This window comes from Rhizobium sp. IY2 (assembly GCF_047532935.1).
In the GTDB taxonomy this organism is placed as follows: domain Bacteria; phylum Pseudomonadota; class Alphaproteobacteria; order Rhizobiales; family Rhizobiaceae; genus Rhizobium; species Rhizobium anhuiense.
The window spans coordinates 1-54,773 of sequence record NZ_JBLKNU010000016.1 but is presented as its reverse complement, the minus strand read 5'-3'; the positions used below and the strand labels follow the sequence as shown (position 1 = coordinate 54,773).

At 60.9% G+C, this 54,773-nt stretch carries 61 protein-coding genes, 1 tRNA gene and 1 pseudogene (1 of these 63 running past the window's edge); 36 read left to right on the top strand and 27 right to left on the bottom strand.

Annotation, left to right across the window (positions count from 1 at the left end; genetic code table 11):
* Both ptsP and ACMUVN_RS31085 read right to left on the bottom strand, forming a co-directional pair.
* Positions 1–2,237, bottom strand: the 5' portion of a protein-coding gene (gene ptsP / locus ACMUVN_RS31090; RefSeq protein ID WP_047619955.1) for a phosphoenolpyruvate--protein phosphotransferase. Its footprint begins 31 nt before the window's first position; 2,237 of the gene's 2,268 nt are visible here — the first part of the coding sequence; the start codon lies at positions 2,235–2,237; its stop codon lies beyond the left edge, outside the window.
* Positions 2,238–2,326: 89 nt separating this feature from the next.
* Positions 2,327–3,601 (bottom strand): aspartate kinase, encoded by a 1,275-nt coding sequence (locus ACMUVN_RS31085; RefSeq protein WP_047619953.1) that lies wholly within the window; start codon positions 3,599–3,601, stop codon positions 2,327–2,329.
* A gap of 298 nt (positions 3,602–3,899) precedes the next feature.
* Here ACMUVN_RS31085 and ubiG point away from each other — a divergent pair, with 298 nt between their 5' ends.
* Positions 3,900–4,646 (top strand): bifunctional 2-polyprenyl-6-hydroxyphenol methylase/3-demethylubiquinol 3-O-methyltransferase UbiG, encoded by a 747-nt coding sequence (gene ubiG, locus ACMUVN_RS31080; RefSeq protein WP_097545265.1) that lies wholly within the window; start codon positions 3,900–3,902, stop codon positions 4,644–4,646.
* A gap of 55 nt (positions 4,647–4,701) precedes the next feature.
* Here the strand turns inward: ubiG and ACMUVN_RS31075 are convergent, their stop codons facing one another.
* Genes ACMUVN_RS31075 through ACMUVN_RS31060 form a run of 4 tightly spaced genes read right to left on the bottom strand, consistent with a single transcriptional unit; the run spans position 4,702 to position 7,060 of the window.
* Complete coding sequence (locus ACMUVN_RS31075; protein WP_047619951.1) at positions 4,702–5,130, bottom strand: DUF1178 family protein; 429 nt, start codon at positions 5,128–5,130, stop codon at positions 4,702–4,704.
* Positions 5,127–5,984 carry a carbon-nitrogen hydrolase family protein gene (locus ACMUVN_RS31070; RefSeq protein WP_097545264.1) on the bottom strand — a complete coding sequence of 286 codons (858 nt, stop codon included), beginning with the start codon at positions 5,982–5,984 and terminating at the stop codon, positions 5,127–5,129. The genes ACMUVN_RS31075 and ACMUVN_RS31070 overlap by 4 nt, the downstream gene beginning before the upstream one ends.
* A 10-nt stretch (positions 5,985–5,994) precedes the next feature.
* Positions 5,995–6,252, bottom strand: coding sequence for a glutaredoxin 3 (gene grxC / locus ACMUVN_RS31065; protein WP_047619947.1), 258 nt, complete (start codon positions 6,250–6,252; stop codon positions 5,995–5,997).
* A gap of 31 nt (positions 6,253–6,283) precedes the next feature.
* On the bottom strand, positions 6,284–7,060 hold the full coding sequence (locus tag ACMUVN_RS31060; protein ID WP_097545263.1) for a ComF family protein: 777 nt from the start codon (positions 7,058–7,060) through the stop codon (positions 6,284–6,286).
* A gap of 430 nt (positions 7,061–7,490) precedes the next feature.
* Between ACMUVN_RS31060 and ACMUVN_RS31055 the strand changes: the two genes are divergently transcribed.
* Positions 7,491–8,375 (top strand): methyltransferase domain-containing protein, encoded by an 885-nt coding sequence (locus ACMUVN_RS31055; protein WP_127431887.1) that lies wholly within the window; start codon positions 7,491–7,493, stop codon positions 8,373–8,375.
* Positions 8,376–8,390: 15 nt separating this feature from the next.
* On the opposite strand, the gene ACMUVN_RS31050 is transcribed toward ACMUVN_RS31055, so the two are convergent.
* From ACMUVN_RS31050 to ACMUVN_RS31025, 6 genes are all read right to left on the bottom strand, one after another.
* Positions 8,391–8,558, bottom strand: a complete 168-nt coding sequence (locus ACMUVN_RS31050) for a Flp family type IVb pilin (protein ID WP_047619943.1) — start codon at positions 8,556–8,558, stop codon at positions 8,391–8,393.
* Positions 8,559–8,628: 70 nt separating this feature from the next.
* Positions 8,629–8,946: a hypothetical protein gene (locus tag ACMUVN_RS31045; protein WP_047619941.1), complete on the bottom strand. Its 318-nt coding sequence runs from the start codon at positions 8,944–8,946 to the stop codon at positions 8,629–8,631.
* A gap of 126 nt (positions 8,947–9,072) precedes the next feature.
* Positions 9,073–9,486 carry an 8-oxo-dGTP diphosphatase MutT gene (gene mutT / locus ACMUVN_RS31040; protein ID WP_047619940.1) on the bottom strand — a complete coding sequence of 138 codons (414 nt, stop codon included), beginning with the start codon at positions 9,484–9,486 and terminating at the stop codon, positions 9,073–9,075.
* Positions 9,483–10,289, bottom strand: coding sequence for a GNAT family N-acetyltransferase (locus ACMUVN_RS31035; RefSeq protein WP_132576114.1), 807 nt, complete (start codon positions 10,287–10,289; stop codon positions 9,483–9,485). The genes mutT and ACMUVN_RS31035 overlap by 4 nt, the downstream gene beginning before the upstream one ends.
* The gene (gene argJ / locus ACMUVN_RS31030) at positions 10,270–11,511 is read right to left on the bottom strand and encodes a bifunctional glutamate N-acetyltransferase/amino-acid acetyltransferase ArgJ (protein ID WP_063476305.1); all 1,242 of its coding nucleotides are present in this window, start codon (positions 11,509–11,511) and stop codon (positions 10,270–10,272) included. The genes ACMUVN_RS31035 and argJ overlap by 20 nt, the downstream gene beginning before the upstream one ends.
* A gap of 174 nt (positions 11,512–11,685) precedes the next feature.
* Positions 11,686–12,567, bottom strand: coding sequence for a peptidylprolyl isomerase (locus tag ACMUVN_RS31025; protein ID WP_047619934.1), 882 nt, complete (start codon positions 12,565–12,567; stop codon positions 11,686–11,688).
* 246 nt (positions 12,568–12,813) lie between these two features.
* Between ACMUVN_RS31025 and secA the strand changes: the two genes are divergently transcribed.
* From secA to ACMUVN_RS31010, 3 genes are all read left to right on the top strand, one after another.
* Positions 12,814–15,531, top strand: coding sequence for a preprotein translocase subunit SecA (gene secA / locus ACMUVN_RS31020; protein WP_063476304.1), 2,718 nt, complete (start codon positions 12,814–12,816; stop codon positions 15,529–15,531).
* A gap of 178 nt (positions 15,532–15,709) precedes the next feature.
* Complete coding sequence (locus ACMUVN_RS31015) at positions 15,710–17,125, top strand: oligosaccharide flippase family protein (RefSeq protein ID WP_047619969.1); 1,416 nt, start codon at positions 15,710–15,712, stop codon at positions 17,123–17,125.
* Positions 17,126–18,403 (top strand): GNAT family N-acetyltransferase, encoded by a 1,278-nt coding sequence (locus ACMUVN_RS31010; protein ID WP_132576112.1) that lies wholly within the window; start codon positions 17,126–17,128, stop codon positions 18,401–18,403.
* On the opposite strand, the gene ACMUVN_RS31005 is transcribed toward ACMUVN_RS31010, so the two are convergent.
* The gene (locus ACMUVN_RS31005) at positions 18,400–20,031 is read right to left on the bottom strand and encodes an AMP-binding protein (protein WP_132576110.1); all 1,632 of its coding nucleotides are present in this window, start codon (positions 20,029–20,031) and stop codon (positions 18,400–18,402) included. The genes ACMUVN_RS31010 and ACMUVN_RS31005 overlap by 4 nt on opposite strands.
* A 217-nt stretch (positions 20,032–20,248) precedes the next feature.
* Between ACMUVN_RS31005 and ACMUVN_RS31000 the strand changes: the two genes are divergently transcribed.
* Positions 20,249–21,229, top strand: coding sequence for an aldo/keto reductase (locus ACMUVN_RS31000; RefSeq protein WP_028759090.1), 981 nt, complete (start codon positions 20,249–20,251; stop codon positions 21,227–21,229).
* A gap of 98 nt (positions 21,230–21,327) precedes the next feature.
* On the opposite strand, the gene ACMUVN_RS30995 is transcribed toward ACMUVN_RS31000, so the two are convergent.
* On the bottom strand, positions 21,328–21,906 hold the full coding sequence (locus ACMUVN_RS30995) for a TetR/AcrR family transcriptional regulator (protein WP_028759089.1): 579 nt from the start codon (positions 21,904–21,906) through the stop codon (positions 21,328–21,330).
* A gap of 129 nt (positions 21,907–22,035) precedes the next feature.
* Here ACMUVN_RS30995 and ACMUVN_RS30990 point away from each other — a divergent pair, with 129 nt between their 5' ends.
* Together ACMUVN_RS30990 and ACMUVN_RS30985 are read left to right on the top strand one after the other, a co-directional pair.
* The gene (locus tag ACMUVN_RS30990) at positions 22,036–23,331 is read left to right on the top strand and encodes an MFS transporter (protein WP_132576108.1); all 1,296 of its coding nucleotides are present in this window, start codon (positions 22,036–22,038) and stop codon (positions 23,329–23,331) included.
* Positions 23,332–23,455: 124 nt separating this feature from the next.
* Positions 23,456–23,540, top strand: a tRNA-Leu gene (locus ACMUVN_RS30985).
* A gap of 89 nt (positions 23,541–23,629) precedes the next feature.
* Here ACMUVN_RS30985 and ACMUVN_RS30980 read toward each other — a convergent pair.
* Genes ACMUVN_RS30980 through ACMUVN_RS30970 form a run of 3 tightly spaced genes read right to left on the bottom strand, consistent with a single transcriptional unit; the run spans position 23,630 to position 25,371 of the window.
* The gene (locus tag ACMUVN_RS30980; protein WP_414815953.1) at positions 23,630–24,730 is read right to left on the bottom strand and encodes a tyrosine-type recombinase/integrase; all 1,101 of its coding nucleotides are present in this window, start codon (positions 24,728–24,730) and stop codon (positions 23,630–23,632) included.
* Positions 24,714–24,995: a hypothetical protein gene (locus ACMUVN_RS30975; RefSeq protein ID WP_414815952.1), complete on the bottom strand. Its 282-nt coding sequence runs from the start codon at positions 24,993–24,995 to the stop codon at positions 24,714–24,716. Before ACMUVN_RS30975 ends, ACMUVN_RS30980 begins: the two co-directional genes overlap by 17 nt.
* Before the next feature lies 1 nt (position 24,996).
* Complete coding sequence (locus ACMUVN_RS30970) at positions 24,997–25,371, bottom strand: HNH endonuclease signature motif containing protein (RefSeq protein WP_414815954.1); 375 nt, start codon at positions 25,369–25,371, stop codon at positions 24,997–24,999.
* A 361-nt stretch (positions 25,372–25,732) separates the two neighbouring features.
* Between ACMUVN_RS30970 and ACMUVN_RS30965 the strand changes: the two genes are divergently transcribed.
* Both ACMUVN_RS30965 and ACMUVN_RS30960 read left to right on the top strand, forming a co-directional pair.
* Entirely contained in the window at positions 25,733–25,969 is a 237-nt protein-coding gene (locus ACMUVN_RS30965; RefSeq protein WP_414815951.1) for a hypothetical protein, read from the top strand.
* 317 nt (positions 25,970–26,286) lie between these two features.
* Positions 26,287–26,610, top strand: coding sequence for a hypothetical protein (locus ACMUVN_RS30960; protein WP_414815950.1), 324 nt, complete (start codon positions 26,287–26,289; stop codon positions 26,608–26,610).
* A 143-nt stretch (positions 26,611–26,753) separates the two neighbouring features.
* On the opposite strand, the gene ACMUVN_RS30955 is transcribed toward ACMUVN_RS30960, so the two are convergent.
* Entirely contained in the window at positions 26,754–27,284 is a 531-nt protein-coding gene (locus tag ACMUVN_RS30955; RefSeq protein WP_414815949.1) for a hypothetical protein, read from the bottom strand.
* 68 nt (positions 27,285–27,352) lie between these two features.
* Here ACMUVN_RS30955 and ACMUVN_RS30950 point away from each other — a divergent pair, with 68 nt between their 5' ends.
* The 16 genes from ACMUVN_RS30950 (at position 27,353) to ACMUVN_RS30875 (ending at position 40,656) form a co-directional block, all read left to right on the top strand.
* The gene (locus ACMUVN_RS30950) at positions 27,353–27,496 is read left to right on the top strand and encodes a hypothetical protein (protein WP_414815948.1); all 144 of its coding nucleotides are present in this window, start codon (positions 27,353–27,355) and stop codon (positions 27,494–27,496) included.
* Positions 27,486–28,202 carry a hypothetical protein gene (locus ACMUVN_RS30945; protein WP_414815947.1) on the top strand — a complete coding sequence of 239 codons (717 nt, stop codon included), beginning with the start codon at positions 27,486–27,488 and terminating at the stop codon, positions 28,200–28,202. The genes ACMUVN_RS30950 and ACMUVN_RS30945 overlap by 11 nt, the downstream gene beginning before the upstream one ends.
* A gap of 146 nt (positions 28,203–28,348) precedes the next feature.
* Positions 28,349–28,771 carry a hypothetical protein gene (locus tag ACMUVN_RS30940; RefSeq protein ID WP_414815946.1) on the top strand — a complete coding sequence of 141 codons (423 nt, stop codon included), beginning with the start codon at positions 28,349–28,351 and terminating at the stop codon, positions 28,769–28,771.
* Positions 28,762–29,154 (top strand): DUF6950 family protein, encoded by a 393-nt coding sequence (locus tag ACMUVN_RS30935; RefSeq protein ID WP_414815945.1) that lies wholly within the window; start codon positions 28,762–28,764, stop codon positions 29,152–29,154. Before ACMUVN_RS30940 ends, ACMUVN_RS30935 begins: the two co-directional genes overlap by 10 nt.
* 1 nt (position 29,155) lies before the next feature.
* A complete protein-coding gene (locus ACMUVN_RS30930; protein WP_414815944.1) occupies positions 29,156–31,228 on the top strand; it encodes a hypothetical protein in 2,073 nt (690 codons plus the stop codon).
* 17 nt (positions 31,229–31,245) lie between these two features.
* Positions 31,246–32,058: a hypothetical protein gene (locus ACMUVN_RS30925; protein ID WP_414815943.1), complete on the top strand. Its 813-nt coding sequence runs from the start codon at positions 31,246–31,248 to the stop codon at positions 32,056–32,058.
* Positions 32,055–33,539: a glycosyl hydrolase family 28-related protein gene (locus ACMUVN_RS30920; RefSeq protein WP_414815942.1), complete on the top strand. Its 1,485-nt coding sequence runs from the start codon at positions 32,055–32,057 to the stop codon at positions 33,537–33,539. The genes ACMUVN_RS30925 and ACMUVN_RS30920 overlap by 4 nt, the downstream gene beginning before the upstream one ends.
* Positions 33,540–33,553: 14 nt before the next feature.
* The gene (locus ACMUVN_RS30915) at positions 33,554–34,366 is read left to right on the top strand and encodes a hypothetical protein (protein WP_414815941.1); all 813 of its coding nucleotides are present in this window, start codon (positions 33,554–33,556) and stop codon (positions 34,364–34,366) included.
* Positions 34,367–34,520: 154 nt separating this feature from the next.
* A complete protein-coding gene (locus ACMUVN_RS30910) occupies positions 34,521–35,840 on the top strand; it encodes a hypothetical protein (RefSeq protein WP_414815940.1) in 1,320 nt (439 codons plus the stop codon).
* A gap of 17 nt (positions 35,841–35,857) precedes the next feature.
* The gene (locus tag ACMUVN_RS30905; RefSeq protein WP_414815939.1) at positions 35,858–36,127 is read left to right on the top strand and encodes a hypothetical protein; all 270 of its coding nucleotides are present in this window, start codon (positions 35,858–35,860) and stop codon (positions 36,125–36,127) included.
* A 95-nt stretch (positions 36,128–36,222) separates the two neighbouring features.
* The gene (locus tag ACMUVN_RS30900; RefSeq protein ID WP_414815938.1) at positions 36,223–37,191 is read left to right on the top strand and encodes a glycoside hydrolase family 19 protein; all 969 of its coding nucleotides are present in this window, start codon (positions 36,223–36,225) and stop codon (positions 37,189–37,191) included.
* A gap of 128 nt (positions 37,192–37,319) precedes the next feature.
* A complete protein-coding gene (locus ACMUVN_RS30895) occupies positions 37,320–37,577 on the top strand; it encodes a hypothetical protein (protein ID WP_222276360.1) in 258 nt (85 codons plus the stop codon).
* 48 nt (positions 37,578–37,625) lie between these two features.
* Positions 37,626–39,599, top strand: a complete 1,974-nt coding sequence (locus tag ACMUVN_RS30890) for a hypothetical protein (RefSeq protein WP_414815937.1) — start codon at positions 37,626–37,628, stop codon at positions 39,597–39,599.
* A gap of 18 nt (positions 39,600–39,617) precedes the next feature.
* A complete protein-coding gene (locus ACMUVN_RS30885) occupies positions 39,618–39,902 on the top strand; it encodes a hypothetical protein (protein ID WP_414815936.1) in 285 nt (94 codons plus the stop codon).
* Positions 39,899–40,096: a hypothetical protein gene (locus tag ACMUVN_RS30880; RefSeq protein ID WP_414815935.1), complete on the top strand. Its 198-nt coding sequence runs from the start codon at positions 39,899–39,901 to the stop codon at positions 40,094–40,096. The genes ACMUVN_RS30885 and ACMUVN_RS30880 overlap by 4 nt, the downstream gene beginning before the upstream one ends.
* A complete protein-coding gene (locus ACMUVN_RS30875) occupies positions 40,093–40,656 on the top strand; it encodes a hypothetical protein (RefSeq protein ID WP_414815934.1) in 564 nt (187 codons plus the stop codon). Before ACMUVN_RS30880 ends, ACMUVN_RS30875 begins: the two co-directional genes overlap by 4 nt.
* Positions 40,657–40,827: 171 nt before the next feature.
* On the opposite strand, the gene ACMUVN_RS30870 is transcribed toward ACMUVN_RS30875, so the two are convergent.
* Positions 40,828–41,070 carry a hypothetical protein gene (locus ACMUVN_RS30870; protein WP_414815933.1) on the bottom strand — a complete coding sequence of 81 codons (243 nt, stop codon included), beginning with the start codon at positions 41,068–41,070 and terminating at the stop codon, positions 40,828–40,830.
* 150 nt (positions 41,071–41,220) lie between these two features.
* Between ACMUVN_RS30870 and ligD the strand changes: the two genes are divergently transcribed.
* Positions 41,221–42,264, top strand: a complete 1,044-nt coding sequence (gene ligD / locus ACMUVN_RS30865; protein WP_414815932.1) for a non-homologous end-joining DNA ligase — start codon at positions 41,221–41,223, stop codon at positions 42,262–42,264.
* 355 nt (positions 42,265–42,619) lie between these two features.
* Here ligD and ACMUVN_RS30860 read toward each other — a convergent pair whose 3' ends face one another.
* From ACMUVN_RS30860 to ACMUVN_RS30845, 4 genes are all read right to left on the bottom strand, one after another.
* Positions 42,620–43,567 carry a DUF2971 domain-containing protein gene (locus ACMUVN_RS30860; protein WP_130754537.1) on the bottom strand — a complete coding sequence of 316 codons (948 nt, stop codon included), beginning with the start codon at positions 43,565–43,567 and terminating at the stop codon, positions 42,620–42,622.
* Between the two features lie 51 nt (positions 43,568–43,618).
* Positions 43,619–43,816 carry a hypothetical protein gene (locus ACMUVN_RS30855; RefSeq protein WP_130754539.1) on the bottom strand — a complete coding sequence of 66 codons (198 nt, stop codon included), beginning with the start codon at positions 43,814–43,816 and terminating at the stop codon, positions 43,619–43,621.
* Between the two features lie 393 nt (positions 43,817–44,209).
* Positions 44,210–44,497, bottom strand: coding sequence for a hypothetical protein (locus ACMUVN_RS30850; RefSeq protein ID WP_028757264.1), 288 nt, complete (start codon positions 44,495–44,497; stop codon positions 44,210–44,212).
* 166 nt (positions 44,498–44,663) lie between these two features.
* Positions 44,664–44,948, bottom strand: a complete 285-nt coding sequence (locus tag ACMUVN_RS30845) for a hypothetical protein (RefSeq protein ID WP_132576106.1) — start codon at positions 44,946–44,948, stop codon at positions 44,664–44,666.
* 202 nt (positions 44,949–45,150) lie between these two features.
* Between ACMUVN_RS30845 and ACMUVN_RS30840 the strand changes: the two genes are divergently transcribed.
* On the top strand, positions 45,151–46,899 hold the full coding sequence (locus ACMUVN_RS30840) for a cation:proton antiporter (RefSeq protein WP_047619925.1): 1,749 nt from the start codon (positions 45,151–45,153) through the stop codon (positions 46,897–46,899).
* A gap of 145 nt (positions 46,900–47,044) precedes the next feature.
* Here ACMUVN_RS30840 and ACMUVN_RS30835 read toward each other — a convergent pair whose 3' ends face one another.
* Entirely contained in the window at positions 47,045–47,335 is a 291-nt protein-coding gene (locus ACMUVN_RS30835; protein ID WP_132576104.1) for a hypothetical protein, read from the bottom strand.
* A 202-nt stretch (positions 47,336–47,537) separates the two neighbouring features.
* On the opposite strand from ACMUVN_RS30835, the gene ACMUVN_RS30830 reads away from it, so the two are divergent.
* Positions 47,538–48,128 (top strand): YqaA family protein, encoded by a 591-nt coding sequence (locus tag ACMUVN_RS30830; RefSeq protein WP_132576102.1) that lies wholly within the window; start codon positions 47,538–47,540, stop codon positions 48,126–48,128.
* A 78-nt stretch (positions 48,129–48,206) separates the two neighbouring features.
* Positions 48,207–48,728 (top strand): disulfide bond formation protein B, encoded by a 522-nt coding sequence (locus tag ACMUVN_RS30825; protein ID WP_132576100.1) that lies wholly within the window; start codon positions 48,207–48,209, stop codon positions 48,726–48,728.
* 58 nt (positions 48,729–48,786) lie between these two features.
* Here ACMUVN_RS30825 and ACMUVN_RS30820 read toward each other — a convergent pair whose 3' ends face one another.
* Together ACMUVN_RS30820 and ACMUVN_RS30815 are read right to left on the bottom strand one after the other, a co-directional pair.
* The gene (locus ACMUVN_RS30820) at positions 48,787–49,344 is read right to left on the bottom strand and encodes an HNH endonuclease (RefSeq protein ID WP_004671754.1); all 558 of its coding nucleotides are present in this window, start codon (positions 49,342–49,344) and stop codon (positions 48,787–48,789) included.
* Between the two features lie 111 nt (positions 49,345–49,455).
* Positions 49,456–50,148 carry a DNA-3-methyladenine glycosylase family protein gene (locus ACMUVN_RS30815; RefSeq protein ID WP_028757259.1) on the bottom strand — a complete coding sequence of 231 codons (693 nt, stop codon included), beginning with the start codon at positions 50,146–50,148 and terminating at the stop codon, positions 49,456–49,458.
* Here ACMUVN_RS30815 and gluQRS point away from each other — a divergent pair.
* On the top strand, positions 50,147–51,028 hold the full coding sequence (gene gluQRS / locus ACMUVN_RS30810; protein ID WP_028757258.1) for a tRNA glutamyl-Q(34) synthetase GluQRS: 882 nt from the start codon (positions 50,147–50,149) through the stop codon (positions 51,026–51,028). The two genes, ACMUVN_RS30815 and gluQRS, sit on opposite strands and share 2 nt — an antisense overlap.
* On the opposite strand, the gene ACMUVN_RS30805 is transcribed toward gluQRS, so the two are convergent.
* Positions 50,993–51,916, bottom strand: a complete 924-nt coding sequence (locus ACMUVN_RS30805; protein WP_028757257.1) for a YihY/virulence factor BrkB family protein — start codon at positions 51,914–51,916, stop codon at positions 50,993–50,995. The genes gluQRS and ACMUVN_RS30805 overlap by 36 nt on opposite strands.
* A gap of 76 nt (positions 51,917–51,992) precedes the next feature.
* Between ACMUVN_RS30805 and ACMUVN_RS30800 the strand changes: the two genes are divergently transcribed.
* From ACMUVN_RS30800 to ACMUVN_RS30780, 5 genes and pseudogenes are all read left to right on the top strand, one after another.
* On the top strand, positions 51,993–52,826 hold the full coding sequence (locus tag ACMUVN_RS30800; RefSeq protein ID WP_097545254.1) for an SDR family oxidoreductase: 834 nt from the start codon (positions 51,993–51,995) through the stop codon (positions 52,824–52,826).
* Positions 52,827–52,844: 18 nt separating this feature from the next.
* Entirely contained in the window at positions 52,845–53,048 is a 204-nt protein-coding gene (locus ACMUVN_RS30795) for a twin transmembrane helix small protein (protein WP_028757255.1), read from the top strand.
* Positions 53,049–53,068: 20 nt separating this feature from the next.
* Positions 53,069–53,647 (top strand): cob(I)yrinic acid a,c-diamide adenosyltransferase, encoded by a 579-nt coding sequence (locus tag ACMUVN_RS30790; RefSeq protein ID WP_028757254.1) that lies wholly within the window; start codon positions 53,069–53,071, stop codon positions 53,645–53,647.
* Positions 53,648–53,675: 28 nt separating this feature from the next.
* Positions 53,676–54,461, top strand: coding sequence for a rhomboid family intramembrane serine protease (locus tag ACMUVN_RS30785; protein ID WP_097596412.1), 786 nt, complete (start codon positions 53,676–53,678; stop codon positions 54,459–54,461).
* Between the two features lie 186 nt (positions 54,462–54,647).
* A pseudogene (locus ACMUVN_RS30780) lies at positions 54,648–54,773 on the top strand (electron transfer flavoprotein subunit beta/FixA family protein); the annotation flags it as partial.

Sequence of the window (54,773 nt, the reverse complement as noted above, 5' to 3'; positions counted from 1 at the left end):
CGGGCAAGCACCTCGCGCATCGGCATCACGGCGTGGTGATCGTCTAGCACCTCGTCCATCACCTTGGCCAGCGCCCCGACATCGAGCCCGAGCAGCATCGCCTTCACCGGTCCGATCGAGGCCGGCGACATCGAGATCGAGCGGAAGCCGATGCCGAGCAGCGCCATCGCCGAGATCGGTTTGCTGGCGAGTTCGCCGCAGAGCGTCACCGGCGTCTTGTTCCGATCCGCCCCGCGCACGATATCGCGCAGGATGCGCAAGAATGGTTTGCCGAGCGGATCGAAGCGATCCGAGACCCGCGCATTGCCGCGATCGACCGCCATCGAGAACTGGAAGAGGTCGTTCGAACCGACCGAAACGAAATCCACCGCCTCCATCAGTTCGTCAAGCTGCCAGAGCAGTGCAGGCACCTCCAGCATCGCTCCGAATTGCAGCTTGCGCGGCAACCCGTGACCGAAGCGCGAGAGGTGCTGCACTTCCTTCTGCAACAGCTCGCGCACGATCTTCAGCTCCGAAACCTCGGTCACCATCGGCACCATCAGCTTCAGTTCGGTGTCGGCCGACGCCTTCAATAGGGCGCGCAGCTGGGTGCGCAATAGTCCCGGCCGATCGAGCGATAGCCGGATGGCGCGCCAGCCAAGGGCGGGATTTTCTTCCTCATGGCCGCGGAAATAGGGCACGACCTTGTCGCCGCCGATATCCAGCGTGCGGAAGGTGACGGGGCGGCCCGCCGCCTGTTTTATCACATTGCGATAGAACTGCTCCTGCTCATCCGCCTTCGGCATGGTGGAGGCGATCATGAACTGCAGTTCGGTGCGGAAGAGGCCGATGCCCTCGGCGCCCGATTCCGAAAGCTGCGGCAGGTCGACCAGCAGCCCCGCATTCATCATCAGCGCGATCCGCTGCCCATCCTTCGTCACCGGCTCGACGGCGCGCAGCGCCCGGAACTGCTCCTGCCGTCTGGCACGGAAGCGGACCTTTTCCTCGTAGGAACGCCGATGATCGGCCATCGGCCGCAGATGCACATGCCCCTCGTCGGCATCGATGATCACGGCATCGCCGTTCTCGGCGAGCGCCACGACGCCGGCTGCCTGGCCGATGACCGGAATGCCCATGGCGCGCGCGACGATCACCACATGGCTCGTCACCGCGCCTTCTTCCAGCACCAGCCCGCGCACATTGGCACGTGGATAATCGAGCAGTTCTGCCGCCCCCATGGCGCGCGCCAGAATAACCGCGTCGCTGGGGAAACCCTCGGCCGTCGTCCGCCCGGTATAACCCGTCAACTGTCTGAGCAGCCGGTTCGCCAGATCCTCGAAATCGTGCATGCGTTCGCGCAGATACGGATCCGTCAGGCGCATCATCCGCGCCTTGGTATCGCTCTGCACCTTCTCGACCGCCGCTTCCGCCGTCAGGCCGTTGCGGATCGCCTCCTCGAGCTTGCGCACCCAGCCCTGATCATGCGCGAACATACGATAGGTTTCGAGCACCTCGCGGTGTTCGCCTTCCATCGACACGTCGCGACGCGACAGCATGTCGTCGATCGAGATCCGGAGCGAGCCCATGGCTTCGGCCAGCCGTCGGATTTCCTTCTCGGCATCCTCGTTGAGCAGGTTGGTGACGACGATGCGCGGCTCGTGCAGCACGACGTAACCGAGGCCGATGCCGTCATTATAGGTGTCGCCGTCGACGGTCACCGAACGCGTCAGGTCGAGTTCGAGGCCCGGCTTGGTGATCTTCTTGAGCTCGCCGGTGGCGATCATCTCGGCCAGCACCATCGCCGTCGTCTCGAGCGCTTCCAGCTCTTCCTCGCGATAGTTGCGGCTCGCCTTGTTCTGGACGACGAGAACGCCGAGCGAGCGCCCGGTTCGGAGAATCGGCACACCAAGGAAGGAATGGTAGATCTCTTCGCCCGTTTCCGGCAGGTAACGGAAAGCAGGGTGTGACTGCGCGTCGGAAAGGTTCAGCGGCTGGGCCGAGGCTGCGATCGTGCCGACGAGGCCCTGCCCCATCTTCAGTTGCGCCAGATGCACGGCCTCGCGGTTGAGACCTTCGGTTGCATAGAGTTCGAGGACGCCGTCGGCGCGCAGCACGTAGACAGAGCAGACTTCCGCCACCATGTTGCCGGCGATCTGGCGGACGATCCGGTCAAGACGATCCTGCGGCTCCAGCGGCTCCGCCATCAACTCGCGCAGCCGCCTGAGCAGCACGCGTGGACCGCCGGAAAGGTCTCTCATGGCGTCTCAAGCTCCCGAAACAACGCACTCAGTCCCGGCGGGCCGGCCCTCGTCTCCTCAACCTGAAGGGGCAGGCCGCCCACTGGGAATCAATTCTTATCCAGACCGTAGCAGGAATGCAAAGTCCTGACAGCGAGTTCTGCATAGGGACCGTCGATCAGGATGGAAATCTTGATCTCGGAGGTCGTGATCGCCTTGATGTTGATGCCTTTTTCGGCAAGTGCACGAAATGCGGTCGCGGCAACGCCCGCGTGGCTGCGCATGCCGATGCCGATGACCGATACTTTCACCAGCCCCGATTCGTTCTGCACGACATCGTAGCCGATCTTCTCCTTATGGTCGCCGAGCACCTTGATCGCCTTCTCGACGTCGCCTGAAGGGACGGTGAAGGTCATGTCGGTCTTCGACCCGTCCTCGGAGATATTCTGGACGATCATGTCGACATTGATATGGGATTCGGCGAGCGGTCCGAAGATCGCTGCGGAAACGCCCGGCCGGTCGGCAAGACGGCGAAGCGAGATCTGAGCCTCATCCTTGGCATAGGCGATGCCGGTGACTACTTCCTGTTCCACGATTTCATCCTCGTCACAAATCAGCGTTCCGGGCGGGTTCAACAGATCGCCCATGCCCGGAGCATCGGGATCTTCGAATGACGAGCGCACGAAGGTGCGCACCTTGTGCACCATGGCAAGCTCGACCGAGCGCACCTGCAGCACCTTGGCGCCGAGCGAGGCCATTTCCAGCATTTCCTCGAAGGCGATCTTCTTCAGCCTGCGCGCCTTCGGCACGATGCGCGGGTCGGTGGTGTAGACGCCGTCGACATCGGTATAGATATCGCAGCGATCCGCTTTGACAGCTGCCGCGATCGCGACGGCAGACGTGTCCGATCCGCCGCGCCCGAGCGTCGCGATACGGTTGTCGGGTCCCAAACCCTGGAAACCGGCGATGACGGCAACCTGCCCCTCGCCCATCCGCTTGACGATGTCGGAGCCGTCAATCTCCATGATCCGCGCCGCGCCATGAGCGTTGTCGGTGTGGATCGGGATCTGCCATCCCTGCCAGGACCGCGCATTGATATCCATCGCCTGCAATGCGATCGCCAGCAGCCCGGAGGTCACCTGCTCGCCGGATGCGACCACCGCATCATATTCCCGCGCATCGTAAAACGGAGAATTGGCACCGATCACCTTCGGCGTGCCTTGCACCCAGCCGACCAGTTCATTGGTCTTGCCGGACATGGCCGAGACGACCACCGCCACCTCGTGCCCGGCATCGACTTCGCGTTTTACGTGGCGGGCAACGTTCTTGATGCGGTCCAGGTCAGCGACGGATGTGCCGCCGAATTTCATTACGATGCGTGCCATATGCCTCTACCACGACTGGCGCCGGGACAGCGGAAAACCGAACCCGGCATCACGAAAGCTCTGGGGCGGACCGCCTGGCCAAAGAGCCGGATTCCCAACTTCTGGAACCGCTCTAAAAGCCCAGGCCCCAAAAGGCCCCAAGTTGCGGCGTCTCTTAGCGAGTTTGGCGGGGGTAGGCAAGCGCACGCGATAAAAGCTGTTGGCGGGCGGCTCCGCGCTCGTCAGTCCGCTGATCCACGCCCCTTGACTTATGCCGTCGATCGTCCGACTTCACATTGAGCGAATGAAGGAGTGGACGATGACGGAAGGCGCCAGAAGCACGATCGACCAGGGCGAAGTGGACCGCTTCTCGGCGATGGCGGCGGAATGGTGGAGCCCGACCGGTAAGTTCAGGCCGCTACACAAGTTCAATCCCGTCCGGCTTACCTACATAAGAGACAAGGCCTGCGAGAATTTCGGCCGTGATCCGAAAAGCGCCCGCCCGCTCGAAGGCCTGCGGGTGCTCGATATCGGCTGCGGCGGCGGCCTCCTGTCCGAACCTGTCGCCCGCATGGGCGCCTCCGTCACCGGCGCCGATCCGTCCGAGAAGAATATCGGCATCGCCTCTACCCATGCCAAGGCATCAGGCGTTTCGGTCGATTATCGCGCCGTCACTGCCGAGGAGCTCGCCGACGCCGGCGAGACCTTCGATATCGTCTTGAACATGGAAGTGGTCGAACACGTCGCCGACGTCGAATTTTTCATGACGACCTGCGCGAAAATGGTCCGCCCCGGCGGTCTGATTTTCGTTGCCACCATCAACCGCACGATGAAGGCGGCCGCGCTCGCCATCTTCGCCGCCGAAAACATTCTGCGCTGGCTGCCGCGCGGCACGCATCAATATGAAAAGCTGGTGCGCCCGGAAGAGCTGGAAAAGCCGCTGGCGGCAAGCGGCCTCGAGATCACCGACCGCACCGGCGTCTTCTTCAACCCACTGTCGAACCAATGGAACCTGTCCAACGATATGGACGTCAATTATATGCTGCTGGCAAAGCGGCCGGCGTAAGTCCAGGGCAGGCGCCACATGCAGGTAGCCATTGCAGCAGGCCGCGCGGACTGCGTCAGTTCACGTCTTCCGGCAAAACCGGAATGGCTGCGATCTCGATGCCCTCTTCGAGGAGTGCCTGCGCCTCGTCGAAAGTCGCCTGGCCGATGATGCCGCGAGCATCCGCCTCGCCATAATGGATCTTGCGGGCTTCCTCGGGAAACTGCGTGCCGACATCCTCGGAATTGGCCTTGACGGCCGCGACCGCCTCTTTCAGCTTCCGCAGGGCCTCCTGGCGCATGGCATCCATCGCCAATGTCTGGATCTCGTCCTTCTTCCGCGCCGTCGACACCGAAGGCGCCATCAACAGCTTGGAAATAGCAGCGGAATGACAGACGGGGCAGGTCAGGAAGCCGGTCGCGACCTGACGGTCGAAATCGGCGCTTTCGGAAAACCAGCCTTCGAATTCATGGGCATTGTCACAGGTGAGAGAATAGCGGATCAAGCGGCGACGCCTCCTGCGACTGCCCCCGCAATCTTCTCGACCGAGAATTCCCGGCCATTCCTCAGGTTCGGGATCTTGTCATGCGCGGTTTTGACCGCACTGGGATCGATCTCGGCAACGATAATGGCCTCGCCGGTGGCGCCGGCCGACGCCAGCACCGTGCCCCAGGGATCGATGATCATCGAATGGCCAAAAGTCTCGCGGCCGTCCTCATGCCGGCCGGCCTGTGCGGCGGCGATGACGAAGACACCGTTCTCGATCGCGCGTGCCCTGAGCAGAATCTCCCAATGCGCCTCGCCGGTCTGTTTGGTGAAGGCGGCGGGAACCGTCATCACCTCGGCGCCGGCAATCGCCTGGGCGCGGAAGAGCGTGGGAAACCGCACGTCGTAGCAGATCGTAAAACCTATTTCGGCAAAGGGCAGCGACAGAACACGGGCCTCCGAGCCGGCCGTATAGGCGGCACTTTCACGCCAGCTCTCGCCATTGTCGAGGTCGACGTCGAACATATGGATCTTGTCGTAGCGATTGAGGATTCGGCCGTCGGGACCGAAGAGGAAACCGCGATTGGCGATTTTGCCGTCGGCAAGGGCGATTGCCGTCGAGCCGACATGCACGTGGATGCCGAGTTCGGCGGCGAGCTCCGAGCCGGTCTTGACGATGATGTCATGCGCCTCGTCGGCAAGCACGGCGCGCGCCGCCGCGCGATCGCGCTGCAACATGCCGGTCATCTCCGGCGTCTGCACATAGATCGCGCCCTCTGCGGCGGCCTCGCGCACCAGCCGCGCCATGGCTGCGGCGTTTTTCACCGGATCGACCCCGGAACACATCTGGATGGCGGCGGCCTTGAAGCTCATCGATTTGTCCTCAGGCCGCCAGCATCGGATCGAGCTTGCCGGCCCGATCTAGCGCGAAGAGATCGTCGCAACCGCCGACATGATCGGCACCGATGAAGATCTGCGGAAAGGTGGTGCGGCCGTTCGACTTGCCGATCATCTCCTGGCGAAGATCCGGCGAAAAGGTTGCGTCGTGTTCGACGTAGTCGACGCCCTTTTCTTCGAGAAGGGACTTGGCGCGGCTGCAATAGCCGCAGAACTGCCGTGTATAGATCGTGACGGGTACCATAATCTCTCCAGACCGATGCCGGGTATTTCTGTCATATAGGCTCGGAGAGAGCCCTTGCAAAGGTTAAAACCGTTATCTCGGCCGCACCTGCCTTGCGTAATGTCCGGCTTGCCGCAGCAACCGTCGCCCCCGTTGTATAGACGTCGTCGACGAGGACGATGCGCTTGCCGAAAATGTCGTTTTCGCAACCCTTGGCAATCGCGAAAGCGCCCCTGACATTGTCCTCGCGCGCCTTCGCGCCAAGGCCAACCTGCTGGCTGGTGCGCTTGACGCGAATAAGCGTGGCTGCAAGCAGCGGCTTGCCCGAAAGCCTTGCCATATGGCGGGCAAGCTCGGCTGCCTGGTTGAACTTGCGCGCCAGCATGCGGGTGCGATGCAGCGGCACCGGGATCAGCGCATCGCAGCTTTCGACCGCCCCGTCGGAAGCGCGCAGCATCCAGGCGGCCATCATCGGCGCCAGATCGGTACGGTCGCGATATTTCAGCCCATGCACGAGATCGCGGACCGCATGGTCGTGGGTCGCAGCCGACCGCAGCCGGTCGAAGGGCGGCGGGTCCGCAATCGCCTCGGCACTGAGGATGCCGGCACCGAGATCGTGCGAGAAGGGAATGCCGAGCACCTCGCAATAGGGCCGTTCGATGAAGCGGATGCCGGACCAGCATTTTGGGCAGAGCCCGCGATGGTCGCCTGTGGAAATACCGCAGACGGAGCAGGCGGGCGGATAGAAGAAATCGGCAAGCGCCGACAACGGCCGCAAGAGATGCGCCCGCAAAAACTCTGCCGGTCTTTCGAAATCGATCGAGCCCATGCGGCTAAGACTAGAGCCTTTCCTGGTCAGATTGAAGCATTCTGTTGGCTCAAACGGAATCGGATGGTCGACCGGCCGGCGCGCGTCGTAGCCCAGTTCTACGGCCAAGCCGGCCGGTCGATCAGCCGGCCCGTTTCAGCCAACCCTCCCGCAGATTTGCCTTGCAAATCTGCGGGACTTTAGAATCGCCGGACGCACCTATTGCTTCGCATGGCGAAGCAGTGCGGCCGGTGGGCCGGGCATCTCTACGCCAGGACAGAGGCGATCGGCTCGGACGTACCAAGGGGTATGTCCGTCGCCAATCGCCTTTGCCCTGATGAAAACCTGCTCCGGCAGAATGCTTCAATCTGGCCAAGAAAGGCTCTGGCGCGTTCTGCGCGAAACGAAAATCGTCTTGCCGCCTAAACGACGCGGGACTAAGGACATCGCCATGGAAACGATCTTCGACAAGGCCCTGATCGCCGCACACCGCCATCGTGCGCTTGCCAGCAACGACCCGAAAGCCGCCTTCCTGCTCGACATCGCCGCTGAGGAAATGGCCGAGAGGCTTGCCGTCGTCGAGCGGACCTTCGAGACCGCCGTCGAGCTGCACGGCGCAACCGGGGCTGCCGCCCGTGCGGCGCTGGCGACGGGCAAGATCGGCACGATCATCCGCGTCGAAAGCGAGAAGGCCTATGCCGGGCCGGGCGAAACCTTGATCGAGGCGCCGCTCGAAGATGTGCCGCTCGAACCGCAATCGGCCAATCTCATCCTTGCGCCGCTCAGCCTGCATCTGACCAACGATACGCCTGGCGTTTTCATCCAGATTCGCCGAGCCCTGAAGCCGGACGGGCTGTTTCTCGCTGCGATCCCCGGCGCCGGGACCCTCCAGGAACTGCGCGAGGTGCTGCTGGCCGCCGAGGTCGAGATGACCGGCGGCGCAAGCCCGCGTGTCATTCCCTTCGCCGATGTGCGCGATGTTGGCGGCCTGATGCAGCGCGCCGGCTTCACGCTGCCGGTGATCGACACGGAGAACTACACGGTGCGCTATGATTCGCTCTTCCCGCTGATGCGGGATCTGCGAGCGATGGGCATGAGCAATCCGCTTGCAGCCCGCGGCCGGATGCCGCTGACACGCGCCTTCTTCCTGCGCGCAGCGGAGATCTACGCCGAACGCTATTCCGATCCCGACGGGCGCATCCGCGCCACCTTCTCGATCATCTATGTCTCGGGATGGGCTGCGCACGAGAGCCAGCAAAAGCCGCTGAAGCCCGGTTCGGCCAAGGCTCGCCTCGCCGATGCGCTGAAAGTGGACGAGCACAAGCTCAGGCAGTAATGGCCGGCTGCCTCTTCAATTCCCAGGCAGATTGTTGCCGATCGCGTTGAAAATATCCTGCAGTCTGCCGGAGAAGATACCGAGAGCAGAGACAATTGCGCCACCGATGACGGCGGCGATCAGCCCATACTCGACCGCCGTCGCACCTCTATTATCTGCAAGAAATGCCTTCAAAAAATGCATCACCCAACCCTTAGCGCGAACGGACAGCAAACGACCAATTCCACGACCATCAGGTGATGGCCGACATTTTTCAGCAACCGGCGCCGACGCCATAGCCCTGGACGACGCAGACCGAGCCGGGTGTATCCTGGAGGACGCTGCGGCGAATCGTATAACGCTTGCCGCTTTCGGCCTTCGGAATCGATCCTGTTGTCATCGTATCAAATTCAAGGGGAGCGCTGGCAAAGACACTCTTTTTCGAGGAATCCGCAAGCATCGGCGTCAGGATGAGCGTCAGCGCAACCACCGCCGTACCGAACAGAAGGGCGATATTGAGCGCACCCGTCCTGCGCGAGGCAGACGAAGCCCGTTCCTTTTCCCGGACAGCTTTCCAGAAATCATCGTCCATGACGTCAAGCCTTTTAATACACGCACGCCAGATGCTTGATTGAGGCCGATCTTTGGCAGAAGGTGTTAAACGATCCATTAATATCCACAGCCGAAAACGACACGGCGCGATAATAATCAGGTAACGCTAAAGTAAATCCTGCAGCATCGGGATGAGCGGCTCGTCGGCCGGCGGCATCGGATAATCGCGCAACGCCTGCGGCCGCACCCATTTCAGCGCCTGGCCCTCGCGGCCCTGGGGAATGCCCTCATAGCGCCGGCAGATATAAAGCGGCATCAAAAGGTGGAAGGTCTCGTAGGAATGGCTGGCGAAGGTGAGCGGCGCCAGGCAGGCGATCTTGGTCTTGATGCCTAGCTCTTCCTCGAGCTCGCGCACCAGCGTTTCTTCCGGCGTCTCGCCAGGTTCGACCTTGCCGCCGGGAAACTCCCAGAGCCCCGCAAGCGACTTCCCCTCGGGACGCTGTGCCAATAGGATACGCCCGTCGGTATCGATCAGCGCGCAGGCGGCGACCAGCAATATCTTCCGGCCTGCCTCGATCATTTCGGCTCCCGCTGCCAATAGCAATAATGATAGGCGTCGCGAAAACCGAGGCGCTCATAGAGGGCGATCGCCGGACGGTTGGAAAGCTTCACCTGCAGCCAGGCCGAACGAGCGCTGCGCATGCGTGCCCAGCGCATCGCCGAGGTCAGGATCTCGGTGCCAAGACCCTCGCGCCGCCGCGCCTCGGAGACCGAAAGCGACATGATGCCGGCAAGATCGTTGTCCTGAACGCAGAGCACGGTCGCAAGCGGGCCATCCGTCGCATTCTCGATCATGAACAGGCCGGATGGCGGCTTGATCGCCGTAATGATTTCGGCAAGCGCCGGCTTCAAGCTCAGTGGCGCCCGCTCGACGGCGAGATTGGCATCGACGAAACGGCCGACATCATGGGTCGGCAGGTGATCGAGCGTGTCCGGCAATTCCGCCTCGGCCAGATCGCAGGTCATCACGACAGTCTCGTCGAACTGCATCCAGTTCTGCTGGCGCAGAAGTTCGATCAGCACCGGCGAGGCAAGCGGCGTCTGGCGGACCACGACGGCGCGGCCATAGGCCTCGAACTTTCGGCTCGCCTTTTCCAGGCGGATTTCGACGTCGCGATGATCCGAAGGATCGAGCGGCACGATCGAATTCAACCGGTTGGACGGGTGGCCGGCCGTCAGCCGCACCTGCCAGCTGCCGTCATATTGCACGGACGCCGCCGGCCAGGCGCGGAAGCCGACAGCCTCCAGCCTGCGGACCAGCGGCAGATTGTGTGAGGAAATGGATGCCTGCGCCAATGACCGATCAGCTCCGATAGTCGCCATTGATCGCAACATATTCCTTGGTGAGGTCGCAGGTCCAGACCGTAGCCGTGCCGGCACCGAGCCCGATATCGACTTTGACGGGGATATCCTGCGCCTTCATGACATCAGAGGCGGCCTCCTCGGAATAATCCGGGTCACGCTCGCCATTGACGGCGACCCTGATGTCGCCGAACCAGATGGCGAGCCGGTCGCGATCGGCCATCTCGCCGGATTTGCCGACCGCCATGACGATACGGCCCCAATTGGCGTCTTCGCCGGCGGCCGCCGTCTTGACCAGCGGCGAATTGGCGATCGACAGTGCGATGCGCTTGGCGGCGGTATCGCTCTCGGCGCCCGTCACTGTGATCTCGAGCATCTTGGTGGCACCTTCGCCATCACGCACCACCTGCAGCGACAGATCCTTCAGCACTTCGTTGAGTGCAGCGCGGAAGGTGGCAAGGCGCGGATCATCGGCGCGTTCGATACGGGCCTGGCCGTCCTCGGCCGCCGCACCCGTCGCAAACAGCATCAGCGTATCGGAGGTGGAAGTGTCGCTGTCGACAGTCATGGAATTGAAGGTCGGGCCGACACCGTCGGACAGAAGCGCCTGCAGCGCGGCCGGTGCAATGTCGGCATCGGTGACGACGAAGGAGAGCATGGTCGCCATATCAGGCGCGATCATGCCGGCGCCCTTGGCGATGCCGTTGATCGTCACGGCCACGCCGCCGATCTCGGCGCTGCGGGTCGAAACCTTCGGGTAGGTGTCGGTCGTCATGATCGCCTTGGCGGCCTCGAACCAGAAATCGCCGGTCGCTTCGACCTGCATCCGATCCAGAACGCCTGCGAATTTGGTGGCATCGAGCGGCTCGCCGATGACGCCGGTCGAGGCCAGATAGATCTCGTTTTCAGCGCAGCCAACGGCAGCGGCAGCCGACTGCGCCGTCAGCGCGGTCGCCTGGCGGCCCTTCAGCCCGGTAAACGCATTGGCATTGCCGGAATTGACGACGACGGCGCGGGCGCTGCCATGGGGAAGATTGGCCCGGCAGAAATCGACCGGCGCCGACGGGCACTTCGAGCGGGTGAAGACGCCCGCAACGGCCGCCGGCCTGTCGAAGACCATCATCAGCACGTCGGTGCGGTTCTTGTACTTGATGCCGGCGGACGCCGTCGCCATGCGCACGCCGCGCAACGGCGGCATCGAGACGAAGGATTTCGGAGCGAGCGGAGAGACGGAACCGGACATGATAAGACCTGCCAATGAGCATTTCCAGGCGAATTGGAAACCGGTTCGCCGTCCGGAAATGCGACAACAAACGATGCCGGAGCATGATGCCGAAAGTGTCGGCGTTTTTCGACGACATCATGCTCTGCTTTTTGATTTGGAAGGGCCCGGAAGAACCGGGCCCCGATGCGATGATTACTGCTGCGGCGCCGGCGCGACGGGCTCGCTGCCCGGCTCCGGCTGCTTGTTGGCCTGGTCGTAACCCTTGCGCAGCGTCTCGTCCGAGATCTCGATCTTGGCGGAGGCCTTCGCCTTGTTCAGAAGCTCAAGATACTTGTCGCGCATGACGAGCTGACGAACCTGATCCTGCACCTGCTCGAAGGGCGGCGGCGGAGCGTCGCGCTTGTCCTCGACCTTGATGACGTGGAAGCCGAAATCGGTCTTGACGGGTGTCTTGGAATAGGTGCCCTTCTCCAACGCGAAGGCTGCGTCCTCGAATTCCTTGACCATGCGGCCGCGCGAGAAATAGCCGAGATCGCCGCCTTCCGACTTGTTCGGATCGGTGGACTTTTCCTTGGCGAGTTCGGCAAAATCCTTGCCGGCGTCGAGCTGCTTGATGATGTCCTTGGCTTCGTCCTCGGTCTTGACGAGGATGTGACGGGCGTGGACTTCCTCCTGCTTCGGCAGGGCAGCGACTTCCTTGTCGTAGCGGGCCTTGACTTCCTCAGGCGTCACGATGTCGACGACATGCTTCTTGAAATAGGCGTTGTGCAGCTCGCGATCGGTGAGATACTGCATGCGCCTCTTGAATTCGTCGGTCTGATCGAGCTTCTCGGCCGCAGCGTCGGCGGCGAGCAGCTTCACGTCGATGGCGGCGGAAAGGGCTGCGACCTTCTTCTGGTCATCGGGGAGCTGCGCCAGCTGCGGGTCGAGATTGGCGACGGCAAGGTCGAGTTCCGACTGGTGGATCTCCAGATTGCCGACCTTGGCGATGACGGCGTCATCGGCATAGGCCGGGGCCTGGAGCGCAACAAAAGTTGCGAACGCCAGAACGGCAAGTTTGTTGGTGCTCAACATGAAATACCCTTCACAGTTACATCGCCGGTTTCAGCATCGCCTGAATCCAGCCCAAAATAGCCATCAACACCGGATTGTGGCCTTTCTGTATCCGCCAAATCCGTTGACATCATTCGACCCCCCTCTTATCTGTCACGCAACCTCGCGTCCAGAACAGTTTCCGGGCGTTTTAAGGCGCGCGCCTGATTTTCGGCTGGGCCGCGAATAAGAAACGTCGGGGATGAATATTGAGAAAGGACCAGTCATATGGTCAGCTTTGGCGGTATAGCCCGCAAGTTATTTGGTTCTTCCAATGACCGCCGCGTGCGGTCCTTCCAGCCGAACGTCACTGCCATCAACTCTATCGAAGAGAAGACGAAGGCCCTGACGGACGAGCAGCTCGCGGCAAAGACCGTGGAGTTTCGCGCCCTGCTCGCCGAGGGCAAGACCCTCGACGACATTCTGATCCCGGCCTTTGCCGTCGTGCGCGAAGCCTCGCGCCGCGTTCTCGGCCTGCGACCTTTTGACGTACAGCTGGTCGGCGGCATGATCCTGCATTCGAATGCGATCGCCGAGATGAAGACCGGCGAAGGCAAAACCCTCGTCGCCACCCTGCCGGTCTATCTGAACGCGCTTTCCGGCAAGGGCGTGCACGTCGTCACCGTCAACGATTACCTCGCCCAGCGCGACGCCGCCACCATGGGCCGAGTCTACGGCTTCCTCGGCATGACCACCGGCGTCATTGTCCACGGCCTCTCCGACGAGGAGCGTCGCGCGGCCTATGCCTGCGACATCACCTATGCCACCAACAACGAACTCGGCTTCGATTATCTGCGCGATAACATGAAGTACGAGAAGAACCAGATGGTCCAGCGCGGCCATAACTTCGCGATCGTCGACGAAGTGGACTCGATCCTGGTCGACGAGGCGCGCACGCCGCTGATCATCTCCGGTCCGCTCGACGACCGCTCCGAACTCTATAATACGATCGACGCCTTCATTCCGCTGCTGGCGCCCAGCGACTACGAGATCGACGAGAAGCAGCGCTCCGCCAACTTCTCCGAAGAAGGCACTGAGAAGCTGGAAAACCTGCTCCGCCAGGCCGGCCTCCTGAAGGGCAACGCGCTCTACGACATCGAGAATGTCGCGATCGTCCACCACATCAACAATGCGCTGAAGGCCCACAAGCTCTTCCAGCGCGACAAGGACTATATCGTCCGCAACGACGAAGTCGTCATCATCGACGAGTTCACCGGCCGCATGATGCCGGGCCGCCGTTATTCGGAAGGCCAGCACCAGGCGCTGGAAGCCAAGGAAAAGGTGCAGATCCAGCCGGAAAACCAGACGCTGGCCTCGATCACCTTCCAGAACTACTTCCGCATGTACGGCAAGCTCGCCGGCATGACCGGTACGGCGCAGACGGAAGCGGAAGAATTTGGGAATATCTACAATCTCGATGTCATCGAGGTTCCGACCAACCTGCCGATCAAGCGCATCGACGAGGACGACGAGGTCTACCGGACCTTCGACGAGAAGTTCAAGGCGATCATCGAGGAAATCCTCGATGCCCATAAGCGTGGCCAGCCGGTGCTGGTCGGCACCACCTCGATCGAGAAGTCGGAGCTGCTTGCCGAACGCTTGCGCAAGCAAGGCTTCAACGACTTCCAGGTGCTGAACGCCCGCTACCACGAGCAGGAAGCCTATATCGTCGCCCAGGCCGGCGTGCCGGGTGCCGTCACCATCGCCACCAACATGGCCGGCCGCGGCACCGACATCCAGCTCGGCGGCAACCTCGACATGCGCATCGAGCGCGAACTCGGCGATGTCGAAGCCGGTCCGGAGCGTGACGCCCGGATCCAGGCGATCGTCGAGGAGATCAAGGAACTCAAGCAGAAGGCGCTCGCCGCCGGCGGTCTCTACGTCATCGCCACCGAACGCCATGAAAGCCGTCGCATCGACAACCAGCTGCGCGGCCGTTCCGGCCGTCAGGGCGACCCCGGCCGCTCGAAGTTCTACCTGTCGCTTCAGGACGATCTGATGCGCATCTTCGGCTCCGACCGCATGGACAGCATGCTGACCAAGCTCGGCCTCAAGGAGGGCGAGGCGATTGTCCATCCCTGGATCAACAAGGCCCTGGAGCGCGCCCAGAAGAAGGTCGAAGCCCGCAACTTCGATATCCGCAAGAACCTTCTGAAATATGACGACGTTCTCAACGACCAGCGCAAGGTAATTTTCGAACAGCGCCTCGAGCTGATGGAAGCGGCCAATATTTCCGAAATGGTCTCCGACATGCGCCGCGAGGTAATCGAGGACATGGTCGAAAAGCATATCCCCGAGCGCGCCTATGCCGAACAATGGGATGCTGCCGGCCTGAAGACCGGTGCTTTGAACATCCTCAATCTCGATCTGCCGATCGAGGACTGGGTGAAGGAAGAAGGTATCGGCGAAGACGATATCCGCGAGCGGCTGACGCAAGCCACCAATGCCGCCTTCACGGAAAAAGCCGAGCGTTTCGGCGACGACATCATGCATTATGTCGAGCGCTCGATCGTCATGCAGACGCTCGATCATCTCTGGCGCGAGCATATCGTCAATCTCGACCATCTGCGCTCCGTCATCGGCTTCCGCGGCTATGCCCAACGCGATCCGCTGCAGGAATACAAGTCGGAAGCCTTCGAGCTCTTCACGGCGCTGCTCAACAATCTGCGCGAGGCCGTCACCGCCCAGCTGATGCGCGTCGAGCTGGTGCAGCAGGCGCCCGCCGAGCCCGAACCGCCGCTGATGCAGGCCCATCACCTGGATCCGACGACCGGCGAAGACGATTTCGCCCCAGCGATCTACCAGGCATCGGAAGTCATCGTTTCTCCCGAAAACCGCAACCCGGATGACCCGGCCACCTGGGGCAAGGTCGGCCGTAACGAGACCTGCCCCTGTGGTTCCGGCAAGAAATACAAGCATTGCCACGGCGCCTTCGAGCAGGTCTGAGGCAAGCCGCAACGATCCTGAAAATGCCGCCTTCGGGCGGCATTTTCTTTTCTCCGGCGACGTCTCGCGATTGTAACTCAGCGTCGGGCAGCAAGCCCGATCCGGAACCGTTTCTTAACCCTGTTCTGTCAAGACTTCAGGCGCGATTTGCCTGACCTTAGAGTTTTGCGTGTTCATCATGGCGGTCATAGAAACAGCGGAGAAGATGCTGCCCGCGGGCCTGCGCCCGATCGGCGGCCGAACGCTGCGCATGCTTGCGGCCGTGCTCACGGAACGCGGCGAGAAGGCGGCCGCCCAGCGCATGGCGCTGACGGCCTTTTCGATCCGTATCCTCAGCGCGGCTCTCGCCTTCGTCTCCCAGATCGTGCTCGCCCGGCTGATGGGCGAATATGAATACGGCATCTTCGTTTTCGTCTGGGTGCTGGTCGTCGTCTTCGGCGATCTCTCATGTCTCGGCTTCCACACGGCGATCATCCGCTTCCTGCCGCAGTACAGGGCAGCGGGCGCTTTCGAGGAAATCCGCGGCCTGACCGGGACGGCGCGCATCTTTGCGCTGCTTTCCGGCACGGCGGTGCTCGCCGCCGGCACGCTCGGTCTGCATTTCTTCGGCGACATGATCCAGGTCTATTATCTCGTCCCGATCTTCATCGGCCTGCTTGCCATGCCGATGATCGCGCTCGGCGACATTCTGGAAGGCACGTCGCGGGCCAACCACTGGCCGGTGATGGCGCTGAGCCCGGTCTATATCGTCCGCCCGATCCTCATCATCCTCTTCATGCTCATCGCCATTGCCATCGGCGCCGAGCACACCGCCGTCACTGCGATGCAGGCAGCACTCGTCGCCACCTTCGTCACCGCGCTCGGCCAGTATGCCGCAACGCTCTATCGCCTTCGCCGGCATTATGATGAGGGCCCGCGCAAGGTTGATTTCGTCGCCTGGTTCAGCGTCGCCTTTCCGATTTTCCTGATCGAGGGCGTGAGCTTCCTGCTCACCAATTCCGATGTCGTCGTCGTCGGCATCTTCCTCGAACCGCACGATGTCGCCATCTATTTCGCCGCCGCCAAGACGATGGCGCTGGTGCATTTCATCAATTTCTCGGTCAAGGCAGCCTCCGGCCCGCGCTTCTCCTCGATCATCGCCGAAGGCGACCACGGACAGCTGGCGATCGCTGCCATCGACGCCGCCCGCTGGACCTTCTGGCCGGCGCTCGGTGTCGGCCTTGCCGTGCTTGCGGCCGGCCATCTGCTGCTATCGCTCTTCGGCGGCGCCTTCACATCAGGCTATCTGGTCATGGCGATCCTGCTCGCCGGCATCCTCGCCAAGTCGCTGGTCGGCCCCGCCGAAACGTTGTTGATGATGGCAGGCAAGCAGAACCTCTGCGTCGCACTCTATGCCGGCGCACTGACGGCCAATGTCAGCCTCAACCTCGCTTTGATCCCGCATTACGGCATCGAGGGCACGGCGATTGCCACGGCCTCGGCCATGGCGGTCGAGGCGATCCTGCTGCATCTCGCCGTGCGCCGCACGCTCGGTATCGTCCTGTTCGCCTTCGCCAGCCCCTCCGCCGCAACGCCAGAAATGAGAGTTCGATAGATGGTGCGTGTTCCCCCCGTTACCGAAAGCACCAACAGCGCCGCCAACCGCATGGTGCATGATCTCGCCGCCCTGCATTTCGAAGCGCCGCAGGCCGAGGCCCGCGCCGAGATCGGCCGGTCGGGGCGCGAACTCTGCCTCTATCCCGGCAAACTCGGCTATGAACTTCAGGATGAGCTCGATTTCCTCTCCAACCGGGCGATGGAACCGAACGTCTTCTTCTCCGGCCGCTTCCTCGCCCCCGCTATGCCGCGGCTTGAGGACCGGCAGGTGAACTTCGCCCTGATCCGCGACCACAATGCCGGCCGCAGCCGCATGCGCTTCCTGATGCCGTTTTCGGTCGACAGGCCCGGTTTTGCCGTCGGCCCGTCGATCATCCGCGGCTGGTCGAACAGTTTCGGCCCGCTCGGCACGCCGCTCGTCGATGCCGAGGATGCTGCCGAGACCCTCGACAATCTCTTCGAGGCACTGACCGTGCGCGATCTCAATCTGCCCGGCATACTGGTTCTGCCGGATCTGCGGCTGAACGGCATCTTCGTGCGCATGCTCAAGGCTGTGGCGCTCAGCCGCAACCTTCCCGTCACCGTCACCAATCCTTACCAGCGCCCGATGCTGCAGAGCGACGAAGAGGCGCCGGCCTATCTCGGCAAAACCATCTCCTCCTCGCATATGCGCGAAATGCGCCGTCAGTGGCGCCTGCTGGAGGAACAGGGAACGGCGGTCTATGCCGTCGCGCGCCAGCCGCGCGAAATCCATATCCGCTTCGAGGAATTCCTGGCGATGGAAGCCGGTGGCTGGAAGGGCAAGCGGCGAAGCGCTCTCGTCACCGATCGCTATCACACGGCCTTTGCCCGCGAGGCGGTGTCGAACCTTGCCGCCGTCGATGCCGTGCGTATTCACACGATCGATCTCAATGGCAAGGCGATCGCCGCCATCGTCGTCCTGATGATGGGCGGCGAAGCCTATACCTGGAAGACCGCCTATGACGAGAACTATGCCCGCTATTCGCCGGGCAAGCTCTTGATGAGCGAGCTCACCGAATGGCATCTCGACGACGCCAATATCGTGCGTTCCGATTCCTGTGCCGTCTCCGATCATCCGATCATGAGCCGCTTCTGGCAGGAGCGCGAGGAGATGGGAACGCTGGTGATCGGCCTGACGCAGAACGGCGACCGCGACATGCGCCAGGTCTCGGCCCAACTCCATATGTACCGCAGCACCCGCAATATGGCGAAGATGCTGCGCGAGAAGATCATGTCGCTTGCCGGCCGGGGCTAATTTTCGGCCGCCGCCCTTTCGCGCAGCAGCCGGCGGATCACCTTGCCGGTGGTCGTCAGCGGCAAGGCGTCGATGAATTCCACCTCGCGCGGATATTCGTGCATCGAAAGCCGCGTCTTCACCCATTCCCTGATATCGGCGGCCAGCGCCTCGCTTGGATGATGGCCTGGTGACAGCACGATATAGGCCTTGACGATCTCGGTGCGCACGGCATCGGGTTTGCCGACGGCGGCGGCGAGCTGCACGGCGGGATGGCCGATCAGACAATCCTCGATCTCGGCCGGGCCGATGCGATATCCCGACGAGGTGATGACGTCGTCGTCGCGGCCCTCGAAGGTGATGTAACCCTCGGCGTCCTGCCGGCCGATATCGCCGGTGAGCAGCCAGCCTTTGGCGAACTTCCGCTCGGTCGCCGCCGCATCGTTCCAGTAGCCGAGGAACATGACGGGGTCGGGACTGGCAATGGCGATCTGGCCCGGTTCGCCGGCCGGCAATTCATCGCCCGCTTCGCTGACGATGGCAACGCGATGCCCCGGGACCGCCCGTCCGATGGCGCCAGCCTTGGTGACGCCATGGGCAGCACTCGACGAGAGTACGAAATTGCACTCCGTCTGGCCGTAAAATTCGTTGATAGTGATGCCGAGCGTACGCCGCGCCCATTCGTAAGTCTCACGGCCGAGCGCCTCGCCGGCCGAGCCGATGGTGCGCAGCACCAGATCATATTTCGAACGCGGATCGGCAACGGATCGCATCAGCCGCAGCGCCGTCGGCGGAATGAAGGCATTGCGCACGTTCATCTCCGCCATGATGCGATAGGCCATGTCGGCATCGAATTTCTGCGCCGGCGACGAGACGACGGGAACGCCGAGCAGCAGGCTCGGCAGCAGCGCATTGAGCAGACCGCCCGCCCAGGCCCAGTCGGACGGCGTCCAGACCTTGTCGCCCACTCTCGGAAAGCCCTCATGGGCAAACTGCATACCCGGAATATGGCCGGGCAGAACGCGATGGCCATGCAGCGCGCCCTTGGGCGGCCCCGTTGTTCCCGAGGTGAAAATCATCAGCGCCGGATCGTCGGGACCGGTCCTGGCAACGTCGAAGACAGAGGGATGGCCGTTCACCAGATCGCCAAAGGCAACCGCATCGACATCCGCCCGGTCGATGCTGACGACATGTTTCAGCATCGGCAGGCAATCGCGGATCTGCCGGATGCGCTCGAGACCGAAACCATTGGTGACAATTGCTGCAACACCTGCTGCCTTCAGCCGGTATTCCAGCGCCTCGACGCCGAAGAGCAGCGCCAGCGGCAGCGCGACCGCGCCGGTCTTGTAGATCGCCACATGTGCGATCACCGTCTCGAAGGATTGCGGCAAGAGCAGCGCGACACGATCGCCGCGCTCCACCCCAAGCGAAACGAGCGCATTGGCGAAGGCCGAGGACTGGTCTGCAAGGGCGCGATAGGTCATCACGCGGTGATGGCCATCCGGGCTGAAATGCTCGAGACAGACGCGCTCCGGATCTCTCGTGGCCCAGTCGTCGCTGACGGCGCGGCCGATATTGAAATCTTCGGGAATCCGCCACGAAAAATCGCGATAGAGATCGTCGTAGCGATCATGGGGCGGCAGTTTCATAGGCAAAATCCGGTGAATGTTGCACCAGCTAACACCTTGTGCTGCAATTGCGCAAGCGGCCGGTCCGGGCGGCGATGACTGCCCGGCTTCAAAGCCATCACGCATAGTTGCACGCATGGCAGAACGGATTCTTCGCCAGGTGCCCTGCGACTTTGCCGGCTTTCGCACTAGATCATGGAAGCCGCCGGGGGCCACCAATTCATCACGGAGCCGTTTCATGGAATACGCAAAATTTGGGAAGACCGGACTGGAAGTGTCGAAAATCTGCCTGGGCTGCATGACCTTCGGCGATCCCGGCCGCGGCAATCATGCCTGGAGCCTCAGGGAAGACGAAAGCCGGACGATGATCAGGCAGGCAATCGACCTCGGCATCAATTTCCTCGACACCGCCAACACCTATTCCAACGGTTCCTCGGAGGAGATCGTCGGCCGCGCCATCAAAGATTTCGCCAAACGCGAGGATATCGTGCTGGCGACCAAGGTGTTCAATCGCATGCGGCCGGGCCCGAACGGCGCCGGCCTGTCACGCAAGGCGATCTTCGACGAGATCGACAACAGTCTGCGTCGCCTCGGCACCGACTATGTCGATCTCTACCAGATCCACCGGTTCGACTATACGACGCCGATCGAGGAAACGCTGGAAGCGCTGCACGACGTGGTCAAATCGGGCAAGGCGCGTTATATCGGCGCTTCCTCCATGTATGCCTGGCAGTTCGCCAAGGCGCTCTACGTCTCCAGGCTGAACGGCTGGACCGAATTCGTCAGCATGCAGGACCACCTGAACCTGCTCTACCGCGAGGAAGAGCGCGAAATGCTGCCGCTCTGCGAGGATCAGAAGATCGCCGTCATCCCCTGGAGCCCGCTGGCCCGCGGCCGCCTGACCCGCGACTGGGACGAGACGACGGCACGCAGCGAAACCGACGAATTCGGCAAGACGCTCTACACCCAGTCCATCGATGCCGACCGCAGAATCGTCGAGGCGGTGGCCGAGATCGCCAGGACCCGCAACATCTCCCGCGCCCAGGTCGCAACCGCCTGGATCCTGCAGAAGAGCGCGGTGACCGCGCCGATCATCGGTGCCTCCAAGCCGAACCATTTGCAGGACGCCGTTGCCTCGCTCTTGGTCAAGCTTACCCCCGAGGAAATCGCGGCACTGGAAGCACCCTACATCCCGCACGCCGTCGCCGGCTTCAAGTAGTCAGCCAGCCGGCTTCTCAGCAGGCATGAGCGAGGCAGATCCCTCTCCGCGCCCGCGCGGAGGGGGAGATCGGCATTATGACTATTCCACGACCGATCTTACATCCGGCTGCCGGGGTCGAGCTGCCGGCGCATCGTCACCAGAAATTGCTCGGCAAGCGCCCTATCCTCGACCGCGCGGGCAAGAATGACGGCGCCCATCATCGACGAGAGCGTCGTCGCGGCATTGGCCCGGCGTTCTTCTTCAGTCTCGCCGGGAACGATATCGGCGAGCGTGTCGACCAGCACGGACAGCCCGTCGCTGAAGACCGCGCGGACAGCCCCCCGGCTGCGGCTCACCTCCTGGATCAGCGTTGCGAAGACGCAGCTGCCACCCGGATCGTCGACCGTGCGCCAGTGAATATAATGGTCGAGAAGTGCTGCCAGCGGCCGGTCCGGCGATTCGGCGATGTGCTCTTTCCACCGCGTTTCCACTCTGTCGATCAGCTTGCGGCTGACCTCGAGCGCCAGATCGTCCTTCGAACTGAAATGACCGTAGAAGCCGCCATGCGTCAGCCCCGCCGCCTTCATGATGTCAGCAACGCCGACCCCGTCGAAACCGTTCTCGCGGAAAAGCACGCCCGCAACGCTCAGGATCTTTTCGCGGTTTTCGGCAAATTTCTCGCGGCTGACCCGCATTTTTCGTCTCCAGAAATAGTCGCTTGACAAAATATATGACGTCCATCATCAATACGCAAGAAATATGATGACCATCATGTAAATCGGTCCTGTACTTTCGCGAACCTGAATTCGAACGGAATCTTGCCCATGGTTTCCACAGCCCTCGCCTCCACCCTTGCCCGGCGCAACATCCATTACGGCTGGGTCGTCGTTGCCGCGACCTTCCTCACCATGCTGGTCACCGCCGGCGCCATGGGCGCACCCGGCGTTCTCATCAAGCCACTGCAGGACGAGTTCGGCTGGGAGACCTCGCAGATTTCCTCGGCGCTGGCGATCCGTCTGATCCTGTTCGGTTTCATGGGTCCGTTCGCCGCCGCCTTCATGAATTATTTCGGCGTGCGCAAGGTCATCGTCTTCGCGCTCGCCCTGATCGGCGCCGGCTTCGTCGGTTCGCTGTTCATGACCACGCTGTGGCAGTTGCTGCTGCTCTGGGGCATCGTCGTCGGCTTCGGCACCGGTCTGACAGCCATGGTGCTCGCCGCGACGATCTCCTCCCGCTGGTTCACCAGGCATCGCGGCCTCGTCGTCGGCATGCTTTCGGCAAGCTCGGCCACCGGCCAGCTCGTCTTTCTGCCGCTGATGGCCGAGCTGACGGAACGCTACGGCTGGCGCTCGACGGTGTTTTTCGTCTGCGCCATGATCATGGTCGCAGCCCTTGCGGTGCTCGCCTTCATGCGCGACCGCCCGGCCGACCTCAACCTGCCGGCTCTCGGCGAAACGCAGGTGACGCCGCCGCCGGCAGCCACCTCGCTCGGCGTCGCGCTGATGACGCCGATCACCGTCCTCAGGGAAATCTCGAAGACCTCGACCTTCTGGATCCTCTTCGCCACCTTCTTCATCTGCGGCCTCAGCACCAACGGCCTGATCCAGACCCATTTCGTCACCCTCTGCGGCGATTTCGGCATCGTGCCCGTGGCCGCCGCCAGCGTGCTCGCCGTCATGGGCATCTTCGATTTCTTCGGCACGATCGGCTCCGGATGGCTCTCCGATCGGTTCGACAATCGCTGGCTGCTGTTCTGGTATTACGGCCTGCGCGGCCTCTCGCTGCTCTACCTGCCCTTCAGTGATTTCAGCTTTTACGGCCTTTCCATCTTCGCCATTTTCTACGGCCTTGACTGGATCGCCACCGTGCCGCCGACCGTCAAGATCGCCGCCGACCGCTTCGGCCGCGAAAAGGTCGGCCTCGTTTTCGGCTGGGTCTTTGCCGGCCATCAGCTGGGAGCCGCCACCGCCGCCTATGGCGCCGGCCTCTCGCGCACGGAGCTTTCGAGCTATCTGCCCGCCTTCTTCGTCGCTGGCGCCTTCTGCCTGCTGGCCTCGATCCTGGCGATCACATTGAAGAAGTCCGGCCTCAGCAGCCCGGCCCCCGCTGCAGCCCATTGATATCGACCGGACCCGGCCTCGAAACGAGGCCGGGTCTCTCCACCGGATCGGTCTGATAACTTCGCTTGCCCGTCTTGCGCGCGCAGGCGCTCGCATGTTAGACAGCCGCCCGTTCGTATCCGTTGCCCCATTGGCGGAATTGGTAGACGCGCTCGACTCAAAATCGAGTTTCGAAAGAAGTGCTGGTTCGACCCCGGCATGGGGCACCACTCTCTTAAATCGTCATTGATCTCATTGAGAGTTTTCGGCCTTTTTGCCCCACATTTTTCAACCCCTGAAAGCGTGGGACAAATTTGTGCTAATTTTGTTCCGGGATTAGCTTCCGGATTGCGCCTGCTGCGATCTTCTTGCGGCGGGCTTTTTTAGTGTAGACGGTCGTCTGGTTCTTCGTGGTCCAACCGAAAATCGCCATCAGTTCCTCGTCGGTCGCGCCGTTTTCGGCGGCGATCGTGGCGCCGGCCTTGCGCAGGCCGTGGGTGGTGCAGTGGGGCAGTCCAGCCTGGTCGCACCAATCACGCATCTTGTTGCCGAGGCCGTTGGTGGTGAAGGGCTTGCCGAATTCGGTGATCAGGAAGGTGAGGTTTCCGGTCTCGCTTTCGTCGATCGTCTTCTGCAACTCGGGGAGCACCGGGATATCGATAACAACGCCGCTGCTCTTTTTCGTCTTTTCCGGCCGAATGGTGAGCTGCCCGTCGCGAACGTGTTGTCGACCGACGATCGCCAGGCCATCGAGCCGCAAGCCGGTGTAGAGCGCCAGGTGCAGCATCAGCCGCGCCTTCGATCCTGCCGGATGCCTCGCCTCATACTGATGGACTTCGGCGACCGTCCATGTGTGATAGCCGTCGCCGGAATAGAGCAACTTGATCTTCGCTGCCGGATTTGTCTCGGCGAGGTCGTTATCGATCGCCCATGAGAACATCGCTGAGATCGCGCGCTTGACCTCGTTCTGCGCTCCCGGCGTGCTGCGCAGCTCGTCCCGCATCTTCAGCACATGCCGGCGCTTCAGATCGATGAAAGGCAGGCCGCCGACACGCGCCTTTTTCTTGCCGAAGCGATGCTCGGCGATTTCCTCAAGCATGTTGGCTCGCCGCGACCACAGGAGCGGGTTGATCTTGCCGACCGTCCTGCGCTTGTATTCACCGATCAGCCAATCAATCGTGCCGGCCTTGGCTTCACGAGGAGCCTGCGGCTTCGGAGCGGTCTTCTCTCCGGGCGAGACATAGGGAATGCCGAGACGGGCGCAGGCAACCTCGTCTGTGAACTCATCCGTGCCGGGCGCCTGGTGCAGTCGCACCTTCTGGCGGCCGGGGGCGCGGAAGTAATAGCGCGGCTCTCTCGTTCGCCAGTCGCGATCGAGGCTCACGCCCTTCGGCAATTTCGTTTCAATCTTCTTCTGCATCGTCAAAAGCATTGCCCGCAACCGGTTCGTCGTCAAGGTCGCCGAAGATCGGGCCTTTGTGGGGCAGCGCTCGGAAAGCGCGAACGACTTCCTCGACGTCATAGACGAGCCTGCCGCCGATGACGCGCGGCCCTGGCATCGTGCCGGCAGTGACGCATTTGTCATAAAGGGTCGGGCCGATACCGATCAAGGCTGCAGCCTGTTCGCGGCTGATGCCGATCGGCGGCAGGGATGATGGGAGGACTTCGTGTTTTTGAACCTTCACGTCATGCCTCCTCGCAGACCATCGGCGGTCCGCCGTTGTGGCCGATCTGGGCAGCTGCCTTGCGGGCTTCCCATTGCCGAAGCATGTTTCGCCTGCGGGTGACGAGCTGCAGGTGCTGCTCGGAATCGTAACGGATGCAGAGACGGTTCCGGCAAACGTGGTCCAGCTCTTTCTTGCCGGGAATATAGCCGTGCTCGTTGGTCCACAGGACGATGTGCACGGCGACCGTTTGCCCGTTGAGGCTCATTCTGGGATAGCCGGCACCCCGCCCTTCCTTGCCCGAGGTCGGGCCGGTCCAGACCCAGCAACCGGTCACTGGATCGATGCGGACGCGGGCCATGATCTTTTCGCGGATGCGGTCGCGGCGAGACATCAGGCAACGTCCTCCCCTTGTGGAGGTGGTGGGGAGCGGACGACACGGCGGAAGTGGTGAGCATATGCTCCAACTGCTTTCCAATAGGCGGCCATTGGCCCCTTATTTTTCGCCCACGACTGCTGCGCCCTGTTGCGGGCATCTGTGACCAGATCGCCAAGAATATCAGCGACGATCTCGCGGGCTTCCGGGGAAAGCTCCTCAAGCCGCTTTACAGCCGGGAGGGCGAGGACGGGATTACGGACCTCGCGACGAATGCTGCGCTCAAGCACTGGCGCAACCCTCCAACTTCATGGCGAACCCTCTTGCAATTTCTGAGTGCCGTGAGACAGTTCTCGCGAGAACAAAAGGGGAGATCGTGCCTGTGTCCGTGATCCGCGCATTTGTCGGCGACTTCTCAAATGAAGAAGTCCTCGCCTGGATAGACGAAGTTCTTCTCGCAAATGAGAATTTGAAACCGAAAGGGATCCGGGTCAGCAATAGCCTGCATACGCGCGGGATTGAGGGAACGTTTCGGGAAGTTCCGATAGCCATGTCTCCGGGACTGTACCCGGATGACCAAGTCGAGGTCGTTTTCGAGGCTGACGAGGGCGCCGCATGACCGCGCGTGATCGTTGGACACAGACATTGAAATGCCCCGTGTGTGGAAAAACAGGTACGGCGGAGGTTTCGCAGGCTGACGGGTGGGAGTTCGAGCGAGACCAGTCTACTCGTGTCGACCACACTCCGGGCGGCTTTGACTACGAAACTGACAAGGATGGCCATCCTCGGTTCTTCTGCTCGGAGCACAAAACGCCCGCGTGACCATTTGATGAAATCAGACATCTGCGCTGACCTCATGTGAGGGAGGTGTTTGCCTCTATTGGCGCGACGCGGGTTCGGTAATATTTTCTTCAGGTTGGCGACTCGGAGTGGGTAATGGGTTATCGCGAAGACGAGCGGGATAAGGCGTTGGAGCAAGTGCCGCTTTTTGTGGCTGATCCGGTCCAATGGCCAGACGGCGTTCGCACCGTTGGAATCGATGAACTCAACAACCTCGGTATCGATCGCGAGGGCGTCCTTCATTGGAATGGGCGAGTGATAACGCTTGAGAAGCGGCTGACGCTCTCGTTTTGGCAGAAGATCTCGGCAGTGATCGTAACTGCAGCTGCCGCCTTGGTTTCCCTGAGCACTATTATCCAAGGTCTCGCGGCGTACAGCACATGGGCCTGCCCCATGGGCTTGCCCTCCATTTGCCCTTGAGCTCGAATCCACCGCCTGCAATGAGGGCGGTGGGGTGTGGATGTGATCGACGACCGCATTCTCGACGTCGATGCCGCCCTCCAAACAGTCTGAAAACATGGCTGTGAGAGACGCGGCTTGGCGCTCCATTATTTCCAAATGGCTCACGGGTAATTCCTCCATGCTTCGAAATCCGCGCGCAGCGAAAGCCATCGCTGGCGAGCGTTTTCGTCAGTGTTGATTTCGCCTCGGGACTGGACGTTGAGGATTGAGCGGACTCGGCTCTCGACCCGAATGCTGTCGCCGGCGCTTTCGAGGCCGTGTCGCTCGATCAGGTACTGGCGGAACGCCTGGCTGTTGCATTTCATGGCGCACTCGGCGGCATGATCCTTCGGCTGCTCCTGGCGTTGCTCGGGCTGGCGCAGCGATTGACGCGGCTTCAGCCGGCGGATCTCGTCGAAGGCGTCTTTCAGCAGGCGCAACAGGAAGCTGACGTCGGAATGCGCACCAATCAGGAAATCCCGATCCGGCCAGTCGCAATCGGCCGTCGTCTCGACGATGGCGACCGGCGGCGTTCCCGGCACGACGCGCGCGAAGATCGCCTTGCTATCGGCCGACAGCGACCAATCGGTGCTGGCGTCGGCGTGGCGGACGCGGATCTGCTGCAGGCGCTGGACGTCGGCGGGAGAGGCCATCAGCGCATCGTCCTCTCGTATTCGACGACGACGCTCGGCACTTCCTGCCATGCCGGCGAGAACCCGGCATGCCCTTCGTCCAAAGCGTGACACAGAGCGGCATTCGACAGGCGGCGCCGCAGATCCTCGGCCAGGCAAAGGCGCAGGTGATGCCGACCGTGGGCGCTTATCAGCGCGATCGGGCGGGCGGAGATTATCGCAATGGCATCTGACATCATCGAGTGGCCCGGCGACCTGCTGACGCCGGGCGAATGCCGGCCGAACCTGGTGCCGTTCACGCGCTCCGGCGGCCGGTCGCTTGGCGGGGTGCAGCCGTCGGTTCGAACCGATCTCGGCTATTGGTCGATCGAGTATCACGACGTGCCGCTTTTTGGCGCCGACAAGATGCGGACCTTCGAGGCGATCAAGGATATCCTCTCCGGCAGCTCGGGACGGATTGCCGTTCCGATCTTTGCGCCGGATCGGGCGCCCTTCGTCGATGGCATCCCGGTGACGCCGGAGATGCTGCCGCATGATGATGACGCCTATCTCGACGACGATACCGGTTATCTGCAGGGCGCGATCTCGATCGTGTCGGAAGGGGTGACGCCGATCGGCGTGACCGTGATGCAACTACGGATCATCGAAGGCGATTCTTCGCTTTCCGGAACCTTGTTCAGCTTCAATCACGCCCTCTACCGGGTCGGCCAGGTGCTTACCGTCGAAGGCGATGTGCGGACGGTACGCATCTCCCCGACCGTGCGGGAAGTCATTCCCGATGGATCGAGCCTCGAATTTGACCGGCCGACCTGCCTTTGCAACCTTGTCGACGATCGCGGGATGGACAACGGCTCGAATATGACCGGCCACGAGAGCGTCAGCGTCAGCTTCTACGAAGATACGAATTACTGGAACATGCTTGCCCTGGGGCAGATCTGATGGCGAGCCTTCGTATCCTTTGCCAGATCGATTTCCCGTCACAGGTCGTTCGCCTCTATCATGGCTCTGGCGGTCCATTCGTCGATGCGGATGGGAAAATCTGGCGGGCCTGCGTCTTGACCAAGGATGCGCTTGATCAGGTGGAGATGGCGATCAATGCCGAGGCATTCACCTTGTCGTTGACGCTGAATGGCGTCGATGAGGCGGTCTCAGGCGTCATCTGGGAAGACTATCAGGCCGGAGAAATTATCGGGACGCGGAAGCGCATCCTGCTGCAGGAACTCGACGACTTCGAGCAACCAGTCGGAGACCCGGACGTCATGTTCACGGGTATGATTGACAATCTGATATTCGACGATGCGGTGAGCGGCGATAACGTTCTTTCAGCGATCACGATCGAGGTGACGAACCGCTTCACGCTGCGGACGCTCACAAACGGCGCCGTGCTGTCAGACGTCGATCAGCGGGCGCGTTCGTCGATCCTCAATCCTTCTGCCTCTCCGGATCGCTTCTGTGAGCGGATACCGGGCCTGATCGACAAAACGGTGGTCTGGCCGCGATGGAACTGATGCTTGCCGAATTCGTGGCGAAGCAGAACGAACGGCCGTGGCAACCCGGTGTCGTCGACTGCAGCCTGGCGCTGGCCGACTGGGCAATTTGGCTCGGGCGCCCGGACCCGGCGCCGCATCTGCGCGGACGATACGACAGCGAGGAAGGCTTTCGCCGGATCATCGAGACGGAAGGCGGACTGCTTCCTGTCATCGGGAATTGCGTGGCGCGGATCGGCGGCCGTCGCGGCGGACTGACTGCCGGCGCGATCGGCGTCATTGGCGCCAAAACAAACATCAACCGCCAGTGGGGCGCGATCTTTGACGGACGCCGGTGGCTGGTCCGCTTCATCGACGGTTTCGGCTCGATGACGGCGAACGCCCTGGCGATATGGGAAATCTGACATGCCCGGACTAATCGAACTGCCAGCGCTGATCATCTCATCTCTGGCGACGTCGGCCTTTGCGGCAAACGCGCTCTATCTCGGCACTTATGCACTGGCCTATGCGGGTCTCGCCTTCGGCGCGCAAGCGCTGAGCAATCTGCTCGTCAAGAAGCCGGACGTGCCGAAGGGGGAGGACGGAAAATACAATCTCAAACAGAGTGTGCCGTCGCTCTCCTTTGCCCTTGGCAGCGTCAAAAAGGCCGGTGACTATGTCTTTTTGGAAGAGGCAAGCGGCACCGCGCGCCACGTCATCGTGAGCGCCGGCCATCGCATCAATCGGTTCGTAAGGCACTACCTTCATGACGAAGAGGTCACAATCAGCGGCAGCGTTGTGGTGGCTCCTGCCCATTTTCACGATGACGGCAACAACTATGTCTCGATCGAGACGAGGACTGGCCTCCCGGCAGAAACGGCCTACCCTAGTCTTGTCAGTGCCTTTCCCACGATATGGTCCAATGACCATCGGGGCGACGGCCTAGCTTCCGTGATGTTGGCGTGCGCTACCGCCGACAGCAAAGATTTTCTGAAGGTTTACCCAAACCAGATGCCGCAGCACACGGCGGAGATCGAGGGCGCCCTGCTCTTCGATCCGCGCGAGCCGTCGCACGACCCAGACGATCCCACCACATGGGAGTATAGCCGAAACATCGCACTGATGCGGCTTTGGCATCTCTGCCACCCGGTCGGCGGCAAGCTTTCCTATTCCGACATGTATTGGCCGGATTGGATCAATGCGGCCAATGTCTGCGACGAGGAAGTCGTCAACCGGTCCGGCGGCGTAGAGCCCCGCTACCATGGCGGCTTGTGGTTTCGTGCAGAAAACAGTCCCGTCGATGTCGGCAGGATCATGGACCAGGCGGCCGAACTCGTCGTCTATGAAAGGCCGGACGGTCTCGTCGGCGTGCACGCGGGCGAATATGTCGAGCCGGACATTCGACTGACCGCTATCGAGCTGACCCATGTGGGGCACGACACAAACCAGCGGCAAAGCGCGACGGTACTTGCCGTGCGCGGCCGATGGACAGATCCTGGAAACCGATACAACACGGTCGATGCGGCGGTCTATGGCGATCCCTACATCGGTGACGACAGCGAGCGGACGCGCACGATCGATAATCAGGCCGTCCAGTCTCACAACCATATGGCGCGGCTGGAAAAGCTCGCCTACACTAGGGCCAATGCGCCACGCGTGACGGCGACGGCGCATTATCGTGGCGTTGCCAAGAACATCCCCTATCGTCGCTTCGTGCGGATGCACTATCCACCCCGGCTTTCCGAAGTCGTCATCGAGATTACGGCGACTCCGAAGATCTCGCTTCGCGATATGAAGATCGAATTCTCGGGCATCGTCGTGCCGGACGCTCTCTATGCCTTCGATGCCGCGACGGAAGAAGGCGCGCCGGGTTCGAACGTGATCCCTCTGCCGCCTTCAGGCGTGCCGCTGCCTGAGGATTTCAATGTGACGATCCTCAATGAGGTCGTTTCCGGCGGATCGACGGCAGCCTATGCGCTGGCATCGTGGACGCATCTCTCCAATGCGCTGATCTATGAATTCGAATGGGAGAAAACGTCGCTTACCGAGCCGGCGCAATCGACCAACTCGACGGCTGGCCAAGACCAGGTGCGATCGATCTATCTGTCGGACGGGGCTCAATACCGCTTTCGGCTGCGGACATGGTCAAATGGCGTTTCCTCGGGATGGACAGGCTACGAAATCCGGACGGCGACCGCCGATCCGACGCCGCCGGGGGTGGTGACTGGGGCTGCAGCATCGGGTGGGGCCGGTCAAGGCAACTATAGCTGGACGGCGCCGAACAGCGCGAATTATGCGGGCGTCAGGCTCTACATCAATACGGTCAACAGCTTCTCGGGGGCGACACTGGTCGGAACTGAATATGGCCCGCCGAACTTGGCCGATGGACGCGTCGTCACAGGCCTTTCCGCCGGCGTCAAATACGGCTTCATCGTTGCCATCAATGCATCTGGTGTCCCAGCCGCAGCGCAAGCGACCGGCGCCTTTACTGTCACCTGATCACAAAGAGAGACCCAATGTCCCTTCAATCACTCGTCAGTATCTTCCGCGATTACGTCGTAGACGGCGTTTCTTCGTCTGGCCGGAACAAGCCGAAGAAATCGGAGATTCGTACTTGGGGCGCATGGGTTGAAAGCGCCATCAATGCGTTTCTCGCGAATGGGGGACTTATTTTCTCCTCGCGAGCCGAACTCTTCGCAGACCTCGCTCACCCTGCGAATTCCTCGGCATGGGTAATTGGTGACGCGACAGTTGGATTTAACGGCGTCTACGGGAAGATTGGCGCATCGGGCACGGGCTCGTGGACGCGTCGAAGCGATTTGCCGTTTAGTTTCATTGTTGCGACTGATACCGGAGCAGGAACCCCTAACGCGATTCAGGCCACAACCGCTATTCCGGTGTCATCGTCCGCGCTCGTATGGATGGCTGTGGCGGTTTCGAATACCGATACTACCGTGACGGTCTCATTTAACGCTGACGATCCGCTGACGATACTAACCAATTCGGGCAATGGTCCCGCTGCGGGCGGTTTGGTTGGCGGAATGATTGTCCTTGGGATCATTTCTGAATCGACCTTCCGATTAGTGAGTGACCAAGCGAGCGCTGCAATTCTGGCGCAATGCGAGACCGCAGTATTTCAAGCGCAAAATTTCGCTGACCAATCGGCCGTCGAGGCTGGAAATGCCGCTGACAGCGCATTGGAGGCGGCCAACCTGGTTGAACAAGCCGAGGCTGGATTTATCGGCTTCGTTGACGGTGGTTCCTATGACTTTGGCTCGATCACCGAAGACGTCACCTATTTTGATCAAGATTGGGGCTCTGTAGCATGACACGCCAAGTAAGATTTCGTCGCGGCTCTACCGCCCAGCACGCCGCATTCACCGGTGCTCTCGGGGAAGTCACCGTCGACACAAGCAAGAAGACGGCGGTGGTGCACGACGGTGTCACTCCAGGCGGATGGCCGCTGGCGCTGGAAAACAGCAGCGTAGCCAATGGTCTCGCCGCCACGCGCGCCATCCTTAAAGCAATGGACCCTGATAGCATCCCTGCCGCATATTTGATGGAAAGCGGTCGAGAAGGCCGTTTCGTCTGGCGGGCGGGCGACTTCAGCACGAATGTCGCGGCCGATACCCTCGAAGGGATTTACATCAAAGCGGACTCTGTCGCAGCGTCGGTCGGCGCATGGGTTCGTGCCGAGAAAGACCCCGTGAACGTCAAATGGTTTGGCGCGGTAGGCGATGGCGTGACCGATGACCAGGCTGCGTTCAATGCCATCCCGTCAGTTCTTCCGGCGAATGGCGGCGAGATCTATATCCCGGCCGGACGGTATGTCCTGGGTGCCGCGTGGAGCATCGCCAGCAAGTCGGTCTCCATCCGCGGCGCAGGCGTCAAGGTGGCGATGCTGTTTTTTGCAGGGTCCACCAATGGGATCACCTACACAGCAAACGACCTTGCTCGGATGATCACGGTCGAAAATCTTTCGATCGTGACGCTGACAAACGCATCCACAATCGGTCTTTCAATTAGCTTTCCGAGCAATGCTGGATCTTCGTGGAAGAACTGCACCATTCGCGACGTCGTACTGGATTCGACGTCGACCATTGCCGCCTACGAGAACACGAACAATTCGCAGAACGCGGCCAGGTGGTTCAAAGGCATCGTTGCCAACAATGTCGCCGGTTTGACCATCGACAACGTTCACGTGCGCGGGCGAGCTGCCACGAAGGACAGCCGTGGTATCGAGGTAACTGGCTGGACCGTCGACATGAAGATTACGAACTGCATTTTGCAGTTCCATGACGTTGCACTCTTCAAGAAGGATGCACTCGAAGGCTTCAATATCTCAGGTGTTGTCGGCCTGTCGTGCAAGGAGTTTGTGCGTATTTGGAACGCTGAGACACACGTCCCAGCAAATCCTTCCGGCACCTGGGGCTATATCACGAATTGCCACTCTGGCTGCTCCGTGCGTGTGCTCGACATCCGCAACTACGCGCAAACCTTCATCACCAATAATCTGTTCTATCAGGACGGCGCGAGCACGACATTCAGCCATATTTTCGCCTCCGTATGTGATGGCCTCAAGATCATCGGCAATCATCTGGCTGGCGTGAACGTCGCGAACGGATGGAATATCCAGTTGGCCGGATGCTACGCGGCTATCGTTTCCAACAACTTTTTGTTCGGGCGCTTCTTCGGCGTCGAACTGGACTCCTCATGCACAAAACCCGTGGTGACCGGCAATCAGAGCCAGGGGTCGATTGCTAATGGCGCTACCGGGACATCGGTGGTCACAGACAACCTTACTCTGTAAGAGGCAAAAATCACATGGCAACTGAAGTACGCCACCGAAACGGCACGACCGCCGAACACACCGTATTCGCAGGCGCTGAGGCGGAGATAACTGTTGATACCGACAAAAAGGTCGCGGTCGTTCATGACGGCTCGACCCTTGGCGGCATTCCGATGAAGCGCGAAGACGCCGGCGTTGCGATTGTCCGAATTCAGAAGTTCACGGCGTCTGGAACTTACACACCAGATCCAAAGATGATCTATTGCGAAATCGAGTGCGTCGGCGGCGGCGGCGGCGGCGGCGGCGCTATTGTCACGACGGCAGGCACAGTAAATGGCGCAGGCGGCGGCGGGTCTGGTGCGCGTGCGGTAAAATTGGCGACGAAAGCCGATATCGGATCGTCTAAGGCGGTTACTATCGGCGCTGCCGGTACCGCCGGGGCTGCTGGCAATAATGCAGGAGGCGCCGGTGGCGATACGAGCGTAGGGTCTCTTTGCGTTGCGAAGGGCGGCAGTCCCGGATCTGGTGCCGCTGCCGGCGCTGGTGCCGCTGGTGGTGCAGGTGGTCTTTCCGGATCATCGGTGGGTGATATCATCGTCCTTGGACAAGCCGGGAATGGGGGGCGGAATGCAACAATCTCGACCGTGTTCTTTTACGCTGGCGGCGCTGGTGGAGGCTCACCATACGGCTCCGGAGGTCCGCCAATGGCGCCAGGTAACAGCGGAACTCCTGGTGGTGGGAATGGGGCAGGAGGCGCGGGCGGGACCGATCTGAACGCTGGCGGCAATAGGTCCGGTGGAGCGGGCACGGCAGGCATCGTGATCATTAAGGAATATTGTTGGGGCTAAAACTTGGGCCGAGTGGTCCATCAGTCGGGCGCATATGTGTAAACGACGGGGGAGTCTCCACATCCTCACCCCAGCATGCAGATCGGGGATGATCAGCAGCAGGGCTTGAAGCACGATCTGATCATCGGCTAAACCCGTGGAGAAGTCGGCATCAATGGCCTATGCGGCGACCAAGGGACGCGCTACCAAAGGGTTGAGTGACTTGAGTCCGCGTTGCGGGTTTCCTGGGGTTAATATGCGTGCATTAACTTATCTTTTGACGAGCGTGGCGGTTGCTTTGTCTGTCGCGATTATCCTGTCCACCGCATGGATGACCACTATCGCCTACGGCCCAATGCCGTTCTGGGATGCGTGGGAAGTTGCCAGTCTAAACAGATCTTGGGGCAGGCTTTGGTCATTACACAATGAGCATATGATCACTTTCCCGCGCCTGTTCTACGGGCTGGACACGGTTACAGTGCACGGGACAGGGAAACTGAGCATACTGTTTATATGGGTATTTCAGCTCACTTCGGCGATCCTGATAGCCCGTATGGCCCGCCTTCAAATGTGGGTAGCGATGCCTATTGTAATTTCCCTCATGTTTTGGGGTAGGCATCTGGAAAATCTGAGTTGGTCGTTCCAGGTCGGCTTCATCGGTCTGTGTTTTGTTGCGGTGCTCACCATGTGGCTGTTGCAGCGGACCTCAATGGGTGCTGCCGCTATAGCTTTGGCGGTAGGGGGAACGGCGGCCTTTTGGTCCCTAAACGGCTTCCTTCTTCCCGTTATCGCGGCGGCCCATTGCATACTGAGCAAACGCTACGCGATGGCTGCGGCATTTATCTCGGCACTTGCGGTTTCTCTGCTCATATATGTTGTATCGGGATTTGGTTCGGCGCCTGGCGGTGCGGTCCAATTGCCCAGGTTAACGCATATTGCCGCCGTCGGGTTTGACATCGTGGGCAGGCCGTTCGCAGAGCTGATTGTGCGCCCCACGGCTTTTGAAGGTGCGGCGGAGGGCTTGGGATCGTTGATTGGAGCGCTCATCGTCGGAGCGCTCCTCTTTCCTTTGATCGAATTGTGGAGATTGCCCTCCCCAAGGCGTGCAGCGCTGGTTGGTGTGTCCCTATTTGGCTTCGGTTCTTGTTTCATGGCGGCCATCGGCCGGTCTGAGGACTATACGGCTCCCGCATATCGATACGCCGTATTCGCTGTTCTTGGTGCTCTCCCCGTACTACTCATGTGGCTTGAGAAGGTAGGGCACAGAAGGCTCTTCACCTCATTGGCCGCTGTAGTCGTCTGCGGACTCTTCGCTAGGAATACGGCAGCGTGGTACCCGTTCGCGGTTCAACGTGGCGGGATTGAAAGGGATGCGATTGCGGCAATCAAAGCCTCACCCGACAATCCCGAAAGCTACAGGCTGCTCTACCCATCGCCGGAAGCCATTCGAGAGCAAATAGCCTACATGCGTGAGAACGGTCTGGGGATATTCTGACTGCTGTCGCGCGACCGATGAAGGCGATCTCGGAATTTTCAATTATGTGCGGGGCCGGGATGCTGATCGCTGTTGCGCTGTTCTCGACCACGAGCGACCGCGCGATAGCGGAAATGTCAGATATCCAAACGTCTATCTCTCGGGCATCTGCTATGGCGCTGTCCGGACAATTTGACGCCGACGTTTACAGAAAGATCTATCCGAGTGCGCCTACAGTTCAGAAGATCGTTGAGTTCATGCGCGATCGCGGGATAGGCATATTCAGCGATGGTCGCGGCAATCAATAAGCCGTCGAGTGCGAACAATAGGCATTGATTGAAAGGCTCGCTTCGGCGGGCCTTTTCATTCCTATAAGTAAGATCCCCAAATTGGAGCATACCCAATGAGCAGCATCACAGCTCAGCAAATTCGCGCGGCCGCCAAAGGTCCGGTGAATGAGAGCAATCTGAAATCCGTGCTTATCGCCGTCGATCGCTACGGCGATGATTTCGGGATGAACCGGCTGCATCGCCTGGTGCAGTATCTGGCGCAGCTGATGCACGAAAGCGGCGACTTCCGCTATGACCGGGAGATATGGGGGCCGACGCCGGCGCAGAAGCGGTACGACACGCGCACCGATCTCGGCAACACGCCAGCGATCGATGGCGACGGCAAGAAGAATGCCGGGCGTGGGCCGATCCAGTTGACGGGCGCGGCGAACATCAAGGAATTTTACGACTGGTGTGACGATCGCGGGCTGAACCCGCCGAACTTCGTCGCCAATCCGGATCTGATCAATACCGATCCTTGGGAGGGGCTTTCGGCGCTGTTCTACTGGGACACGCGCAACCTCAACCGCCTGGCCGACCAGGGCGATGCCGAAACGATCACCAAGAAGATCAACGGCGGTATGAATGGCTTTGCCGATCGCGTCGACCACCTGGTGCGGCTCTCCCTCGTCGTGCTCGGCTATGCGCCTCACGCTCTGGAGCAATTTCAGGCGGCGAACGGGTTGACCGTCGACAACGATCCCGGCCCGAAGACGCGCGCAGCGCTGCATAAAGCACTGCTGGCCGCCGATGGCGTGTCGATGGCGGCTGCCGGCATCATGTCTGCTCCCGTCGTCGAGGAAAGGGCCGTGGTGCCGCACTCGGTCGAGGGTGAAGTAAAGCGCAAGTTCAGCCTGCTCGGCTGGGCCGGCAGCGCCTTCGGTGGCGGCGGCGGGCTCGGCCTGGCGGCCTTGACCGGCTTCGACTGGCGGGCGCTGCTGGTGATCATCCTCACGGCGCTGGCGGTGGCGATCGGCGGCCTGGTGCTGCGCCACTACATCATCGCGGCGATCAAGGATATCCGCGCGGCGGTGGAAGGCTGAGATGTTTTCCGGTCTTACACTCAAAATCATCGCCGGTATCGCTGCGCTCGCCGCGATCGGGATCGTCATTCACAAGATCCGGCAAAGCGGCGCCGACAGCGTTCGCTCCACCATCGAAAGGCAGAACAATGAAGCGGGCAATGCTGCTGATGAAGGCGTGCTTGATTATGACGCCTGTCGCGACGCTGGCAGGGTGTGGGACTTCGGGGCCGGCAGATGTGTCGGGCCTGCGCCGGGTCGCCGGAACTGACCTGATCGGCGCCAGGGGCGCGACCGACGCCGACCAACGCAAGATCGACCGGACCGTGGTGCGCTTCTGCGCCGGCGGCGTCTGGACGCGCAAGGAATGCGGCCTGCACGGCGAAAGCATCGCAGCGCCGCGCTGAATTTCAATCAACTCTCATAGTCGCCTGAACGGCGGGAAGGATTCGGACATGGTTTCCGCACGGACGAAGATCAATAAGCGGCGCGTGGCGAGCTATATCGGGGCGGGCGTCATCGGCGGCGGCGGACAGCCCTCGGGGCAGACGAATAACATTCTCGCCGCCAACCGTGGGCAGTTCCCCACCAACGTTGCCTTGATCCCTGATGATACAGTCTCTGTAAGAGACATATGGTTCTCGCCCGAAGGCGACGTGACCAATCCGGTCATTCATCACGTCAACACCTACATCAACGGCTCCTTTGCCCTGGTAACGGGCTCAACAGGAACGTTCTCGGCTTATCTTGAATACCCGCTTGGGACCTTCACTCAGGTGACCTTCAACGGCGGAAACCTGACCTACACGTTGGGTGCTGGCGTGGTCTCATCCGATCCTGTCGTGGGCGTGACCGGATTGAAGGGCACCAAAGGTCGGGTCCATTCGCGCTTGCACTCAGGCGGTGCCTCTATCGCTTGCATTGAGCTTCCGGCAAATGCCGCCGACATTGGCGTGGGAGACGCGAAGTATGCTTGGGCTGGAGCGCCCGCCTACCCCGGCGCAGGCCAGGCCAGCACGCTGTTCTTCGGGGCAAATGCCGTTACGGGCACTGTCGCAAAGAGCGGTGCCCGGGCTTTCGGTATCAATGGCCACAGCATTCCGTTCGCTCAAGGCGATATATCCGGCTCTGGCCCTAAGGGCGGCAGCGGTGGTCACGCTCGGGGCTTGGACAACCGCTACCCCTACGTGAAGATTTGCAAAGGGGGCATGGATACGTCCAACATGGCCGCTTTGCGCACCAGTGGCACACTTGCGACCTTCATCAAGGCTTGCGGCCTTACCGACGTAATCCAGGACTTCACCGGTGGCGACCTTCGCAACGGCACCACCGTAGCCGCGATCAAAGAAGCTATCCAGACCGTCTTCGGTATGTTCGGCGATTGCCGGCGTTTCTATCTCGCCACAGCGACCGATCGGACGGACGGTGACTATTCCACCACGGTGGGACAGACGCCCAAGACGGACGGGAATTGGGCCAGTCAGATAGCTCTCAATACCGATATCAGAGCCGGTCTGCCTCGGGTAACGGCTGTGGTCGATTTTGCGGCCGTTACAAGCTCGTCCTTCAACAGCGGTGTATGGCCGGGATCGCCTGCTCGTACAACGGATGGCGTCCATCCGAACACCTACGAGTGTGTGAATGTAACGGCTCCCTATATTGAGGGCTTCAACTTCACCATCCCCGCACCCTCAGGTTCATGGCTGCCTTCAGATCTTGGAAGCGCGCTTACCGCGGCATACGACACGAATGACGTTAATCAGGTCACGGATGATGGGGCCGGCAATCTGGTCCGGATGCGCGCTTCCTACGGCGGCGGCGATCTCCTGCCCGGTGCATCGCCCGACGTGTCATTGGTCGGCGGCGTTGCGAACAATAAGCGCGTGGTCACCTTCGCGGCCGGCGATTATCTGCAGAGCGTAGATGCCCGTATCCTTCAGGCCGGCAACGGTGCAGTGGCATCTGGCAAGGTGACAGTGATCGAGGCGCTGAAGTTCGTTGCCGGTGCAACAAGCCGGGGCTTCATGTTCGGCACGATCGGCGGAACCTCTGGCGCTCCAAGCATCGGCATTCGCCAAACCACCACAAACCGCGGGCCGAGCGTTACCCCTGTTTCGGGCGGCGCGGCCTACACGGCATTCCAGGCGTCATTCGATGGCAATTGGCATGTCCACACTGTCACGGTTGACGGGGTGAACATCGTCTATCGTGTCGACGGCGTGCAGGTCGCGACGGGAACGATCGTGGGTGGCACAAGCTATAGTTTCTCGCAATTCCTGATCGGCGCCATTGTGGGGGCAGTCGCTGGCACGCCCGGCGGTATAAACCCACTATCAGCGCACGCCGGAATGCTGATCGCCGATGATGCACTCTCCGGGGCTGCGTTGACGAGTGCTGAAGCCTGGGTGGGAGCCACGGCGGGGCTTTGATGTGAAAGGCGACAGCGCGTGGAAGAAGTCGGCATCATAAAACTCTTTACCGAGTACGCCTTCACCCAAGGCGTACTCGGCTTCACCACTCTGCTTTTCCTTTGCCTGTTCCTGCTCTCGCAGCATGGGCGGGGCAAGGACCGAAAGCGATATGACAGCGACATCGCGCATATGCGGAAGGAATTCGAGGCGCTGACCGAAAAGCGCCTGGCCGAATACCAGAAGGTGATCGACGCGATCACCGATCTCACGGCAACGCAGAAGCTGCAATTCGCCGTGCAGGCAAAAAAGGAGATGGCATGAGGCTGCTCCCGTTTTTGAGACCCCGCCGAGAGCAGAGGGCGCGCCCCCTGCTCTCTGAAGACAAGCGGCAGCAGCTGATAGAGGCCGAGGGAAAATTTACCGAAGCCTTGGCAGATCATGCCGTGAAAATGGACTGGGCGCGGCGCATCGCCCTGGACACCTTGGAAAAGCTCGATGAAAGGCATGCCAAATGAAACGACTGCGCCGGAGCCTGATCGCCTATCTCTTCGTGATCGTCAGTCTGCTTACCTGGCTGTCCGCTTCCTTCTTCTCCTGGTACGAATTTCAAGAAATCGCCTCGGCGCTGGTCATGGGTTCCTGCCTCGTCGGCATGGTGCAATGGTTCAGGCCGGCGGCGAGATCAATGCGCGACGGCCAGGATTACGCCGACTTCTTCGCCTTCAGCATCTTTCAGATCCTCTTCTTCATGTCGGTGCAGCGGCTGTGGGGTAACATCCTTCGGTGGACTGACAGGCCGGACTATCTGGTCTATTCGCCGGTCACCGGCATCATTATGATCATGGGGGCATTCTCCGTCTTCCTGATGATCCTGGCACGCGACACTGAAGGCGGCCGAGTTCCGCGAGCAAACATCACCCGGGCGATCGTCGCCCTGATCCTCTCCGGCATCATCGCCGCGACGACGCTCATTCTGTTCTCAGAGCGTCTCGACGAGCTCGGCCGCATCGATGTTTCTCCCTGGGGAGCGCCACAGGTCGAGACTGTCGTGTCGCGTCGTCCTATCGTGGATTGACGGCCCACCCGCCTTTGAAGTGAGCGGGAAAGTGTTCCCAGCACCACCAGCGAGGCGGTTCGTCCTTTGTGGCGCTGCGGCCGAGGCCTCCCCACTCCCTGCAGTCCTCCTCCTCACAATAATGGACATACATTTGCGGCGCTTTCGTCAGCGGCGGCTTATCGGTGTCGCTCATTCTTGTTCTCCGGCGAGACTATGCCCAAACCTCAATTTTGCGGTTTTAGCACCGCATGCGCATTTCAGGCGTTGCTCGATCGTCTCGACGAGCGCATGGCGCAAGCCGTTGGGCAACGCAGTGCGGTCAAATGGCCGCATCACACCGCATGCGGTGCATTCCACCATTATCTCGATGTGCTGCGGGCAGACATTGATGTAGCCCGGCGACCAGTCTCGTATCTGTTGAAATCGGCGCATAGTTCGTCCTCGCAAAGGATCGACCGCCGCATGTCGATGGATGGTTTCTCTGCCCGCCCGATGATGTTCCTAATATGTTCTCGACGTCCCGCGAGTCAATAACTCATATTGGGCAATTGCTTTTTAAGTCATTGCTGATGGGATGGTGGCATGACAAAGCCGCCGAAACCAAAGCCGCTCCTGCAGGATGCTGATAAGCCGGTTCAATCCCGGCCGCGCAAGCCGCGAAATCCCGCGCAGCCTAATCTCCCCCTCGACCCTATGCCGGATCGCATCGATCCCTGCCTCGCTCTCCTCAAGCCTAAGCCGCCCAAAGGGCCGCAATGGGCTTTCGAGGTGAAGTGGGACGGCTATCGCCTGGCGGTTCACATCGAGCCTACGGGCGTCCGGATCTTGACGCGCGGCGGGCACGACTGGACGGATCGTTTTCCCGCGATCGCCGCTGCGGCAAAGCGGCTTCCTGTAGCCACGGCCATTCTGGATGGCGAAGCCATTGTGTTCGACGAGCGTGGACGGTCGGACTTTGGCAGGCTTCAGCAATCGCTCGGCGGTCGAGGCGGCAAGAGAATGTCGCGCGAGGCGGTCCTGATGGCATTCGATCTGCTGTACTTTGACGGCCGAGACATCAGGCAGACAGAACTCACCGCGCGGCGCCACCTCCTTGAGGGATTGGTGCCGGCCGGCGGCGAGGAAGCTATTCGCTTATCGGAGGAGATCGAGGCGGATGGAGACACACTCTTCCGTATCGCCTGCGAGCACGGCCTTGAAGGGATCATCGCAAAAGATCGCAACAGCGCCTACCGAAGCGGCCGCCTGGGCGAGTGGCTGAAGATAAAATGCATACAGAGCGACGGTTTTCTGATCGTTGGATATGAGAAGTCGACAGCATCCTTCGGAGGCATCGGTCGGCTGCTGCTCGCCGCGCGCAAGGGAAGCGATCTGGTCTATGTCGGGGGAGTGGGAACGGGCTTCAACGAGCGCTCCGCAAGCGAGCTGCGGGAGCAGATGGTAAAACTGACCATTGGCAAGCCAGCCGTCGATACGGGACGGAAGCGAAACGCCGTCTTCGTCGATCCGAAGCTTGTTGCCGAGATTGCGTACCGGGCGTGGACGCATGACGGGAAGCTGCGGCATGCGTCTTACAAGGGGCTGCGGGAGGAGCAGGATCAGGCAGCGGTTTATGAGATCGAATAGGCGTTCCATGCAAGAGCCGCCCTCCACGTCTGGTGCTCAAGCTGCCTCGCCATGTCTCGGAAAAAGGGGGCTGTCTCGACGACAATTTCTTCATGGCAGTTCGCGCAAGATATCGTCGACGTGGGGCCGTATTTCCCCGCCGGCTCGTGACCGCAGCGGCATTTATTTATGCGAGGTATCCTGTCGTCAGTCATGCTCTTCAAGTATCACACCGAAGACATCGCCCTCCAGTCAATACGGCAATCTGCGGGACAGGAGAATGGCTAACCGCCTTCTTAGCCCTCTGTTTTTGCCGGATTTTATGACGCCCTCCGGGACCACCAAAGATGGCAGGCGTCCTGACCAGCCCCAAGAACTATCGACGTATCGGTATGGTTGAGTGATGCGTTGACACGTCGTAACCGTTGTCCGCCAAAAACTGCTGAAGGGCGAGGTCCGAAACCGGGGCATATGGCGAAGGTCCAACCGTAACACTTTTGACAGGCAGTTGTTTAGGTGCTTCCTTGGCGTACCACTCGTAGTAAGGAACGACCCCTAAAGAGCTGCTCCGGTACTTCCTGGGAACGCTCGCGACTTGGGGCCGATAGCAAATCGCCCGCCATTCTTCCTCGGCATCAAAAGCAGTATTTTTGAATCTTGTGATTAGCGAGACGATTTCAACAGCCGCTCCACGGAGGAGCCGCTGCCCTTCGTCCTCATCGAAATACTGCCGCGATCCACGCAATTCGATCGTCTTTGCGTAGATGCGAGACAAAAGCTCACGAATCAATCTGCGCTGAAGCGAGACGTCGTAAACAATTTTTGTAATGAAGATTGGGAAGGTCTTTCCGTCCCATTTTTCGAGCGCCTGCACGTCAAATTCGATGCTGTATGGCACTGCGTCTTTTCCATAGTCTCGCCACTGGTTAAGCAAATTGTTCCGAGCACTCATGCAGAAGATGACGGGCTGGAACGCCTGCATAGCCTGCACGACTTCAGCCTTGAGCGACTCTCCCGCCTCTATCTCTTCAAGGGGTTTGCCGGATAGCAATTCGTCAATTGCCATGGCGACCAAGTTTATGCCCCACGTAGTCTCTGAGCCATCATTCATAAAGGTGGCATCGGAAAACCAAATTTTATGTTCTCCCAGGATGCCGATGAGCCCTTGCGAACTCGTATAGTGAAAAAGGCTTTTTGGAATTTCGACGCCGATATAGATGTCGGCAATGGACTTCTCCGAAAGGCCCCTGAATGCGTCGCTGATGGCTGATGGCGGCGCCGCCTGCTCCTCAAGTCCGTCGTTCGGATCTGGCTTGGACGTCAAGGTAACCTCCGGGGTCTAGAACCTTCGGGCAAACCCTCTTCAACCGCCGTGTCACCACTCATCGCATTCCCTCTCGGCGATTTCTTCGGCCAAGTCCGCTGCGCGCTCTTTCAGGACTTCAGCAACATTATCGAGAAGCATGGCGAGTTCAGGGTCGCTGTCGAAGAGCTGCTCCTGCTTCGCTCTCAACTTACCGATATAAAACTGATGAATATGCAATGAGCCATTCAATTGCGCGACCGTTGGCATGCTGATGCTCCGTTACTGCGTGGGGAGACCCGACAAACATACCGAGCTTAGGCAATCCAGTCGACCGTAGGGACGGATTATGTGGGACAAGCAGCGCAAAAAGCATAACAATTTGGCGACTGTCTGGAATGTCTCACAAACTCGCAAGGGCTTGAGATGATTATCTTGTGGCACATCGGCATGGGGCACCACCTACGCTCTGCGAACTTCGGCTCGGCAGGCCGAAGAGCAGCTAAGCGAAGGGTTGTCGCGCCGTAGTTCCGTCAGGAACGAAGGCGGACTGGTTCGACAATGCTCCGGCTAGCTGCACCATCATCTCAAATCGCTTCGCGTAGCCCTGCCTCAGGAGACCTGATACGGGACTACGGAGCAAAATTCGCCTGCGGGTGAAGCCTACTTGTTCTTCAACAGCCACATTTTGCCGGCCATGGTGATGCCGTAGACGTCTTTTGAGACGTCGTCGTCCAGATGCCGCCGCTCGAGGAAACCCGGCTCCTTCAATTCACCCAGCGTCTTGGCAGTGACTGATTTGATTTTCTGCGGCCGCTCTTTCCAGCGGTCGGTTTTTGCGTAAGTCACCTGCGCGTTCTGGTGCGTCCATTTGTTGGCTGGCTGAGGATAGAGATCTCCATCCCTGGCGAGTTTGAGTGCGGCGATCTGGGACGGGGTAAGCTCAATCATAGTAAAAATCCTGTGCGGGAGGTATTTGCGCTGGGAACGCGCTTTTACCAAAGGCGTGCTCATAACACCGACGGACCACTTCCACCACCCATTCAGACAGTCGCGCCACAAAAGGCGAAAACCCGGCTCGTGGGAACCGGGCTTCGCCCTTGTAGCGTATGTCTCGTTAATTGCAGCGTCGGACCGTCTTGGTGACCTCGCCTTCATCGGCCTGGCGCGTGACGCTCCTGGTTTCGCAGCCACTATCGCGGTAGCGGCGGTGCTCACGTTCGCGCACGGCACCAAAAGTGACGCCTCGCTCGCTGATGGTAATTCCAGGTCGTACCCGCTCGTGACGATAGCCGTCATCATAGGAACGCTCCCTGACATAGACGCTATCGGCAAGAACAGGCGCTGCAAACGAGCAGGCGGCAAGGGCCGCCACAGTACAGTTCAGGATAATCTTCCGCATGTCGTTTTCCTTTCTTGATGAAAGGGCAACGAGGCAAGCCGCAAGTGGTTCCAACATTGTGACGGCCCGGCCGTGCCGCAGACAACGTCTGCATCTGGCGGGCCAGAACTATGAGTGAGGGGGCCTCACCGCTCAAATCACTTGTTTAATTTTGCTTGCGCTTCGTCCAAAGTGGCCGCCGCTACAAATAGAGAGGGCGGACGTGCATCAGGAAGTAGGACTCATCGCGACGGTTGCCGTCAGTTTTGTTTTCGCCGCGATCCTGGGCTACGGCGCCGATCGGCTCCGGCTGCCGCCGCTCGTCGGCTACCTGATGGCCGGCATCCTGATGGGGCCGTTCACCCCGGGCTTCGTCGCCGACACCGCCCTTGCCGGTCAGCTCGCCGAAATGGGCGTCATCCTTTTGATGTTCGGCGTCGGCCTGCATTTTTCCGCCTCCGACTTGCTCGCCGTGCGCGGCATCGCCGTGCCGGGGGCGATCGGACGGATCATTCTCGCCACCCTGCTCGGCGTCGGCCTTTGCCAACTCTGGGGCTGGAGCCTCGGCGCCGGCATCGTCCTCGGCCTCAGCCTGTCGGTGGCGAGCACCGTCGTTCTCTTGAAGGCGTTGGAGGAGCGCAATCTCGTCAACGCGCCAAGCGGACGCGTCGCCGTCGGCTGGCTGATCGTCGAGGATCTGGTGATGGTGCTGGCGCTGGTGCTGCTGCCGGCGCTCGCAGAGCTTCTGGGTGGCAACGCCGCCGATACGACCAACCACGGCCTCGGCGACCTGCCGCTGGTGCTGACGATCGGCCTGACGCTGTTGAAGGTGGCGGCCTTCGCCGCCATGGCGATCTTCCTCGGCCCTCGCATCGTGCCCTGGCTGCTGACGATGATCGCCCGCACCGGCTCGCGTGAGCTGTTCACGCTGACAGTCCTGGCGATCGCGCTCGGCATCGCCTTCGGCTCGGCGGCGATCTTCGGCGTCTCATTTGCGCTCGGCGCATTTTTTGCCGGTGTCGTCATGAGCGAATCCCAGCTCAGCCACAGGGCGGCCGCCGATTCGCTGCCGCTGCAGAATGCCTTCTCCGTGCTGTTTTTCGTCTCGGTCGGCATGCTCTTCGACCCCTCGATCCTGGTGCGCCAGCCGCTGGCCGTGATCGGCGCGCTCGCGCTGGTCATCCTCGGCAAGGGCATCATCACCTTCTTCATCGTCATCCTGCTCAGATATCCAATCGGCCTGGGGCTGACATTGGCCGGCGGCCTCGCCCAGATCGGCGAATTCTCCTTCATCCTCGCCGGTCTCGGCGTGTCGCTCGGGCTTCTGCCGCATGAGGGCCAGGATCTGATCCTTGCCGCCGCAATCCTGTCGATCACGCTGAACCCGATCGTGATCCTGGCGACCGACGGACTGAAGAAATATATCCATTCGACATGGCCCTCCCTTTGGGAAAATTACGGCAGAAAGAGGCAGAAAGCGCTCGGCAAGGAACTGGAAAAGATCAGGGCGCTCAGCGAGGAGCGCGAGCGTCAGCATCAGTTGAAGATGCAGCAGCTGATCGAAACTTTCCCGTTATTCTCCGAGGTCAGCGAGGACGCGCAAGAGGAGCTGCTGCTGCTCTTCAAGGCAAAGTCCGCCCCTCCCGGCGAACGCGTCATTCGCCGCGGCGACCGCGGCGACAGCATGTATTTCATCTCTTCGGGAGCGGTGGAGGTGCGGCTCGCCAGCGGTGCGATCCGCCTGGAACCGGGCGCCTTTTTTGGCGAAATGGCGCTTCTCACCGGCGGACGACGCACCGCCGACGTCATTGCCGTCGATTTCTGCCAGTTCGAGGTGCTCGAGCGGCGCGACTTTAACATGTTCATGTCACACCATCCCAACCTGCGCGCCGCCGTCAGCGAAATGGCCCAGAAGCGCACGGAGATGAACGTACTGCGCCAGCAATGGGAAAAGTCGATGGACCTGTCCTGAGCAAACACCGCCGCATTTCTCGCGGGAGCGCGATAGCGTGATTGCCTAGAGTAGGTCGCGCAAAACTGAGCAGCGGTTTTGCAATTCCGACATGCGTAAAAGCAAAGATCTAAATCGCAAGCGAATCTGAGGATTGCGACGCGCTTTAGACCGCCGGCCAATAGCCATCAGCACGGAAATCCTCCGGGATCGGATCGAGGCTCGACAATGTCTCGGCCGCGAAATCGATCTGTAGCGACAGGTATTTGAGAGACGCCAGCATCGGCGCGCCGGTCGCAAACTCCCGGATGCGGGACAGATGATAGCCGCTGGCGCTCAGCCGCCGCGCAGCCTCCTGGCGTACATCGTCTCTGCTCGGTCCGCGCCCCTTTTCGGACCGGTCATCCATTTGCACGGCCTGCCCACGGCCGCCTTCGATCACTTTGAACATTCTCATGCCACCCTGCACGTCGACCCTATGCTCTGATACAGCTTGCCGCAGAATGGCCGATTCGCAATCCCATGAAATCTCGAGAGAGGCGCCGATGCGCCGCATCACGAAAATTTTTGGACGGCGGTGGCAGGAAGGACACGGGCGAGCATTTACAGCACCGCGCACGGCCCCTAAAGCTTTTGCACCGCAACAGGAAGGAAACGGAATGCTCCGCAGACTTTACGACTGGACCATGTCTTTGGCCTCGCGCAAATCGGCCGAAGTCTGGCTCGCCGTCATCGCCTTCGTCGAAAGCTCCGTCTTTCTCGTGCCCGCCGATGTGCTCTTCCTGCCAATGGCGCTTTCGAGGCCGGAACGCTCCTACCGCTATGCGCTGATTGCAACCGTCGCCTCCGTGCTCGGCGGCATCGCCGGCTGGGCGCTCGGCTTTTACGCCTACGAGACGGTTGCGCGGCCGATTCTCGAATTCTACGGCAAACTCGACGCCTTCGAGCAGATGAAGGCCTATGTCACCTACGAGTGGATCCTGCTGCTGCTCGTCACTTCGGGTCTCGCGCATCTGCCGCCGATCAAGATTGTCACGATTTTGTCCGGCGTCATCCACGTCAATCTGGGGCTTTTCGTCGTCTCGGCGATCGTCGCGCGCGGCGCGCGTTTCCTCTTCCTCGCCTGGCTGCTGCGCCGTTACGGCGAGCCGATCCGCCATTTCATCGAGAAGCGCCTCGGCCAGATCGTCAGCGTCGGTGCCGCCGCCGTGATCGTGTTATATCCCGCCTACCGCTATCTCGCTCACTAGAACAGGATGATTTTCGGCCGAACAGGCCTAAAATCTGAATCCGCATCTCAGGCTTTACCAACTTTGCGGAGTTCCGCCATGACTGCCACTTGCTCGCCGCTCACCCGCCCCGGCTTTACCTATTCCCTGCTGCTCGCGATCGGCATGGCGGTCGTCGTCGGCACGGCGCTGGGCTTCCAATATATCGGCGGCTATATTCCCTGCGCGCTCTGCCTGCTGCAGCGCCAGCCTTATTATTACGCCATCCCGATCGCGATTCTCGCCGCAATCTCCGAACTCGTCGGCCTGCCGAACTGGATCACCCGCGCGCTCATCCTGGCGGCCGGCATCCTGATGCTGGTCACGGCAGGCATGGGTGTCTATCACGCTGGCGTCGAATGGCATTTCTGGCCGGGGCCGGCCACCTGCTCGACCACGGCAAGCAGCATGACGACCAATGCCGGCGATCTGCTCGGCGAACTCAACACCATCAAAGGCCCGTCCTGCACCGATGCGGCGCTGCGGGTGCTCGGCCTGTCTTTTGCAGGCTGGAACGTGATTGCCGGAATCCTGCTCGCAGCCTTCGCCTTTGCAGGCGTTCGCAGGGCTGCCTCTGCATAATCCCTTAAGTCGGCCGTTCTCTGTGCCTCCGAAGGACGCCGTGCTGTAAGCAACGCGATCACGGCTGCAGTTCGGTATCCCAGTAGAGATAATCGAGCCAGCTGTCATGCAGATAGTTCGGCGGGAACAGCCGGCCGTTATTGTGCAGATCCTGCACCGTCGGCTGGTAGGGCTTCTGCGCCGGGAACATGCCTGCCTGCTTGGGAAGCTTGCTGCCCTTGCGCAGATTGCACGGCGAACAGGCAGCCACGACATTCTCCCAGGTCGTCTCGCCGCCATGGGCGCGCGGGATGACGTGATCGAAGGTCAGGTCGTCATGGGCGCCGCAATACTGGCATTCGAACCGGTCACGCAAGAAGACGTTGAACCGGGTGAAAGCGGGATTGCGGGACGGCTGAACGTAAGTCTTGAGGCACACGACACTCGGAAGCCGCATCGAGAAGCTCGGTGAGGAAACCGAATGTTCATACTCTGCGATGATATTCACACGGTCGAGAAATACCGCCTTGATCGCGTCCTGCCAGGACCATAGCGACAAGGGATAATAACTCAGCGGCCGGTAGTCAGCGTTCAGGACGAGCGCCGGCAGGGCCTGCGGGGAGACTGCAATCGTCAAGGGACTCTCCTGATCGATTCGGCATCTGCACCTGTATATTAGGCCGGTTGTTACAGGATTGTGAAGTCCAATAAATTCAGAGGATAAAGGCAAAATGAAGAGTGTTGCCGATCAGCCGATCGGCACCATGTCGCGGCGCATTTTCGTGGCGTAATAGGCCCAGAAAAGCCGTGCCGCCACCGAGCGCCACGGCGACCAGACTTCCGAAAGCTCGGCAAGCGCCTTCGCCTGCGGCCGTGCCGCAAGGCCGAATGCCGTCCCGACCGCATTCTGCAGTGCGACATCGCCGGCCGGGAAAACATCGGCATGGCCGCCGCAAAACATCAGATAGACCTCCGCCGTCCAAGGGCCGATACCCTTCAGCGCGGTGAGTTCGCCAAGCGCCTCGCCCGGCGGCTTCAGGCAGAGGCCGGAGAGATCGAGGCGGCCGGAGGCAACCGCTTCGGCAATCCGCGACAGAGTGTCGGCCTTGGCGCGCGACAGGCCGAATTCGCGCCATGCCTCTGCGTGAAGCAGCATGTAGCCTTCGGCAGTCAAAAGACCATCCGCTGGCAGCATGCGCCGCCAGATCGCGTCGGCGCTGGCGCGCGACACCATCTGCGAGACGATGATATGGGCAAGCCCGGCAAAGCCGGGTTCGCGCAATCGCAGCGGAACGGGTCCGGCGTCCGCTGCGATCGGCGCAAGGCGCGGATCGAGGCGAAGCAATGCTTCGAGCCCCTGCCTGACGTCGTCTTCGTTGCGGATGATCTGCACATTGCCTCGCAGTGGTTCAAAAGCCGAATCCATGGCAGAAGAAAGCATGACCACGAGTGAGCGTCAAAAACCCGTCTTTCGCTTTGCGCCGAGTCCCAACGGGGCGTTGCATCTCGGCCATGCCCTCTCGGCGCTTCTGAACCACGACATGGCGCGGGCTGAACAAGGCCGCCTGCTGCTCCGCATCGAGGATATCGACCAGACACGCTGTACGCCCGAGTTCGAGGCCGGCATCCACAGAGATCTCGACTGGCTTGATATCCGCTGGGAAAGCCCGGTGCGGCGCCAGTCGGAACATTTGCCCGAATATCAGGCAGCATTGCATGCGCTGATCGAGCGCGGTCTGGTCTACCCGGCCTTCCTGACGCGCAGCGAGGTGAAGGCGCGCGTCGCGGCCTACGAGGCGGCGGGAGAATCCTGGCCACGCGATCCAGACGGTACTCCGCATTATCCGGCAGGTGATCGCGACCGGCCGAAAGACGAATGGCAGGAGATGCTGACCGCGGGGAGGAAACATGCCTGGCGGCTCGATATGCGCAAGGCGCTCGACCTGATCGGTCAGCTGCTGTTCTGGACTGAAACCGGCGACGGTAGGACTGGCGAAATCGCCGCCGAGCCCGGCGTCTGGGGCGACGTCATCCTGTCGCGCTCGGATGCGCCATCGAGCTATCATCTTTCCGTGGTCGTTGACGATGCGCTGCAGGGCGTCACCCATGTCGTGCGGGGGCTCGACCTCTTCCATGCGACATCGGTGCACAGGCTGCTGCAGGTGCTGCTCGGGCTACCGCAGCCGGTCTATCACCATCATCGCCTCATTCTCGGCGCCGACGGCCGCAAACTTTCGAAAAGCGAAGGCGATACCGGGCTTGGCGAATTGCGCGCCCAAGGCATGTCAGGAGCGGATATTCGCCGTCTTGTCGGGCTCTGATGGCCTTTCGACACGCTCTCTGCCGACGATCGAAAGCGTATGGGAAAACATCCGGAAGACGCGGAACTTGATCAGCGCCGCATTGATCTCCGCCCCGATGATGAAGATGACGCCGACCATGTAGAGGAAGATCAACACGATCATGACGGAGGCCAGACCGGCATAAGTTGCCGTATAATTGGCGAAGGTCGCCAGGTAGTAGGCAAAGATCAGTGCGCCGGCGAGCCAGAGAAGCAGTGTCAGCAAAACGCCCGGAATAACGTCGAAGACCCGTCGTTTGCCGGCCGGCAGCCAGAGATGCATGACCAGCAGTCCAACCGTCAGAACCACCAGCGTGCCGTAGATGCGCCAGCTGAAGACGATGTCGAGCGTATCGGCAAACAGAGGGAACCATTTCCTGGAATAGTCGAGCGCCAGCGGCAGGGCGACGAGCAGAATGCTGATCGCCGCAAAGATGATGACCGCGATCAACACGTAGCCGAGGCTGAAGAGACGGGTGAAATACCAGGGCCGCGTCTCCTGCACCCGGTAGGCGCGGTTGAGCGAGATGCGCAACGCCTCGACGCCGTTCGAAGCGAAATAGGCGGCCGCCAGCACGGAGATCGTCAGCAGCCCGCCGCGCGGAATGGTCAGCACCTGCAGCACCTGGTCGGCCAGCGGCTTGGCGATCGCCTCGGGCCAGGTGTCGAAGATCAGGTGGATGGCGGTCGAGGAGAACTGATCGGCGCCGAGGAAGCTTGCAAGCGCGGTGCCGAAGATCAGGAACGGGAAAACCGCAAGCAGGCTCGACAGTGCCACGTGACTTGCCATGGCGAAGCCGTCATCCTCGATCATGTGACAGATCGCGTCATAGACCACGTCGTAGATCGTGCGCAGCACCTTCGGCATTCCGTCTCCGGCTTTCCAGATTGTATCCTCTGGCCGAATATGGGAAACGAGTCCCATTTTGTACAGGAATCATTCCATGGCGGGAGAGCGCATCATCGTCGTCACCGGATGTTCGTCCGGGATCGGCGCTCATTGCGCGCGGGCGCTGAAAGCCGATGGCTGGCGTGTCTTCGCGACGGTGCGCAAGCCGGACGACCTCAAGGGGTTGGAAGCAGACGGCATAGAGACCTTCCTGATGGACTATACCAGGCCCGAGACGATTTCCGACCTGGTCGGCGCGGTTCTCGAACGCAGCGGCGGCCGCATCGACGCGCTCTTCAACAACGGCGCCTACGGCCAGCCGGGCGCCGTCGAGGATCTTTCGACGGCAGTGCTGCGCGCCCAGTTCGAGGCGAACTTCTTCGGCTGGCACGAACTGACGCGGCAGGTCATTCCGCCGATGCGCAAACGCGGAGAGGGGCGGATCGTCCAATGCTCGTCGATCCTCGGCGTCGTGCCCTATCGCTATCGCGGCGCCTACACCGCGTCCAAATTCGCGCTCGAAGGCCTCAGCATCACACTGCGCATGGAGTTGCAGGGCAGCGGAATCCATGTGAGCCTGATCGAGCCGGGACCGATCGCCACCCGTTTCACCGCCAACGCGCTTGCAAAGATCAAGGAGAATATCGACCTCGACAATTCGCCGCACGCGGTCGATTACAGCAGACAACTGGCAAGGCTCGACGGATCGGGGCCGGTCAACCGCCATAAACTCGGCCCGGAGGCGGTCTATTCCGTATTGAAACACGCATTGAACTCGAAAAATCCAAGACCACATTATCCCGTAACGACTCCGGCTAAGCAGGGCATGTTCCTGAAGCGGCTGCTTCCGGCAGACCTCTTCTACCGCCTGATGCGCTGGACGGACTGACTGAGAAAGCTGAGTGCCATGTCCACGTTCACCTATGTCCTCGCGATCATCGTTATGGGCGCCGTCGCCCTGGTGCTGATTCGCGGTCTCTTCAACATGATGAAGGGCGGCGATGCCAACCGCTCCAACAAGCTGATGCAGCTTCGCGTCCTGTTGCAGGCGATCGCCGTCGTCCTGATCATGATAACGCTCTGGCTGACCGGCGGCGGCCGCCCGACCTGACGGCGCTTTGAGGGGGAACCGTGGTCAAACTCAACAAGATCTACACCAAGACAGGTGACGACGGCACGACCGGGCTGGTTTCCGGCCCGCGCCGGACAAAGGACGATCTGCGCGTCGAGGCCTATGGCACGATCGACGAGGCCAATTCCGCGATCGGCCTGGCGCGGCTGCACACTTCAGGCCTGCCCGAACTCGACGCCATGCTGATGTCGATCCAGAATGATCTCTTCGATCTCGGCGCCGATCTCGCCACCCCTGACACCGGTGAGCCGCCGGCCTATGAGCCGCTGCGGATCGTCGAGACGCAGGTCGACCGCGTCGAGCGCGATATCGACCAGCTGAATGCCGCTCTCGAGCCGCTGAAATCCTTCATCCTGCCGGGCGGCAGCCCGGCCGCCGCACATCTGCATCTTGCCCGGACGATTGCACGGCGCGCGGAACGTCTGATGGTGGCGCTTGCCCGCACCGATGGCGAAATCGTCAGCGAGGCGGCGATGAAATATGTCAACCGGCTCTCCGATTTTCTCTTCGTCGCCGCACGCCATGCCAATGCCCGCGGCCATGCGGATGTGCTTTGGGTTCCGGGAAAAAACAGATAGGCTTGCCGCACGATCGCCGGGGGGCCTTATGTTCATACCACTTCACGACGCCAATACGCTGAAACATATCAAGGTCCAGTGGGTGACACTCTCACTGATCGCACTGAATATCGCGGTCTGGCTTTTGACCAGCCTAGAGAGCGAACAGGCAGCCCAGGCGACAACTGTCGGGCTCGGCTATATCCCGGCGATCGCCTTCGGCGACGCTGTGCTGGCGCCGGGCTTGGAAATCGTGCCGGAACCGCTGACCTATCTCACCTATGCCTTCGTCCATGCCGGCTTCTGGCATCTGGCCTCCAACATGATCTTCCTCTGGGTCTTCGGCGACAATGTCGAGGATGCCATGGGGCATCTGCGTTTCCTGATTTTCTACCTCCTCTGCGCGGCCGCCGGCGCGCTCTGCCACGGCCTGCTGACCATGACCTCGCAAGCGCCGCTGGTCGGCGCCTCGGGGGCGATCTCCGGCGTCGTTGCCGCCTATGTCATGCTGCATCCGCGCGTCAGGGTCTGGGTGCTGGTGTTCTTCCGTGTGCCATTGCCCCTGCCGGCCTTCATTCCGCTGCTTTTGTGGATCGGGCAGCAGTTCTTCATGCTGGCGATCGCCCCTGACGGCGACGTGTCCTGGGGAGCGCATGTCGGCGGCATCCTTGCCGGCGCTCTTCTGATCCTGGTGTTGCGCCGGCCGGGTGTACCGCTCTTCGACCGGCAGATCGTCACGCCCCTCGCCGTGAGAAACGACCGCAGTGCCGGTCCGGCCATCACGGCCGGTACGGACGGGCAAACGGCGCAGCGCTTTCCCTGGGGCCGACGCTGATAGCTATATTGACGTGAACGTAAACGTCCATATATTGCCAAGGCAAATTGCCTGCCGGCGTCATGGAAGCGTTGAATTTGGAGGAAAAACGCGTATCCATGTCGCCATTCGACAATCGGAGCGGCGCCCAAGCGCGCATTTTCTAAAAAAGCCTCTGAAGCCAGTTTCTCCTGAAGGAAGGACCCCATGAAGATACTCGTGCCAGTCAAACGGGTTGTCGACTACAACGTGAAGATCCGGGTTCGTCCGGATGGCACGGGTGTCGAGCTTGCCAATGTGAAGATGTCGATGAACCCGTTCGACGAGATCTCG

Coding starts and splice junctions, on each gene's coding strand:
- ACMUVN_RS31085 (WP_047619953.1), bottom strand. CDS start 3,601: ATGGCACGCATCGTAATGAAATTCGGCGGCACATCCGTCGCTGACCTG.
- ubiG (WP_097545265.1), top strand. CDS start 3,900: ATGACGGAAGGCGCCAGAAGCACGATCGACCAGGGCGAAGTGGACCGC.
- ACMUVN_RS31070 (WP_097545264.1), bottom strand. CDS start 5,984: ATGAGCTTCAAGGCCGCCGCCATCCAGATGTGTTCCGGGGTCGATCCG.
- grxC (WP_047619947.1), bottom strand. CDS start 6,252: ATGGTACCCGTCACGATCTATACACGGCAGTTCTGCGGCTATTGCAGC.
- ACMUVN_RS31060 (WP_097545263.1), bottom strand. CDS start 7,060: ATGGGCTCGATCGATTTCGAAAGACCGGCAGAGTTTTTGCGGGCGCAT.
- ACMUVN_RS31055 (WP_127431887.1), top strand. CDS start 7,491: ATGGAAACGATCTTCGACAAGGCCCTGATCGCCGCACACCGCCATCGT.
- ACMUVN_RS31050 (WP_047619943.1), bottom strand. CDS start 8,558: ATGCATTTTTTGAAGGCATTTCTTGCAGATAATAGAGGTGCGACGGCG.
- ACMUVN_RS31045 (WP_047619941.1), bottom strand. CDS start 8,946: ATGGACGATGATTTCTGGAAAGCTGTCCGGGAAAAGGAACGGGCTTCG.
- mutT (WP_047619940.1), bottom strand. CDS start 9,486: ATGATCGAGGCAGGCCGGAAGATATTGCTGGTCGCCGCCTGCGCGCTG.
- ACMUVN_RS31035 (WP_132576114.1), bottom strand. CDS start 10,289: ATGGCGACTATCGGAGCTGATCGGTCATTGGCGCAGGCATCCATTTCC.
- argJ (WP_063476305.1), bottom strand. CDS start 11,511: ATGTCCGGTTCCGTCTCTCCGCTCGCTCCGAAATCCTTCGTCTCGATG.
- ACMUVN_RS31025 (WP_047619934.1), bottom strand. CDS start 12,567: ATGTTGAGCACCAACAAACTTGCCGTTCTGGCGTTCGCAACTTTTGTT.
- secA (WP_063476304.1), top strand. CDS start 12,814: ATGGTCAGCTTTGGCGGTATAGCCCGCAAGTTATTTGGTTCTTCCAAT.
- ACMUVN_RS31015 (WP_047619969.1), top strand. CDS start 15,710: ATGGCGGTCATAGAAACAGCGGAGAAGATGCTGCCCGCGGGCCTGCGC.
- ACMUVN_RS31010 (WP_132576112.1), top strand. CDS start 17,126: ATGGTGCGTGTTCCCCCCGTTACCGAAAGCACCAACAGCGCCGCCAAC.
- ACMUVN_RS31005 (WP_132576110.1), bottom strand. CDS start 20,031: ATGAAACTGCCGCCCCATGATCGCTACGACGATCTCTATCGCGATTTT.
- ACMUVN_RS31000 (WP_028759090.1), top strand. CDS start 20,249: ATGGAATACGCAAAATTTGGGAAGACCGGACTGGAAGTGTCGAAAATC.
- ACMUVN_RS30995 (WP_028759089.1), bottom strand. CDS start 21,906: ATGCGGGTCAGCCGCGAGAAATTTGCCGAAAACCGCGAAAAGATCCTG.
- ACMUVN_RS30990 (WP_132576108.1), top strand. CDS start 22,036: ATGGTTTCCACAGCCCTCGCCTCCACCCTTGCCCGGCGCAACATCCAT.
- ACMUVN_RS30980 (WP_414815953.1), bottom strand. CDS start 24,730: ATGCAGAAGAAGATTGAAACGAAATTGCCGAAGGGCGTGAGCCTCGAT.
- ACMUVN_RS30960 (WP_414815950.1), top strand. CDS start 26,287: ATGGGTTATCGCGAAGACGAGCGGGATAAGGCGTTGGAGCAAGTGCCG.
- ACMUVN_RS30955 (WP_414815949.1), bottom strand. CDS start 27,284: ATGGCCTCTCCCGCCGACGTCCAGCGCCTGCAGCAGATCCGCGTCCGC.
- ACMUVN_RS30950 (WP_414815948.1), top strand. CDS start 27,353: ATGCCCTTCGTCCAAAGCGTGACACAGAGCGGCATTCGACAGGCGGCG.
- ACMUVN_RS30945 (WP_414815947.1), top strand. CDS start 27,486: ATGGCATCTGACATCATCGAGTGGCCCGGCGACCTGCTGACGCCGGGC.
- ACMUVN_RS30940 (WP_414815946.1), top strand. CDS start 28,349: ATGGCGATCAATGCCGAGGCATTCACCTTGTCGTTGACGCTGAATGGC.
- ACMUVN_RS30935 (WP_414815945.1), top strand. CDS start 28,762: ATGGAACTGATGCTTGCCGAATTCGTGGCGAAGCAGAACGAACGGCCG.
- ACMUVN_RS30930 (WP_414815944.1), top strand. CDS start 29,156: ATGCCCGGACTAATCGAACTGCCAGCGCTGATCATCTCATCTCTGGCG.
- ACMUVN_RS30925 (WP_414815943.1), top strand. CDS start 31,246: ATGTCCCTTCAATCACTCGTCAGTATCTTCCGCGATTACGTCGTAGAC.
- ACMUVN_RS30920 (WP_414815942.1), top strand. CDS start 32,055: ATGACACGCCAAGTAAGATTTCGTCGCGGCTCTACCGCCCAGCACGCC.
- ACMUVN_RS30915 (WP_414815941.1), top strand. CDS start 33,554: ATGGCAACTGAAGTACGCCACCGAAACGGCACGACCGCCGAACACACC.
- ACMUVN_RS30910 (WP_414815940.1), top strand. CDS start 34,521: ATGGCCTATGCGGCGACCAAGGGACGCGCTACCAAAGGGTTGAGTGAC.
- ACMUVN_RS30905 (WP_414815939.1), top strand. CDS start 35,858: ATGAAGGCGATCTCGGAATTTTCAATTATGTGCGGGGCCGGGATGCTG.
- ACMUVN_RS30900 (WP_414815938.1), top strand. CDS start 36,223: ATGAGCAGCATCACAGCTCAGCAAATTCGCGCGGCCGCCAAAGGTCCG.
- ACMUVN_RS30895 (WP_222276360.1), top strand. CDS start 37,320: ATGAAGCGGGCAATGCTGCTGATGAAGGCGTGCTTGATTATGACGCCT.
- ACMUVN_RS30890 (WP_414815937.1), top strand. CDS start 37,626: ATGGTTTCCGCACGGACGAAGATCAATAAGCGGCGCGTGGCGAGCTAT.
- ACMUVN_RS30880 (WP_414815935.1), top strand. CDS start 39,899: ATGAGGCTGCTCCCGTTTTTGAGACCCCGCCGAGAGCAGAGGGCGCGC.
- ACMUVN_RS30875 (WP_414815934.1), top strand. CDS start 40,093: ATGAAACGACTGCGCCGGAGCCTGATCGCCTATCTCTTCGTGATCGTC.
- ACMUVN_RS30870 (WP_414815933.1), bottom strand. CDS start 41,070: ATGCGCCGATTTCAACAGATACGAGACTGGTCGCCGGGCTACATCAAT.
- ligD (WP_414815932.1), top strand. CDS start 41,221: ATGACAAAGCCGCCGAAACCAAAGCCGCTCCTGCAGGATGCTGATAAG.
- ACMUVN_RS30855 (WP_130754539.1), bottom strand. CDS start 43,816: ATGCCAACGGTCGCGCAATTGAATGGCTCATTGCATATTCATCAGTTT.
- ACMUVN_RS30850 (WP_028757264.1), bottom strand. CDS start 44,497: ATGATTGAGCTTACCCCGTCCCAGATCGCCGCACTCAAACTCGCCAGG.
- ACMUVN_RS30845 (WP_132576106.1), bottom strand. CDS start 44,948: ATGCGGAAGATTATCCTGAACTGTACTGTGGCGGCCCTTGCCGCCTGC.
- ACMUVN_RS30835 (WP_132576104.1), bottom strand. CDS start 47,335: ATGAGAATGTTCAAAGTGATCGAAGGCGGCCGTGGGCAGGCCGTGCAA.
- ACMUVN_RS30830 (WP_132576102.1), top strand. CDS start 47,538: ATGCTCCGCAGACTTTACGACTGGACCATGTCTTTGGCCTCGCGCAAA.
- ACMUVN_RS30825 (WP_132576100.1), top strand. CDS start 48,207: ATGACTGCCACTTGCTCGCCGCTCACCCGCCCCGGCTTTACCTATTCC.
- gluQRS (WP_028757258.1), top strand. CDS start 50,147: ATGACCACGAGTGAGCGTCAAAAACCCGTCTTTCGCTTTGCGCCGAGT.
- ACMUVN_RS30815 (WP_028757259.1), bottom strand. CDS start 50,148: ATGCTTTCTTCTGCCATGGATTCGGCTTTTGAACCACTGCGAGGCAAT.
- ACMUVN_RS30805 (WP_028757257.1), bottom strand. CDS start 51,916: ATGCCGAAGGTGCTGCGCACGATCTACGACGTGGTCTATGACGCGATC.
- ACMUVN_RS30800 (WP_097545254.1), top strand. CDS start 51,993: ATGGCGGGAGAGCGCATCATCGTCGTCACCGGATGTTCGTCCGGGATC.
- ACMUVN_RS30795 (WP_028757255.1), top strand. CDS start 52,845: ATGTCCACGTTCACCTATGTCCTCGCGATCATCGTTATGGGCGCCGTC.
- ACMUVN_RS30785 (WP_097596412.1), top strand. CDS start 53,676: ATGTTCATACCACTTCACGACGCCAATACGCTGAAACATATCAAGGTC.